The 57,671-nt window shown below is 65.3% G+C and carries 47 protein-coding genes and 6 tRNA genes (1 of these 53 cut by a window edge); 17 read left to right on the plus strand and 36 right to left on the minus strand.

Annotated features, from left to right (window positions below; all coding sequences use genetic code 11):
• Together HV681_RS18865 and HV681_RS18870 are read left to right on the plus strand one after the other, a co-directional pair.
• Positions 1–328, plus strand: the 3' portion of a protein-coding gene (locus HV681_RS18865) for an MFS transporter (RefSeq protein ID WP_175124498.1). 911 nt of this gene lie to the left of the window's left edge; 328 of the gene's 1,239 nt are visible here — the last part of the coding sequence; its start codon lies beyond the left edge, outside the window; it ends in the stop codon at positions 326–328.
• 15 nt (positions 329–343) lie between these two features.
• On the plus strand, positions 344–1,588 hold the full coding sequence (locus tag HV681_RS18870) for an arsenic transporter (RefSeq protein ID WP_175124499.1): 1,245 nt from the start codon (positions 344–346) through the stop codon (positions 1,586–1,588).
• Between the two features lie 100 nt (positions 1,589–1,688).
• Here HV681_RS18870 and HV681_RS18875 read toward each other — a convergent pair whose 3' ends face one another.
• The 10 genes from HV681_RS18875 to HV681_RS18920 form a co-directional block, all read right to left on the minus strand.
• The gene (locus HV681_RS18875) at positions 1,689–4,163 is read right to left on the minus strand and encodes a TonB-dependent siderophore receptor (RefSeq protein WP_175124500.1); all 2,475 of its coding nucleotides are present in this window, start codon (positions 4,161–4,163) and stop codon (positions 1,689–1,691) included.
• A 183-nt stretch (positions 4,164–4,346) separates the two neighbouring features.
• Positions 4,347–5,330 carry a FecR domain-containing protein gene (locus HV681_RS18880; protein WP_175124501.1) on the minus strand — a complete coding sequence of 328 codons (984 nt, stop codon included), beginning with the start codon at positions 5,328–5,330 and terminating at the stop codon, positions 4,347–4,349.
• Complete coding sequence (locus HV681_RS18885) at positions 5,327–5,839, minus strand: sigma-70 family RNA polymerase sigma factor (RefSeq protein ID WP_175124502.1); 513 nt, start codon at positions 5,837–5,839, stop codon at positions 5,327–5,329. The genes HV681_RS18880 and HV681_RS18885 overlap by 4 nt, the downstream gene beginning before the upstream one ends.
• Before the next feature lie 180 nt (positions 5,840–6,019).
• On the minus strand, positions 6,020–7,144 hold the full coding sequence (locus HV681_RS18890; RefSeq protein WP_175124503.1) for a methyltransferase: 1,125 nt from the start codon (positions 7,142–7,144) through the stop codon (positions 6,020–6,022).
• Between the two features lie 141 nt (positions 7,145–7,285).
• On the minus strand, positions 7,286–8,953 hold the full coding sequence (locus HV681_RS18895; protein ID WP_175124504.1) for an OFA family MFS transporter: 1,668 nt from the start codon (positions 8,951–8,953) through the stop codon (positions 7,286–7,288).
• A 128-nt stretch (positions 8,954–9,081) separates the two neighbouring features.
• Complete coding sequence (locus HV681_RS18900) at positions 9,082–9,339, minus strand: formate dehydrogenase subunit delta (protein ID WP_105240256.1); 258 nt, start codon at positions 9,337–9,339, stop codon at positions 9,082–9,084.
• Between the two features lie 17 nt (positions 9,340–9,356).
• The gene (fdhD, locus tag HV681_RS18905) at positions 9,357–10,178 is read right to left on the minus strand and encodes a formate dehydrogenase accessory sulfurtransferase FdhD (RefSeq protein ID WP_175124505.1); all 822 of its coding nucleotides are present in this window, start codon (positions 10,176–10,178) and stop codon (positions 9,357–9,359) included.
• 26 nt (positions 10,179–10,204) lie between these two features.
• A complete protein-coding gene (fdhF, locus tag HV681_RS18910) occupies positions 10,205–13,081 on the minus strand; it encodes a formate dehydrogenase subunit alpha (RefSeq protein WP_175124506.1) in 2,877 nt (958 codons plus the stop codon).
• Between the two features lie 13 nt (positions 13,082–13,094).
• Complete coding sequence (locus tag HV681_RS18915; RefSeq protein ID WP_175124507.1) at positions 13,095–14,675, minus strand: formate dehydrogenase beta subunit; 1,581 nt, start codon at positions 14,673–14,675, stop codon at positions 13,095–13,097.
• Positions 14,672–15,229: a formate dehydrogenase subunit gamma gene (locus tag HV681_RS18920; RefSeq protein ID WP_175124508.1), complete on the minus strand. Its 558-nt coding sequence runs from the start codon at positions 15,227–15,229 to the stop codon at positions 14,672–14,674. The genes HV681_RS18915 and HV681_RS18920 overlap by 4 nt, the downstream gene beginning before the upstream one ends.
• A 157-nt stretch (positions 15,230–15,386) precedes the next feature.
• Between HV681_RS18920 and HV681_RS18925 the strand changes: the two genes are divergently transcribed.
• The 3 genes from HV681_RS18925 to mobA are packed head-to-tail and all read left to right on the plus strand — an operon-like array spanning position 15,387 to position 18,232.
• Positions 15,387–16,496, plus strand: coding sequence for a substrate-binding domain-containing protein (locus tag HV681_RS18925; RefSeq protein ID WP_175124509.1), 1,110 nt, complete (start codon positions 15,387–15,389; stop codon positions 16,494–16,496).
• Between the two features lie 7 nt (positions 16,497–16,503).
• Positions 16,504–17,604, plus strand: coding sequence for a GTP 3',8-cyclase MoaA (moaA, locus tag HV681_RS18930; RefSeq protein ID WP_175124510.1), 1,101 nt, complete (start codon positions 16,504–16,506; stop codon positions 17,602–17,604).
• Between the two features lie 7 nt (positions 17,605–17,611).
• Entirely contained in the window at positions 17,612–18,232 is a 621-nt protein-coding gene (gene mobA, locus HV681_RS18935) for a molybdenum cofactor guanylyltransferase MobA (RefSeq protein WP_175124574.1), read from the plus strand.
• On the opposite strand, the gene HV681_RS18940 is transcribed toward mobA, so the two are convergent.
• From HV681_RS18940 to moaC, 5 genes are read right to left on the minus strand one after another with little or no spacing between them, the layout of a single operon-like run.
• Complete coding sequence (locus tag HV681_RS18940; protein WP_175124511.1) at positions 18,217–19,422, minus strand: molybdopterin molybdotransferase MoeA; 1,206 nt, start codon at positions 19,420–19,422, stop codon at positions 18,217–18,219. The genes mobA and HV681_RS18940 overlap by 16 nt on opposite strands.
• 5 nt (positions 19,423–19,427) lie before the next feature.
• Positions 19,428–19,949, minus strand: a complete 522-nt coding sequence (gene moaB, locus HV681_RS18945; RefSeq protein ID WP_175124512.1) for a molybdenum cofactor biosynthesis protein B — start codon at positions 19,947–19,949, stop codon at positions 19,428–19,430.
• Positions 19,946–20,428: a molybdenum cofactor biosynthesis protein MoaE gene (locus HV681_RS18950; protein ID WP_175124513.1), complete on the minus strand. Its 483-nt coding sequence runs from the start codon at positions 20,426–20,428 to the stop codon at positions 19,946–19,948. Before HV681_RS18950 ends, moaB begins: the two co-directional genes overlap by 4 nt.
• A 4-nt stretch (positions 20,429–20,432) precedes the next feature.
• The gene (locus HV681_RS18955; RefSeq protein ID WP_175124514.1) at positions 20,433–20,684 is read right to left on the minus strand and encodes a MoaD/ThiS family protein; all 252 of its coding nucleotides are present in this window, start codon (positions 20,682–20,684) and stop codon (positions 20,433–20,435) included.
• Positions 20,665–21,153, minus strand: coding sequence for a cyclic pyranopterin monophosphate synthase MoaC (gene moaC / locus HV681_RS18960; RefSeq protein WP_175124515.1), 489 nt, complete (start codon positions 21,151–21,153; stop codon positions 20,665–20,667). Before moaC ends, HV681_RS18955 begins: the two co-directional genes overlap by 20 nt.
• A gap of 166 nt (positions 21,154–21,319) precedes the next feature.
• Here moaC and HV681_RS18965 point away from each other — a divergent pair, with 166 nt between their 5' ends.
• From HV681_RS18965 to HV681_RS18990, 6 genes are all read left to right on the plus strand, one after another.
• Positions 21,320–25,048 (plus strand): DUF748 domain-containing protein, encoded by a 3,729-nt coding sequence (locus tag HV681_RS18965; RefSeq protein WP_175124516.1) that lies wholly within the window; start codon positions 21,320–21,322, stop codon positions 25,046–25,048.
• A 69-nt stretch (positions 25,049–25,117) separates the two neighbouring features.
• Positions 25,118–25,999: a dienelactone hydrolase family protein gene (locus HV681_RS18970; protein ID WP_175124517.1), complete on the plus strand. Its 882-nt coding sequence runs from the start codon at positions 25,118–25,120 to the stop codon at positions 25,997–25,999.
• 282 nt (positions 26,000–26,281) lie between these two features.
• On the plus strand, positions 26,282–28,408 hold the full coding sequence (locus HV681_RS18975) for a type VI secretion system Vgr family protein (protein ID WP_175124518.1): 2,127 nt from the start codon (positions 26,282–26,284) through the stop codon (positions 28,406–28,408).
• A 1-nt stretch (position 28,409) separates the two neighbouring features.
• Positions 28,410–29,297, plus strand: coding sequence for a DUF4123 domain-containing protein (locus HV681_RS18980; protein WP_175124519.1), 888 nt, complete (start codon positions 28,410–28,412; stop codon positions 29,295–29,297).
• Positions 29,298–29,299: 2 nt separating this feature from the next.
• Positions 29,300–32,167 (plus strand): toxin VasX, encoded by a 2,868-nt coding sequence (locus HV681_RS18985; protein WP_175124520.1) that lies wholly within the window; start codon positions 29,300–29,302, stop codon positions 32,165–32,167.
• 12 nt (positions 32,168–32,179) lie between these two features.
• Positions 32,180–33,160 carry a DUF6708 domain-containing protein gene (locus tag HV681_RS18990; protein ID WP_175124521.1) on the plus strand — a complete coding sequence of 327 codons (981 nt, stop codon included), beginning with the start codon at positions 32,180–32,182 and terminating at the stop codon, positions 33,158–33,160.
• A gap of 323 nt (positions 33,161–33,483) precedes the next feature.
• Here HV681_RS18990 and HV681_RS18995 read toward each other — a convergent pair whose 3' ends face one another.
• Positions 33,484–33,906, minus strand: a complete 423-nt coding sequence (locus tag HV681_RS18995) for a hypothetical protein (RefSeq protein ID WP_175124522.1) — start codon at positions 33,904–33,906, stop codon at positions 33,484–33,486.
• Between the two features lie 247 nt (positions 33,907–34,153).
• Between HV681_RS18995 and HV681_RS19000 the strand changes: the two genes are divergently transcribed.
• Positions 34,154–34,657 carry a peroxiredoxin gene (locus HV681_RS19000; protein ID WP_175124523.1) on the plus strand — a complete coding sequence of 168 codons (504 nt, stop codon included), beginning with the start codon at positions 34,154–34,156 and terminating at the stop codon, positions 34,655–34,657.
• Positions 34,658–34,743: 86 nt separating this feature from the next.
• Entirely contained in the window at positions 34,744–36,315 is a 1,572-nt protein-coding gene (locus HV681_RS19005; RefSeq protein ID WP_175124524.1) for an MFS transporter, read from the plus strand.
• A gap of 7 nt (positions 36,316–36,322) precedes the next feature.
• Here HV681_RS19005 and HV681_RS19010 read toward each other — a convergent pair whose 3' ends face one another.
• From HV681_RS19010 to HV681_RS19050, 9 genes are all read right to left on the minus strand, one after another.
• On the minus strand, positions 36,323–37,198 hold the full coding sequence (locus HV681_RS19010) for a DMT family transporter (RefSeq protein ID WP_175124575.1): 876 nt from the start codon (positions 37,196–37,198) through the stop codon (positions 36,323–36,325).
• On the minus strand, positions 37,195–38,214 hold the full coding sequence (bioB, locus tag HV681_RS19015) for a biotin synthase BioB (RefSeq protein WP_175124525.1): 1,020 nt from the start codon (positions 38,212–38,214) through the stop codon (positions 37,195–37,197). The genes HV681_RS19010 and bioB overlap by 4 nt, the downstream gene beginning before the upstream one ends.
• 252 nt (positions 38,215–38,466) lie before the next feature.
• Positions 38,467–40,002: a helix-turn-helix transcriptional regulator gene (locus tag HV681_RS19020; RefSeq protein ID WP_175124526.1), complete on the minus strand. Its 1,536-nt coding sequence runs from the start codon at positions 40,000–40,002 to the stop codon at positions 38,467–38,469.
• Positions 40,003–40,259: 257 nt separating this feature from the next.
• A tRNA-Asp gene (locus HV681_RS19025) sits at positions 40,260–40,336 on the minus strand.
• An 80-nt stretch (positions 40,337–40,416) separates the two neighbouring features.
• Positions 40,417–40,492 (minus strand) — tRNA-Glu (locus tag HV681_RS19030).
• Between the two features lie 64 nt (positions 40,493–40,556).
• A tRNA-Ala gene (locus tag HV681_RS19035) sits at positions 40,557–40,632 on the minus strand.
• A 104-nt stretch (positions 40,633–40,736) separates the two neighbouring features.
• A tRNA-Asp gene (locus HV681_RS19040) sits at positions 40,737–40,813 on the minus strand.
• 64 nt (positions 40,814–40,877) lie between these two features.
• Positions 40,878–40,953, minus strand: a tRNA-Glu gene (locus HV681_RS19045).
• 32 nt (positions 40,954–40,985) lie between these two features.
• Positions 40,986–41,061, minus strand: a tRNA-Ala gene (locus tag HV681_RS19050).
• 145 nt (positions 41,062–41,206) lie between these two features.
• On the opposite strand from HV681_RS19050, the gene HV681_RS19055 reads away from it, so the two are divergent.
• Positions 41,207–41,407, plus strand: a complete 201-nt coding sequence (locus HV681_RS19055; RefSeq protein ID WP_175124527.1) for a hypothetical protein — start codon at positions 41,207–41,209, stop codon at positions 41,405–41,407.
• Between the two features lie 84 nt (positions 41,408–41,491).
• On the plus strand, positions 41,492–42,499 hold the full coding sequence (locus tag HV681_RS19060; RefSeq protein ID WP_175124576.1) for an aldo/keto reductase: 1,008 nt from the start codon (positions 41,492–41,494) through the stop codon (positions 42,497–42,499).
• A gap of 73 nt (positions 42,500–42,572) precedes the next feature.
• Here HV681_RS19060 and lnt read toward each other — a convergent pair whose 3' ends face one another.
• From lnt to miaB, 5 genes are all read right to left on the minus strand, one after another.
• Entirely contained in the window at positions 42,573–44,201 is a 1,629-nt protein-coding gene (gene lnt / locus HV681_RS19065; RefSeq protein WP_175124528.1) for an apolipoprotein N-acyltransferase, read from the minus strand.
• Positions 44,198–45,088, minus strand: coding sequence for a CorC family transporter (locus HV681_RS19070; protein WP_175124529.1), 891 nt, complete (start codon positions 45,086–45,088; stop codon positions 44,198–44,200). The genes lnt and HV681_RS19070 overlap by 4 nt, the downstream gene beginning before the upstream one ends.
• Positions 45,089–45,258: 170 nt before the next feature.
• Positions 45,259–45,732, minus strand: coding sequence for an rRNA maturation RNase YbeY (gene ybeY, locus HV681_RS19075; protein WP_175124530.1), 474 nt, complete (start codon positions 45,730–45,732; stop codon positions 45,259–45,261).
• Positions 45,722–46,747: a PhoH family protein gene (locus HV681_RS19080; RefSeq protein WP_175124531.1), complete on the minus strand. Its 1,026-nt coding sequence runs from the start codon at positions 46,745–46,747 to the stop codon at positions 45,722–45,724. The genes ybeY and HV681_RS19080 overlap by 11 nt, the downstream gene beginning before the upstream one ends.
• Positions 46,744–48,186 carry a tRNA (N6-isopentenyl adenosine(37)-C2)-methylthiotransferase MiaB gene (miaB, locus tag HV681_RS19085; RefSeq protein WP_175124532.1) on the minus strand — a complete coding sequence of 481 codons (1,443 nt, stop codon included), beginning with the start codon at positions 48,184–48,186 and terminating at the stop codon, positions 46,744–46,746. The genes HV681_RS19080 and miaB overlap by 4 nt, the downstream gene beginning before the upstream one ends.
• A 169-nt stretch (positions 48,187–48,355) precedes the next feature.
• On the opposite strand from miaB, the gene HV681_RS19090 reads away from it, so the two are divergent.
• Positions 48,356–49,123 carry a phosphatase PAP2 family protein gene (locus HV681_RS19090; protein WP_175124533.1) on the plus strand — a complete coding sequence of 256 codons (768 nt, stop codon included), beginning with the start codon at positions 48,356–48,358 and terminating at the stop codon, positions 49,121–49,123.
• 193 nt (positions 49,124–49,316) lie between these two features.
• Here the strand turns inward: HV681_RS19090 and HV681_RS19095 are convergent, their stop codons facing one another.
• From HV681_RS19095 to queA, 6 genes are all read right to left on the minus strand, one after another.
• Positions 49,317–49,994, minus strand: a complete 678-nt coding sequence (locus tag HV681_RS19095; RefSeq protein ID WP_175124577.1) for a VOC family protein — start codon at positions 49,992–49,994, stop codon at positions 49,317–49,319.
• Positions 49,995–50,126: 132 nt separating this feature from the next.
• Entirely contained in the window at positions 50,127–51,062 is a 936-nt protein-coding gene (gene secF, locus HV681_RS19100; protein ID WP_175124534.1) for a protein translocase subunit SecF, read from the minus strand.
• A 54-nt stretch (positions 51,063–51,116) separates the two neighbouring features.
• A complete protein-coding gene (gene secD / locus HV681_RS19105) occupies positions 51,117–52,997 on the minus strand; it encodes a protein translocase subunit SecD (RefSeq protein ID WP_175124535.1) in 1,881 nt (626 codons plus the stop codon).
• Between the two features lie 111 nt (positions 52,998–53,108).
• Positions 53,109–53,453 carry a preprotein translocase subunit YajC gene (gene yajC, locus HV681_RS19110; protein ID WP_042794815.1) on the minus strand — a complete coding sequence of 115 codons (345 nt, stop codon included), beginning with the start codon at positions 53,451–53,453 and terminating at the stop codon, positions 53,109–53,111.
• Between the two features lie 232 nt (positions 53,454–53,685).
• Entirely contained in the window at positions 53,686–54,822 is a 1,137-nt protein-coding gene (gene tgt / locus HV681_RS19115) for a tRNA guanosine(34) transglycosylase Tgt (RefSeq protein WP_175124536.1), read from the minus strand.
• Positions 54,819–55,877, minus strand: coding sequence for a tRNA preQ1(34) S-adenosylmethionine ribosyltransferase-isomerase QueA (gene queA / locus HV681_RS19120; RefSeq protein WP_175124537.1), 1,059 nt, complete (start codon positions 55,875–55,877; stop codon positions 54,819–54,821). Before queA ends, tgt begins: the two co-directional genes overlap by 4 nt.
• 229 nt (positions 55,878–56,106) lie before the next feature.
• Here queA and dacB point away from each other — a divergent pair, with 229 nt between their 5' ends.
• Entirely contained in the window at positions 56,107–57,555 is a 1,449-nt protein-coding gene (gene dacB, locus HV681_RS19125) for a D-alanyl-D-alanine carboxypeptidase/D-alanyl-D-alanine endopeptidase (protein WP_175124538.1), read from the plus strand.
• Positions 57,556–57,671 lie beyond the last annotated feature (116 nt).

Consider the following 57,671-nt stretch of genomic DNA (forward strand, 5'->3'; position numbering starts at 1 on the left):
TGACACGGCGTGGCTGGTGGGCGTGCAGTTGCTCGACGGCATCGGCGCGGGCATCTTCGGCGCTGTCCTGCCCCTGATGGTGCTGGACCTGACCCAGGGCAGCGGCCGGTTCAACGCCAGCCTGGGCGCCGTCACCACGGTGTTCGGTATCGGCGCGGCGCTCAGCAACGGGCTCGCCGGCCTGATCGTGCAGCACGCGGGTTACAGTGCAGCGTTTCTGGCGCTGGCAGGCATTGCCGGCCTGGCTTGCATGACCTTGCTGGTGTTGCCGGAAACGCGCGTGGCCGCCCCGGCGACCGCCGCATCGGCTTCCAATTCCCTTCCTTGATCCTCTTCTGAAAGCATGTCGCTATCCAACGCCGTGATCTGGTTGATTGCCGCCGCGACCACGATGGCCATTCTTTTTCGTCCGTGGCGGCTCCCCGAGTACGTTTGGGCCACCGCCGGCGCGGTCGCGCTGGTGGCGCTGGGCTTGCTGCCGGCCGCCAAGGCGGGCAGCGCCATTCTGGAAGGCACCGACGTCTACCTGTTCCTGATCGGCATGATGCTGGTGGCAGAAGTCGCCCGGCAGGCAGGCTTGTTCGACTGGGTGGCGGTGGCGGCTGCCGATCACGCGGCCGGGTCCGCCCGGCGGCTCTTCGATCTGGTGTTTCTGGTGGGCACGGTGGTCACCGTGCTGCTGTCCAACGATGCCACCGCGGTCGTGCTGACGCCCGCGGTCTATGCTGTGGCGCGGGTGGTCGGCGCGCCGCCGTTGCCGTACCTGTACGTCTGCGCCTTCATCGCCAACGCGGCCAGCTTCGTCCTGCCGATCTCGAATCCGGCCAATCTGGTCGTGTTCGGCGATCGCATGCCCGCGCTGGGGCCATGGCTGGCGCACTTTGCGCTGCCCTCCGTCTTGGCCATCGGCTCCACGTACGTGACGCTTCGGCTGGTGTTTCGCGATGATCTGCGGCAGCCGTTGAAAGCTTCGCCGCCGTTGCCGCCCATGACATGGCCGCTGCGCATGGCCGCGCTGGGCGTGGCCCTCACGGCGGGGACGCTGCTGATCACGTCGGCGCTCGGCCATCGCCTGGGCTTGCCGACGCTGATTGCCGGCTGCGTGTCGGCGGCGCTGGTGCTGGCGGTAACGCGGTCGGGGCCGCTGCGGCTCATCAAGGGTGTCGCGTGGGGCGTGCTGCCCCTGGTGGCCGGGCTGTTCGTATTGGTCGAAGGCATGGCCGCCAGCGGCGTGCTGCAGGATCTGGCGGACCTGATGCGCGGCCTGTCCGCGGACGCCGCGCTTTGGGCTGGCGGCGTGGGCGCCGCGCTGTCGGGCAACGTCATCAACAATCTGCCTGCGGGGTTGATGGCGGGCACGCTGGCGCGCATGGCCGACCTGTCCAGCACGGCTAATGCCGCGCTGCTGATCGGTATCGACCTGGGCCCCAATCTGTCGGTCAGCGGCTCGCTCGCCACCTTGCTGTGGCTGCTGGCCGTCCGCCGCGAAGGCATGCACATCAGCGCGCTGAGCTTTCTGCGGCTGGGCGTCTTGGTGATGCCGCCTGCGCTGATTCTGGCGTTGGGCGCGCTGCACGTCTTCAGTTGACGCAGCACGTCTTGAATTGACGCTGCACTTATTGAATTGACGCGGCGCGCGGCGCAGGCCTGGCGATGGCCAGCGCGCCGCGCGCCTTTCAGGCCCCGCGTCAGAACGTGCCGCGGACCGTCAGCGTCGCGTTGCGCGGATCGCCATAGAAGCTGCCCCAGCCCGGCGCGCCGATGGTCTGGTAGTAGGTCTTGTCGAAGATGTTGTTCACGTTCAACGCCGCCGACCAGTTCTTGTTGATCTGGTACGCGACGCGCGCATTCCACACCGCGTAAGACCCCTGTGAGACCCGCACCGAACGCGTTTCCGTGTAGCTGCCCGTCTGGTAGTTCACGCCGCCGCCCAGCGACCATGCCGACAGTTCACCCGGCAGCCGGTAGTCGGACCACAGACGCAGGATGTGCTTGGGCGTGACGGTGCGCGCGAAGTTGGTGTTGGTGACCGAGGTGTCGTCCAGGAACTTCAGCGTGTTGAACGTGTAGCCCGCAAACAGTTGCCAGCCAGGTGCCACTTCGCCGCTGATCTCGGCGTCCAGGCCCTGGCTACGCACCTTGCCGCTCGACAGGTAGCAGATGTCGCCCGTCGAGCACACGCTGGTCAGATCCTCCTGCGCACGGTTCTTCTGATCGACGCGGAAGAGCGCGATGGACGTGTTCAGGCGCCCATCCATCAGTTCGCCCTTCAGGCCGATCTCGTAGTTCTTGCCCACGATGGGGTCCAGCACCTTGCCCGATGCGTCCACCGCATTCTGCGGTTCGAAGATCTGCGCGTAGCTGACATAACCGGACCACTGTGGATTGAACGCGTAGATCAGGCCGCCATAGGGCGTGACGACGCCGTTGTCCTTGTAGGGATCGACGTACTGCTCGCCGCTGTCGCGGTAGCGGCTGGTGTTCTCGTACCAGCTCACGCGCGCGCCGGCCACCAGCGTCAGCGGGTCGGCCAGGCTGAAGCGGCCGACGCCGTACACGCCGGTCTGCTTCATCTTCACGATGGTCGCGGCGCTGCGGTAGGCGTTCTCGCGCATCCAGTCGTCGGTGGGTTCCGGCACATGGTGATCCGGGTTCCACACGTTCACCGCGCGGTTCAGGCGGTTCAGCGCGAAATCGTTCTTGCTGGTCAGTTCGTTGATGCTGGCGCCGAAGGTCACCGAGTGCTTGCGGCCCAGCGCCTCGAAGGCGCCGTCCACATCCAGGTTCAGCGCCTTGTTGTGCGTGGACATGTCGAACAGGCCTGCGTACAGCATGGGCCCCAAACCGGTCACGGGATTTACGGCGCCTTCCGTGAACGCGTACTTCGAATCGTTGGATTCCTGGGTGGACGTGCCGGTCAGCTTGAGCGACCAGTCCTTGTTGAAGCGATGCGCCAGCTCGGCAAAGACGGTGGTCTGCTTGCCGTTCCAGCGGTTCCAGTCCTGGCCCAGCGATGTTGACCGCTTCAAACCGATGTCGTCGCCGTTGCTGTAGTGCGGCAGGCCGTGGAAGAAGGGCGTGGAGCGGAGTTCCTCGTAGCTGACGCCGCCGGTCAGGGTGGTGTCCGGCGTGAAGTCATAGCTCAGCACGCCGTACAGCACGCCGGTGCGGCTTTTCGCGCTGTCGTAGAAGTATTCGCGGTCGTTGTAGCTGGCCACGCCGCGGGCGCGCAGCGTGCCGGCTTCGTTGAGCGGCGCGCTGGCGTCGATGTCGGCGCGATAGTTGTTCCACGAGCCGCCGCTGGCCAGCATCTGCACCTGGGTTTCGGCCAGCGGGCGCTTGCGCACCAGGTTGACGGCCGCGCTTGGCGAGCCGGCGCCTTGCAGCAGCCCGGTGGCGCCGCGGATGATCTCCACGCGGTCCAGCGTCACGGTTTCGGTGGTGAAACTGTCGGCCTGGGGATAGTAGAAGGCGCGGTTCACGCCGTCGAACTGGTAGCTGTCCACGCGAAAGCCGCGCGAATACACGTAGCTGCCGCCCATCGGGCTCTTGTAGAGCGTCATGCCGGTGCTGTTGGCCAGCACCTCGTCCAGCGTGTTGGCGTTCTGGTCGTCCATGCGCTGGCGGGTCACGACGGTGACCGACTGGGGAATCTCCTTCAGCGTCTGGCGGCCCTTGCCGATGGTGACGACGCGGCTGGTGTAGCTGCCGGTGCCTTCGGTGACGGGATCGTTGGTCATGCCGGTCACCGTCACCGGCGCCAGCGTGGACACGCCCGGCGTGTCCTGCGGGATGCGCCGCAAGTGGTAACCCTCGCCATTGGCGTTGGCGACCGCCTGCAGGCCGGTGCCGGCCAGCAATCGGGACAGGCCCTGTTCCGCGGTGTACCGGCCCGACAAGCCTTGCGTCTGCACGCCGCGCGTCAGGGCGGGCGAGGCCGCCACCGTGACCTTGGCGGCCACGCCGAACTGGCCCAGCGCGACATCCAGCGTGGTGGGCGCGATGGCAAAGGCGACTTCGCCGGACCACGCGGCCTGCGCCCACGACGCGGCGGGGAGGGCGAATGTGGCGGCCGCCGTCAGGGCAAGGTGGACGGCAAGGCGCAAGCGCATGCGCGGAGACGATGACAAGGCGAGGGGAGAAGGGGAATGGCGTCGTGCCATGGCTGGGGGTTCCTGATTCGTCGATTGAAAAGCGCGGCCCGCGGGCGCCTCGGGGCCTTCTCTTGGTCTAACGAACCAGAAATGAAATTCTGCGGCGTTGTTACGAAATAGTCGGGATGCGCCGTGGGGGGGCGGCGAAATCGGGGGGGAAATCGGGCGACGAATCGGCGCGAATCAGCGCCTTCATGCCCGGCCCACGCTGACCCAGTAGCGCGTGCGATAGCGCAGCCTCAGGTCCAATACGCCGGCAAGCACCTCGAGCGCCTTGTCGGTGTCGTCGATCCGGAACGCGCCGGTGACTTCGCGGTGCGCCACGTCGGCGTCGCAGCGCACGATGCCGGTGCGATAGCGGCCCAGCTCGGCCACAAACCGGTCCAGCCGCATGCGGTTCGCAACCAGCATGCCGCCGGTCCAGGCCGGCGCCGTTTCGTTCACCGCGGTCACGGGCGACAGGCTGCGGCGGTCGAACTCGGCCTGCTCGCCCGCATGCACGACCCGGCGCGCCTGCGCTTGCGCGTCCGGCTCCACCTGCACGGCGCCTTCGAATACCGCGACGTGCGTGGCGCCCCGGCTGTCGTCCATCTGGCGCACGGAAAAGCGCGTGCCCAGCGGCGTCAGCAGGCCGTTTGGCGTTCTTACGCCGAAAGGCCGGCCTGCGTCGTCGGTGCCTGTGGCGATCAGGATCTCGCCGCTGCGCAGGTCGATGCGGCGCTGCTGCGCGTCATAGCGCATCGCCACGGCCGAATCGGTGTTCAGGGTCAGCACGGTGCCGTCGGGCAGGTGCACGACGCGCTGCTCGCCCGTCGCGGTGCGATAGACCGTGCTGCCGTCCCACAACCCTTCGCGCGCGCCCATCCAGCCCAGCGCGCCCAGGCCGACGCCGGCCGCCATCCATTTGAGTGCGCCGCGGCGCGAGCGTTGGTCGCAATAGCGCAGGATGGTCTGCCCCGCTGCGGCGGTCGACACGTTGCCGGTGGTGGCAGCCTTCAGATCCTGGCTGATGCCCTGCAGGCGCTGCCAGGCCAGTTCGTGGCGCGCATCTGCTTCGCGCCATTGCGTACAGGCGGCCTGCGTGGCGGCGTCCGGGGCGTCGCCGGCGCGCATCATCCACTGCGCCGCCTGCCGGATGATGTCGGGATGCACCCGCTCGGTGTGCGCGGCGCTCATGCGTACAGCACCGTGTAGCAGTGTTCCCACGCCTTGATCATGTCGCGCTGCACGGCCGCCACCGAAATGCCCAGCTCGCGCGCCACGTCCAGATAGGGCAGGCCTTCCACCTGCGCCAGCACGAAAACCCGGCGCACCCGCGCCGGCAACTGCTCCATCATGCGGCACACGGCATCCAGCGCCTCGACCACCAACGCATGCGTCTCGGGACTGGGCGCCACGTCTTCGCTGCGCGCGGCGAGCGTCTCAAGGTAGGCTTGTTCGATCGCCCGGCGGCGCGATTGGTCGATCAGCAGACGCTTGGCAACCGTGGTCAAAAAGCCGCGCGGCTCGGCAAACGCGGCGCGAGATTCGCTGCGCATGACGCGTTCGAACGTGTCGTGCGCCAGATCGGCGGCATTGTCGGCATTGCCGGCAAGCCGGCGGCGCAGCATCTGCACAAGCCAGCCATGGTGCTCGCGGTACAGACTGACGAATTCGGCGGAGGACGCAAAAGGGGCGGGCGGCACGGGTCTGCGGGTCAGATGCTAATGGGAATGATTGCTAATTGTAGCCAATCAGCGGCTCGTGGCTATTTCTTTTCACGCCCGCCCATTCCCGCTGCGCCCAAGCCGCGGTCGCGGCCTTCCGCTATCTGGGGTTGAAAGGGGCGCCCGCCCGGCGTCGAAAGCCCCGCACCCTCAAGCCCTTCAGGCGTCGGCTGCGCCCAATCTCCACAGCGACGTCATTTCCTTCGACCGCGCTGCAAACAACGGATCCGACGCGTCCCGCGCCTTGCCGTGCACCGGCCGCGTATCCAGCTTGTCGATCACGCGCAGCCCGGCGGTTTCGATCATCTCCAGCAACTGCTCGCGTGTGCGCAAGCCCAGGTGCTCGGCCAGATCCGACAGAATCAGCCAGCCTTCGCCATTCGGTGTCAGATGATCCTTCAATCCATTCAGAAACCCGCGCAGCATGCGGCTGTCCGGGTCGTACACAGCATGTTCCAGCGGCGAGCTGGGCCGCGCGGGCAGCCACGGCGGGTTACAGACGATCAGCGACACGCGGCCTTCGGGGAACAGGTCCGTCTGTTCGACCTCGACCTGTCCCGACAGGCCCAGACGTTCCAGGTTCTCGTGCGCGCAGGCGATGGCGCGCGCATCCGTGTCAGTGGCGATGACGCGTTTGCCGCCACGGCGGGCAATCACTGCGGCCAGAACACCGGTGCCCGTGCCGATATCAAACGCCACGCTGCCGCGCGGCATGGGCGTGTTGGCGACCAGGTCCACATATTCGCCGCGCACGGGCGAGAATACGCCGTAGTGCGGGTGGATGCGGTTGTTCAGCGCGGCAATCTCCACGCCCTTCCTGCGCCATTCATAGGCGCCGATCAGGCCCAGCAGTTCGCGCAGCGACGCCACGAATGGCGCATCGCCCGGCACGTGTGCGGCTTCGCAGGCCGGATGCGCGTCGGGCGCGCGGCGCAGGGGGATGGTGTGGCCGGCATCGAAGGGAATCAGCAGCATGCCCAGGATGCGGGCGCGCTGCGACTGGACCTGCCGATGCTGGTTGAAGGCTTCGAGCTGGGTTTCGACCGGCTTGCGCGGGCGCTTGTCGACGCGGCGCGTGATGGCCTGCAACAGCTGGCGCGCGTTCTGGAAGTCGCCGCGCCACAGCAGGCCGACGCCTTCGCAGGCGTGGCGGTAGGCCATGTCGGCGGTCAGCGTGTCGTCGGCGACGATGACGCGCTTGGGCGGCGTGGCGCCGGTTTCCGAGTGCCAGCGGGCCGAGCGGGCGACGCCGTTTTCTTCCCAATGCAGTTCAGGCGCGTTCAAGAGGTCGCTCCGGTGGGGAAAAGGGGGAAGGGCAGGATCATGGGAAATGGCACATAAAAGATAAGGGCGCGGGCTGCCAATGTAGCAGCTTCGCGCCCTGGAACTGCTGCGCGGCGCATGCGGCGCCGCGACAGGATGGGGTCAATGGAACAGGACGACGGCCTTTTGCAGCGTGATCCAGATGCCCCAGGCCAGCGGGATGCCGACGCACGCCCATGCAAAGGCGATCAGCGCGGGCGGGGTGCGGAAGCTGGACTTGCCCACGCCGTGGGTTTCGGCGGCGACGGCGCGCTCGTGCGCCAGCGCCTTTTCCTTGGCCAGTTCCTCGTCGGTCATGAAGTACTTGGCGTTGACCGGGCGGATGGCCAGGTTGCACAAAAAGCCCACGACCAGCATGCCGGCCAGGATGTACATGGTGATGTCATACACCTGGGCGCGCGGCACGCCGATGGACAACTGGTATTCGCGGATGTAGTTGACGAGAACCGGGCCGAAGATGCCCGCCGCCGACCACGCGGTCAGCAGCCGGCCGTGGATGGCGCCCACCATCTGGGTGCCGAACAGGTCGGCCAGGTAGGCCGGCACCGTGGCAAAGCCGCCGCCGTACATCGACAGGATGACGCAGAACGCCGCCACGAAGAGCGCCAGGGCGCCGATGTGCGCGGTCCAGGGGATGGCGGCGTACAAAAAGAAGCCCAGCACGAAGAAGACGAAGTACGTCATCTTGCGGCCCAGCTTGTCCGACAGGCTGGCCCAGAAGAAGCGGCCGCCGATGTTGAAGAGGCTGAGCAGGCCCGTGAAACCGGCGGCAATGGCGGCGATGGCCGCGAGCTGGTCCTTGTCGAGCTGTCCAAAACCCAGTTCAGGCTTGTCGATGAGCCCGCCGCCGAACACTTCTTGCAGCAGCGGCGACGCCATCCCCAGAATGCCGATGCCCGCGGTGACGTTCAGGCACAGCGCCCACCAGACCAGCCAGAACTGCGGCACGCCCCACACGCGCTTCACGTGGACGTGGCGCTGCGTGATCATCACGTTATTGACCTGCTTGGCGGGCGGCGTCCAGCCCGCGGGTTTCCAGCCGGTGGGCGGCACGCGGTAGCCCAGGGCGCCCGACATCATGAAGATGAAGTACACCAGCGCCATGGTAAGAAAGGTCTGCCAGACGCCCGGCGAGGTTGGCGTGGCGAAGTGACGCATCAGCAGGTCGGCCAGCGGCGCGCCGATCATGGCGCCGCCGCCAAAGCCCATGATGGCCATGCCGGTCGCCATGCCGCGGCGGTCCGGGAACCACTTGATCAGCGTGCTCACCGGCGAGATATACCCCAGCCCCAGCCCGATGCCCCCGATCACGCCCGACCCCAGCCACAGCATCCACATCTGGTGCAGGTAGATGCCGATGGCCGAAATGACCAGGCCGCCGCACCAGCACAGCGCCGACACGACGCCTGCCTTGCGCGGGCCCGCGCGTTCCAGCCAGCCGCCCCAGAGCGCGGCCGAACACCCCAGCAGCACGAAGAACAGGGTGTACATCCACCCCATCGTCGAGATCTTCCAGTCACAGCTCGTGGTGAAGAGCTCGGCCACGAGACTCATGTCCGGCGGGCAGGCCAGCGGCTTCGCGCCGCCCACCACCTTGGACAACGGCAGCCAGAACACGGAAAAGCCGTAGGCCATGCCGATGCACAGGTGGATGGCCAGGGCGGCCGGCGGCACCAGCCAGCGCGAGAAGCCCGGCCCCGCGATGGTGCGTTCTTTGTCGAAAAAACCCGGCCTTGAGCCGGGCAGGTCCAGGGTGGCGCTACTTTCCATGATGTCTCCTCAGGGGTGCGGCTTTATAGCGTGCGTAGCCCGGAAAAGCCCGGTGACGCCGCCTCTTTTATGGATCTGTTGCTGTCCTGCCACTTCGGGGCGGGCCGTCATGCGGCGGCCCGGGTGCGCTATGCGACGCGCGCAAGCGGGGTAAGACGCTCGCGATGCTGGGTGACCGCCTGCAGCACCAGCGGATGAAGCTGTTCCTCGCCGGCATCGCCGTCGGGGCTGCGCGCCAGGAAGTCCAGCAACTCGTTGCGCATGCGCGGTTCCCAGAATTTCTGGATGTGATTGGTGACGCCTTCCAGCGCCTCGGGCCGGTCCGGCATGGCGTCGAAGAACTGGCCGATGCGGTTGGCCATGCGGATCAGGTTGACGATTTCCATGCTGTCTGGCGTCCGGTTCAAGTAAGGATGCGTTCGGGGTGGGTGTAGATGGCGGCGTCGCCATCGCGCGTGAAGCCCAAGAGCGTCACGTTGGCGTCGGTGGCCAGGCGGATGGCCAGGGCGGTGGGGGCGGAGACCGAGGCCAGCACGGCAACGCCGGCGGATGCCGTCTTTTGCACCATCTCGAAGCTGGCCCGGCTGGACACCACGACGATGCCGTCGCTGCCGTTGACCGCCTGGCGCGCCAACGCGCCGGCCAGCTTGTCCAGCGCGTTGTGGCGGCCCACGTCTTCGCGTACAAAAGCGACGGCGCCATCGGCGCCCGCCCAGCCCGCCGCGTGCGTGGCGCCGGTGATGTCGTGCAGCGTCTGGCGCGCGCGCATGTCGCGCATGGCGGCCAGCACGGCCTCGATGCGCACGGGTGCGCCGTTGGTCACCGGGGCGACCGGCCGCAGCACTTCAGGCAGGGTTTCGACGCCGCACAGGCCGCAGCCGGTGCGGCCGGCCATGGCGCGGCGCCGCGTCTTCAACTGCATTTCACAGGCGGACGAGATCTCCAGCTGCACGACGATGCCGCCGCATTGCGGCAGCAGGTCGATGCCGCGCACGTCGCTGACGCTGCCGATGATGCCTTCGGACAGCGAGAACCCCACGGCAAAGTCTTCCAGATCCGCCGGCGTGGCCAGCATGGTGGCGTGGCTGATGCCGTTGTATTCCAGCGCCACCGGCGTTTCCTCGGCGACGTAGTCGGTCTCGGCGTCGGGGGCGATGGCCCCCGACCGCACGCGGATGACCTGGGTCGGCGTGCAGTCGGGGCGGGCGGTGGTCGGCGTAGGCATGGGATCCCTGGCGTGCTGGCTGTCGGTTACTTCCCGGTCAGCGCCGCCTCGGACTCGCGCGAGCGTTCGCGCAGGAGCTTTTGCTGGATATCCGCAAATCGCGACCATTGCCGCTGCCATTCCGACGGCTGCGACACGCGCGTCACCTGCACGGCCGTGACCTTGTACTCGGGGCAGTTGGTCGCCCAGTCGGAGCTGTCGGTGGTGACGACGTTGGCGCCGGACTCGGGAAAGTGGAACGTGGTGTATACCACGCCCGGCTGCACGCGGTCGGTCAGCGTGGCGCGCAGCACGGTTTCACCCGCGCGGCTCTGGATGCCGACCCAGTCGCCCTCGGCCACGCCCCGGTCCTCGGCGTCCTGCGGATGGATTTCCAGCACGTCCTCGCCGTGCCACATGACATTGGGCGTGCGGCGGGTCTGCGCGCCCACGTTGTATTGCGACAGGATGCGGCCGGTGGTCAACAGCAGCGGGAAGCGGCGCGTGCTGCGTTCATCGGTGGGCACGTACTTGGTGATCATGAAGCGGCCCTTGCCGCGCACAAACTGGTCGATGTGCATGATGGGCGTGCCGTCCGGCGCGTCGTCGTTGCACGGCCATTGCAGGCTGCCCAGCTTGTCGAGCTTGTCGTACGTGACGCCGGCGAACGTGGGCGTCAGCCGCGCGATCTCTTCCATGATCTCGCGCGGGTGCTTGTAGTTCATGGGGTAACCCAGCGCGTTGGACAGCGCCACGGTCACTTCCCAGTCGGACTTGCCGTTCTTGGGTTCCATCACCTTGCGCACCCGGGAAATGCGGCGCTCGGCATTGGTGAAGGTGCCGTCCTTTTCCAGGAAAGAGGAACCCGGCAGGAACACGTGCGCGTACTTCGCGGTCTCGTTCAGGAACAGGTCCTGCACGACGATGCATTCCATCGCCGCCAGCGACGCCGCCACGTGCTGCGTGTTGGGATCGGACTGCACGATGTCCTCGCCCTGGCAGTACAGGCCCTTGAACGACCCGCCCAGCGCGGCTTCGAACATGTTGGGGATGCGCAGGCCGGGCTCGGGCTGCAGCGTGACGCCCCAGTCCTTTTCGAATTGCGCGCGCACGGTGTTGTCGGAGATGTGGCGGTAGCCGGGCAGTTCGTGCGGGAACGAGCCCATGTCGCACGAGCCCTGCACGTTGTTCTGGCCGCGCAGCGGATTGACCCCCACACCTTCGCGGCCGATGTTGCCGGTGGCCATCGCCAGGTTGGCGATCGCCATGACGGTGGTCGAACCCTGGCTGTGCTCGGTGACGCCCAGGCCGTAATAGATGGAGCCGTTGCCGCCGGTGGCAAACAGGCGCGCCGCGCCGCGCACCGCCTGCGCCGGCACGCCGGTGATTTCTTCCATGGCTTCCGGCGAGTTCTCGGGCAGCGAGACGAAATCGCGCCATTCCCGGAATGCCTTTTCCTCGCAGCGCTCGGCGACAAAGTCTTCGGCGATCAGGCCTTCGGTGGCGATGACGTGCGCCAGCGAGGACAGCAGCGCGGTGTTGGTGCCGGGCCGCACCTGCAGGTGGAAATCGGCCTTGATGTGCGGCGAGCTGACGAGCTCGATGCGGCGCGGATCGATGACGATGAGCCGCGCGCCTTCGCGCAGCCGCCGCTTCAGGCGCGAGGCGAACACGGGGTGGCCGCTGCTGGGGTTGGCGCCCATGACGATGACCACGTCGGTATGCATGACGGAGTCAAAGGTCTGCGTGCCCGCCGATTCGCCCAGCGTCTGCTTCAGGCCGTAGCCGGTGGGCGAATGGCAAACGCGCGCGCAGGTGTCGACGTTGTTCGTGCCGAAGGCGGCGCGCACCAGCTTTTGCACCAGCCACGTTTCTTCGTTGGTGCAGCGCGAGGACGTGATGCCGCCCACCGCGTCGCGCCCGTACTGGCTCTGGATGCGGCGGAATTCGGAGGCCGCGTAGTTGATGGCTTCGTCCCAGGACACTTCCTTCCAGGAGTCCGTGATGTGCTTGCGGATCATGGGCTTGAGCACGCGTTCCTTGTGCGTGGCGTAGCCCCAGGCGAAGCGCCCCTTCACGCAGGAGTGGCCGCGGTTGGCCTGCCCGTCCTTCCAGGGGACCATGCGCACGACTTCCTGGCCCTTCATTTCGGCCTTGAAGCCGCAGCCCACGCCGCAGTAGGCGCAAGTGGTCACGACCGAGTGCTCGGCCTGGCCCATCATGATGACGGTCTTTTCCTGCAGGGTGGACGTGGGGCAGGCCTGGACGCAGGCGCCGCAGGACACGCATTCGCTGTCGAGGAAGGGCTGGTCCTGCCCGGCCGACACGTGCGAATCGAACCCCTTGCCGGAGATCGTCAGCGCGAACGTGCCCTGGGTTTCTTCGCAGGCGCGCACGCATCGGTTGCAGACGATGCACTTGGACGCGTCGAAGGTGAAATACGGGTTGGATTCGTCTTTTTCGGCCTTCAGGTGGTTGGCGCCGTCGTAGCCGTAGCGCACGTTGCGCAGGCCCACCACGCCCGCCATGTCCTGCAGTTCGCAGTCGCCGTTGGCCGGACAGGTCAGGCAGTCGAGCGGATGGTCCGAAATGTACAGTTCCATCACGCCGCGCCGCAGGTCGTGCAGCTTGGGGGTTTCGGTGAAGACCACCATGCCGTTCTCGGCGGGCGTCGTACAGGACGCCGGATAGCCGCGGCGGCCTTCGATCTGCACCAGGCACAGGCGGCAGGAGCCGAAGGGTTCAAGGCTGTCGGTGGCGCAGAGCTTGGGGATGTTGATGCCCGCATCCGCGGCCGCGCGCATCAGCGACGTGCCTTCGGGGACGGTGATCTCCTGGCCGTCGATGGTCAGGGTGACGGTCTTTTCGGACACGCGCGCCGGCGTGCCCATGTCGCGATCGCGCTTGATGACGGTTTCTAGCATGGCGGTCTCGGGTTCAGGCCGCGTGGGCGGCAGACTGGGAGGACTCGATGCCGAAGTCCTGCGGAAAATGGTTCAGCGCGGACAGCACCGGGTAGGGCGCCATGCCCCCCAGCGCGCACAGCGAACCGCCAAGCATCGTGTCGCACAGGTCGCGAAGCAGATGCACCTGCTGCTCGCGCTGGTCGCGGCTTTGACCGCCAGCGGCGATCTTGTCGATGGTTTCCATGCCGCGCGTCGAACCGATGCGACAGGGCGTGCACTTGCCACAGGACTCGATGGCGCAGAACTCCATGGCGTAGCGCGCCATGCGCGCCATGTCCACGGTGTCGTCAAACGCCACCAGACCGCCGTGGCCGATCATGGCCGAGATCTGGATATAGGCTTCGTAATCCAGCGGCACGTCCCATTGCGATTCGGGCAGATAGGCGCCCAGCGGACCGCCCACCTGCACCGCCCGCAGCGGCCTGCCGGACGCGCTGCCGCCGCCGAATTCATACAGCAGATCGCGCAGGCTGAGGCCAAATGCCTTTTCCACCAGCCCGCCGTGCCTGAGGTTGCCCGCCAACTGGAACGGCAGCGTGCCGTGCGAACGGCCCACGCCATAGTCGCGGTAGTACGCCGCGCCTTTGGCCAGGATGATCGGCACGGAGGCCAGGGAAATCACGTTGTTGATGACGGTGGGCTTGCCGAACAGACCGGAAATGGCCGGTAGCGGCGGTTTGGCTCGCACCACGCCGCGCTTGCCTTCCAGGCTTTCCAGCAGTGAGGTTTCTTCGCCGCAGATGTAGGCGCCGGCGCCCTTGCGCACCTCCAGATCGAAGCGGCGGCCGCTGCCGTGCACGTCGTCGCCCAGCCAGCCGACGCTGCGGGCGCGCGCGATGGCGGCTTCGAGCGTGGCGATGGCGTGCGGGTATTCGGACCGGACGTAGATGTAGCCGTAGGTCGCACCCACCGCCAGCCCGGCGATGGTCATGCCTTCGATCAGGACGTACGGATCGCCTTCCATCAGCAGGCGGTCGGCAAACGTGCCCGAGTCGCCTTCGTCGGCGTTGCAGACGATGTACTTGGTGTCGCCGGGCGTGCCCGCCACGGTCTTCCATTTGATGCCGGTGGGGAATGCCGCGCCGCCGCGGCCGCGCAGACCGGATTCGACCATTTCGTCGACGATCTGGGCGGGCGCCATGGCCAGCGCGCGCTTCAGGCCTTGCAGCCCGCCATGCGCGGCATAGTCCTGCAAGGACAGCGGATCGATCACGCCGACGCGGGCGAACGTCAGGCGCTCTTGATGCTTGAGGTAGGGAATTTCCTCGGTCAATCCCAGGTGCAGCGCGTGGTCGCCGCCCGTGAGCCAGCCGGCGTCGAACAGCGAGGCCACGTCTTCCGGCTGCACCGGGCCGTAGGCGACGCGGCCTTGCGGCGTGGCGATTTCGACCAGAGGTTCCAGCCACAGCAGACCGCGCGAGCCGTTGCGCACCACCTGCACGGACAGGCCGCGCTGGTCGGCCATGCGTTCGATGTCGCGGGCCACGGTGTCGGCGTCCATGGCCAGCGCCGCGGCGTCGCGCGGCACGTAGATGACGACGGGGGCGCTCATGGCGTGTCCTCCAGCGTGCGGGCCAGCAGGCGATCAAGCTTGGCTTCGGTGACGCGGGCGTGGGGCTGGCCGTCGATCATGACGGCGGGCGACTGCGCGCACAGGCCCAGGCAATACACCGGCTCCAGCGTGAAGTTGCCGTCCGGCGTGCTGCCGTGGAAGTCACAGCCCAGCGTGGTGCGCGCGTGGGCGGCCAGGCGTTCGCCGCCCATGGACTGGCAGGCTTCGGCGCGGCAGACCTCGAGCGTGTGGCGCGCGGCCGGCTCGGTGCGGAAATGGGGATAGAACGTGATGACGCCGTGGACTTCGGCGCGGGAGAGATTCAGGGCCTCGGCGATGGTTTGCACCGCCTCGGCCGGAATACAGCCCAGTTCGTGCTGGACCGCGTGCAGCACCGGGAGCAGCGGGCCGGGCTGGTCTTGCAGCCGGGCAAGGATGCGGGCCGTGGCCGCGATGGCCGGGGTGGTGGATGCCTGGGCGGCGTCCAGGGCCAGCTTGCCGCCCCGGGCCCCACCGCTGGATGCCAGATCGAATTTTGCCTCGCGCAGGTGCACGTCGGTCTCCTCCTGTGTTGCGTGACCCCGTCAACGGGGGCTTATGTGGCGGTCGGATGAGGCAAATTAATATGTTTAAAAAAACATATAAAACACGCATCTGCCGCGTTATTTGTGTACTCTAACGAGGTACTTGAACGCCTTCAATAAGAAATAAATGACATATAAGTTCCGAATCGGCCTGCGGCCGCAATGGACATTGGGCGGAGACGACGAGGCGACCCCCGTGCCGTTGCAGGACATGCTTGCGCTGCTGGCGGCCATCGACGCCACCGGCAACATCGCCGGCGCCTGTCGCGCGTGCGGGCTGTCGTACCGGCACGCCTGGGGCGTGTTGCGGCGCTTCGAGACGCTCTTTGGCACGCAACTTCTCATCACCAATCGCCGCCAGGGCACGCAGTTGTCGCCGTTTGCGGAGCGCCTGCTGTGGGCGAACCGGCGGATCGAGGCGCGGCTGATGCCCACGCTGGACAGCATGGCGTCCGAACTGCAAGAGGAACTTGAACGCCTGCTGCCCGAAAGCGGTCCTCACCTGCGCCTGCATGCCAGCCACGGCTTTGCGGTGGAATCGCTGATGCAGCACATGAGCGGCCGCACACCCGGGCTGGAATTGCGCTATCGCACTGCGATCGAGGCGCTGGCGTCGCTGGAACGGCACGAGTGCGATCTTGCGGGTTTCCAGGTGCCGCTGGGCGATTTCGAATCCCCCATCATGGAACGCTACGCGCAGTGGCTGCATGCGGACGACTACATGCTGATCCATCTGGCCGTGCGCAACACGGGGCTGTTCGTCACCGCCGGCAATCCCAAGCAGATACGCGGCATGGCGGACCTGGCGCGCCGTGACGTGCGCTTCGTGAACCGGCAGATTGGTTCCAGCACGCGCTACCTGGTCGGCCTGATGCTGCAGCGCGCCGGCGTATCGATCGGCGAAGTGCAGGGCTACGAGACCAACGAATTCACCCACATGGCGATCGCCGCGCACATTGCCAGCGGCATGGCCGACACCGGGGTCGGCGTGGAGACGGCGGCCTGCCGCTTCGGACTGGACTTCATCCCCTTGGTGCGCGAGCGGTATTTCTTCGCCATCCGCAAGGCGTCGTTGGACACGCCGGCCATGCAGGATCTGCTGTCCATCATGCGCGGGCCGGACTATGTCGGTTACGTGGGCCAGCTCATCGGCTACGACGCCCGCGATACCGGCCGGCTGCAGACCCTGGACGAGGCGTTCCCCCGTGAACGCGCACCGCGATCCGCCGGGATATGATGTGCCAATGAGCAAAGTGATTTTCCTTGCCGATCACCGCGGCGCGCCGCTTTCCGTGCCGCCCGGGGAACTGCCGCCGCCCGGACAGCCCGCGTTGGACCAGCGCGCGCGTCCGCTGCGCGACCTGCGCATTTCCGTCACCGACCGCTGCAACTTCCGCTGCACCTACTGCATGCCGCGCGAGGTCTTCGACAGCAGCTACAGCTTCATGCCGCATTCGGCGCTGCTGTCCTTCGAGGAAATCAGCCGGCTGGCCGGCATCTTCACGCAGTTGGGCGTCGAAAAAATCCGCCTGACCGGCGGCGAGCCGCTGCTGCGCAAGCACATCGAAAACCTGGTCGGCATGCTGGCCGACCTGCGCACGCCGCAGGGCCGGCCGCTGGACCTGACGCTCACCACCAACGGCAGCGTCCTCGCGCGCAAGGCCGCCGCACTGAAAAGCGCCGGGCTCACCCGCGTGACGGTCAGCCTGGATGCGCTGGATGCGGCCATGTTCCAGGGCATGAGCGACAGCGGCTTCACGCCGGACGACGTGCTGCGCGGCATCGATGCCGCGGCAGAGGCGGGCCTCGCGCCCGTCAAGGTCAACATGGTGGTGCGCAAGGGGCTGAATGACGGGCAGATCCTGCCGATGGCCGAGCGCTTCCGCCACAGCGGCCACATCCTGCGCTTCATCGAATACATGGATGTGGGCAACAGCAACGGCTGGAACCTCGACGAAGTGGTGCCGTCGCGCGAGGTCCTGGACCGCATCGGCGCGGTCTATCCGCTGGAACCCGTGGAATCCGTCGAAATGGGCCGCGTGGCCGAACGCTGGCGCTACGTGGATGGTGGCGGCGAGGTCGGCGTCATCTCCAGCGTCACGCACGCCTTCTGCGGCGGCTGTACGCGGGCCCGCCTGTCACCCGAAGGCAAGCTGTACATGTGCCTCTTCGCCCATGAAGGCCACGATCTGCGCGCCCCGTTACGCGACGGCGCGACGGACGAGGAAATGGCGCGCATCCTGGCGGGCATCTGGTCCGCGCGCGGCGACAACTATTCCGAACTGCGCGGCCAGAACATGGCTGACCCGTCGCGCAAGATCGAGATGAGCTACATCGGTGGCTGAATCGTCAATGGCGCGTGACGACGTGGCTGGATTGATCCTTGCCGGCGGCCAGGGCTCCCGCATGAACGGGCAGGACAAGGGACTGGTCATTTTGCGCGGCGAACCGATGGTGGCGCACGTGGCGCGTTGTCTGGCGCCGCAGGTCGGACGCTTGATCATCAGCGCAAACCGGCATGCCGCGGTGTATGCGCAATACGGCGAGGTGGTGGCGGACGGTGCGCCAGAACTGGGAGACTGGCAAGGGCCGTTGATGGGCATCGCGGCGGCGCTGTCGGCGGTTTCCGTGCAAGATATCGCCGCGCCGCAGTGGCTGGTCGTCTCGCCGTGCGACACCCCTTTCGTGCCCGCCGGTCTGGCACAGCGCCTGATCGGCGCGGCACTCGCCGCAGATGCGTCAATGGCCTATGCCGTCGCCCACGGCCAGCGGCATTCCGCCTGCATGGCGCTGCGCACGGCGCTGCTACCTGAATTGCTGGCCTACCTGCGCGGTGGTGACCGCAAGGTCGGGTTGTGGCAGGCGAGGGCGGGCGCGGTCGAAGTGAATTTCGACGACGCGCCGCCGCATGCCTTCATGAACGTCAACACGCCAGAAGATCTGGCGCTGGCGGACCGCTACGCCAGCCAGTGACGCAGGTCGTAGTACGAGACCGTGTCCCTGTCCTGCACCAGCACATCCGCCGGCAGGCGCGCCAAGCCAGTGGACCACGGCAATGAGCTGATCACGCCCGACCCCTGATGGCCGTAAGGCACGAGCTCGCTGCCGCCTTCGTCCGCCACGCGGCACTGCACGCGCAGGAATTCCTCGCGGCCATCCTGGCGCGGCTGCGCGGTGCGCAGCGGCAGTTGGCTGACCGGCGGGAAGATTTCTTCGCGGCCCTGCATGCGGCGCATCAGCGGCGTCACCAGCGTGGCAAAGACGGCATAGGCCGACACCGGATTGCCCGGCAGGCTGACCACGGGCTTGCCGTCGATCTGCGCCAGCGCCACCGGCTTGCCGGGCTTCATGCGCACCTTCCACAGCGACAGCTCGCCGCCCAGCGCGGCCAGCGCCGGCTTGACCAGATCGCGCTCGCCGACCGACACGCCGCCGACGCTCAGCACCAGATCGCAATCGGCCAGCAGCGTCTTGAAGGCGGCCAGCAGGTCGGCCTCGGTATCGCGGGCATGCAGCACGTGGACGGGCAGGGCGCTCATGCCGCGCACCATCGCCGCCAGCATCGGGCCATTGGAGTTGTAGATCTGTTCCGTGGCGCGCGGCTGCCCCGGCAGGACCAGTTCGTCGCCGGTAGTCAGGATGCCGACGCGAAGCTGACCGTAAACGGGCACGGTGGCCATGCCTTGCGAGGCCAGCAGAGCAACGTGCGCGGCCTGCAGCAGCGTACCCGCCGGCAGCAGCGCGGCGCCTGCCATCGTGTCTTCGCCGCGGCGGCGGATGTGCTGGCCCGGGCGCGGCTCGCGCGAAATCTGCACATGGTTGTCGGCTTCGGTCGTGTCTTCCTGCATGACGACCACATCGGCGCCCGCCGGAATCACGCTGCCGGTGAACAGGCGAATGGCTTGGCCGGGCTTGAGCGGCTCGGGCACGTCGCCGGCGTAGCAGCGCTGCTGGATCGGCAGTCGCGCTTCCGGACTCCAGTCGGCCAGGCGCAGCGCGTAGCCGTCCATGGCGCTGTTGTCGGCCGGCGGAATGTCCACCGTGGCGTCAAGATGGGTGGCGAGCACCCGGCCGCTGGCATTCGCCAGGTCGACGTGCTCGGTGCGTTGGAGGGGGGCGGCGGCGTTGGCCAGCAGGGTCTGAGCTTGATCGAAATCCAGCATGGGTGTCAGGCTTCTTCTTCGTGATTCGGAAATTGCGAGGCGAAATTGCAGGGGCGGTGGCCACTGTCGAGCTGCTCGCGCAGGATCTTTGTCCAGGCGGTCTCGCAGGCGTTGTTCGAGCCGGGCAGGCAGAAGATCAGCGTCTGATTGGCCGACCCCGCGAACGCGCGCGACTGGATCGTGGAGCTGCCGATCTCGGTGTAGGAGATCTGGCGGAAGAGTTCGCCAAAACCCGGAATCTCGCGGTCCAGCAGCGGCAGGATGGCCTGCGGCGTGTGATCGCGATGCGAGAATCCCGTGCCGCCGGTGGTCAGGATGACCTGCACTTCCGGGTCGGCGATCCAGTCGCTGATTACGCGGCGGATCTGGTAGATGTCGTCGCGCACGATGTCGCGCCGCACGCACTGATGACCGGCCTGCGCCAGGCTGTTCGCCAGCAGGTTGCCGGACGTGTCATCGCCCGCGCTGCGGGTGTCGCTGATCGTCAGTACGCCGCAGCCCAACGGGACCGGGATGGCTTCGCTCATGGATTCTCCTTTTTGTCGGCAGTGTCTTCGTCCCAGGCGTCCGTGCGGTCCTGGTCGGATTGGCGCTGTTCCACCCAGAAGCTGTCGCCGCCCGCCAGGGTTTCGCGCTTCCAGAAGGGTGCGCGCGTCTTGAGCGCGTCGATGATGTATTCGCAGCCGCGGAAGGCGTCGCCGCGATGGGCGCTGGCCGCCGCCACGTACACGATCTGCGCGTTGCGGTGCAGCGCGCCGACGCGGTGGACGATGACCGTGCCGGCCAGATTCCAGCGCGCGCGGGCGGTGGCGGCAATATCTTCGAGCTCGCGCTCGCACATGCCCGGATAGTGTTCCAGAAACAGCGTGTCGGTGGGCGTGTCCGGCGCATAGTCGCGCACGTAGCCCACGAATGTGACGATGCCGCCCACGCCGGGGCCGGCGGATTCCCGCAGCGCGGCGGTGAGCGCCGCGCTGTCAAAGTCGGCTTCCTGGACGCGGATCATGGCGTCAGCCTCCGGTGACCGGTTCAAACACCGCGACTTCGTCGCCGGCGCGGATAGCGGCGGTGGGCTTGGCGTGCGTCTGGTTGATGGCCAGCTTCAGGCGCGTGGCCGGTTCCAGCTGGGGATAGCGTTCGCCCAGCTCGGCCAGCAATTGCGCGCCGGTGGATTCGCCCTGCACGGGCCAGGTTTCGGTGCGCTTGCCGACCAGTTCGGCCACGCGCGCGAAGTACAGCAGATTAATCGTTGCGCCATTCACCGCTTTTACCTCCCGCCTTGTACTTAAGGCGAACTTGTTCGATCACGATGCCTTTGTCGGCCGCCTTGCACATGTCGTAGATGGTCAGCGCGGCCACGCTGCACGCCATCATGGCTTCCATCTCGACGCCCGTCTTGTAGCTGGTGCGGCAGGTGGACAGGATGTCGATGCGATGCTCGGCGTCGTTCAGGGCGAATTCCACGCCGACGAACGACAGCGGCAGGCTGTGGCACAGAGGGATCATGTCGGCGCAGCGTTTGGCGGCCAGGATGGCGGCCACGCGCGCCGTGTTCAGGACCTCTCCCTTGCCTTGGCCCGGCTGCGTCAGCAGGCCATAGGCCACGGCGTTCATGCGGATGCTGGCGGCGGCGACCGCCACGCGCTCGGTGTCCGTCTTGGCGATGACGTCGACCATGCGGACCTGGCCGGCTTCGTCCAGGTGACTCAAGGTGGGGGTGGTCTCGGACATGGAAATCGGGATCAAGAATTGTTAATGAATGAAAAGAGCGGAGCCGGGCAAGCCGGCCGGGTCCGCTGTTCCGCCTATGATAGACGAGCAGTAAAGGGGGCGCGATAATCGCGCCTGCAGTCAGTGGAAGGTTGGATCGCCTTCAATATGTATCAGGAGACTTTCAATGCCCGTGCGGATGCCCAAGCTACGGTTTACCCGACGCGCCGGCAAGATTCTCCTGGGTATTGTGGCGTTCGTGCTGATTCTGTTTGGCGTTGCGGCCTGGCAAGTGCCAAAGGTGCTGCACGGCGTCCTGACTGACGATGTCTCGAAGATGATCGGCCGCGACGTTTCCGTCGGCAAGATCACCTTCAATCCCTTCACGCTGACCGTCCGCGCGCAAGACCTTGCCGTGGCGCAGCCCGGCGCGCAGACGCCGCTGCTGACCTTGGCCGAACTGGATGCCAGCGCATCGTGGACATCGCTGTTCTGGTTTGCACCGGTGGTCGATCGTCTGACGCTGCGGCAGCCTACCATCGCCATCGTCCGCGAAGACGTCCTGCGCTTCAATTTCTCTGACATAGAACAACGCGTCGCCGAATTGGCCGCCGCCAAGCCTGACGAGCCGCCCAAGCCGGACGAAGGCCTGCCGCGCTTTTCGCTGAACAACATGGTGATCGAGAACGGCACGATCACGCTGGACGACAAGGTCACCGGCCGCAAACAGGTTGTCGACGAGTTCGCCATCGGCATCCCGTTCATCTCGACCTTCGGCTATGCCACCGACATCGACGTGCAGCCGCGCCTGCACCTGCGCATCAATGGCAGTCCGTTCGACCTGACCGGCGTGGCGCGTCCGTTCGACGTGGTGCCTTCATCCACCTTGCGCGTGGCCTTTGACGGCCTGCAACTGGAAAAGTGGGCGGACGTCTGGCCCATGCCGCTGCCGTTCAAGGTCGAGAGCGCACTGCTGGATTCGAACCTGCAGGTCGTTTTCGAACAACCCAAGGACGCGCCGCCCAAGATCCGCGTCGTCGGCGACCTGGGACTGCGCCGCCTGGATTTGCGCGATCCGTCCGGCGGCAGTCTGGCCGCGTGGAGTGCGTTGACCGTCAGCCGGCTGGAACTGGAGCCGATCGCGCGGCAGGTGTATATCGGCGAGGTCGGGCTGTGGGCGCCGCAGATCCATGTGCGGCGTCATGCGAATGAGCACTTGAACTGGCAGGATGTTGTCGCCGGATTGAAGGCGCTGGGCGGGGTGGAGCCGACCGCCACGCCTGTCCGCGATGAAATGCGCAAGGCCAGTGGGCTGAAGCCGCTGGCTGCGGGCGGGGCGCCTGCATCGGCGGGGACACCTGCCGCGGCAGGTGCGCAGGCGCGGGGTACGCAATCGCCTTCGACCTCGGCCCCCGTCGCCAAGGCAGACGCGGGGACGGCGTCAGCGGCGCAAGCGCCCACCGGACCAGCGTCAGGCGCGCCACGCCCCGCTGACCCGGCCGGCACTGCCCCGACGGCTGGCGCTACCCCGGCGGCTGGCGCTACCCCGACGGCGGCTGGCACTGCCCCGACGGCTGGCGCTGCCCCGGCCGCCGACACTGCCGCCGCTAGCGCGCCCACCCCCGCACCCGCCGAATGGCAAGTCACGCTCGACGCCTTCAACCTCCACGAAGGCGAGGTCTACGTCACCGACGCGGTCAGCAAGCTCGACTACGTGATGACCGGCTTGGCCGCCACTGTTGAAGGCGTCGAACTGCCGCAGCAGCCGGACCGGCCCATCAACCTGTGGCTGACCATGGACAACAGCACCGATGGCGGCTGGCTGCGCGCCAAAGGGCCGCTCGTCATCAAACCGCTGTCGCTCGACATGAACGTGCGCCTGGGCAACGTGGCGCTCGCGCCGTTGGCGCCCGCCGTGCGTAGCGCTGCGCCGATCAGCCTGCTTGACGGCCGACTGGGCGCCACCGCGCAGGTCCACGTGCGCGAAAAAGGCGGCGCGATCGACGCATCCGCCACGGCCGTGCAAGCCGACCTGACACAGTTCAAGGCCCGTGACGAATCGCTCAAGCCCGCGCTCGACATCGCAATGCAGTCCTTGCGCATCACCGCCGACCGCCTCGCCATGGGCCCCGGCCAAAGCAACTTCACCCTGGCCGCTGCCGGCGTCCAGGGCGACGGCAAGCTGGACCTCAAAGGCGTCTTCACCCCGCAGCCGCTTACCCTCAAGACCGCCGTCGACCTCTCCGGCCTGAACGTCGCCAGCTTCGCGCCGTACTTCGCCTCCAGCCTGAACGCCACCGTCCGCGCCGTCACGCTGGGCGCCAAGGGCAACGCCGAATTCATCGCCGCCGCCGGCAACGCCCCGATGAAGGCCGTCTGGAAGGGCGCCGTCGACGTCACCGACCTGGATCTGCAAGACCGCGTCAACAAGGACGACTTCCTGAACTGGAAGCGCCTGGGCTTCGTCGGCATGGACATCTCCGTGGCGGGCGACAAGATCGGCGCCAAACTGGGCGACATCGCGCTCGAAGACTTCTACGGCCGCATCCTGCTCAATGCGCAAGGCCGGCTCAACGTCATGGACCTGGTGGCCGCGCCTGGACAGGCCGGCGGCTCCATCACGCAGGACACGCAGACCCCAGGCCGCAGCGCCGATACACCCGCCGCGCCGCCTGCACCCGCGGCGCCTGCGCCGTCCGCCAAGGGCAGCCGGGCAAGCGCCATGCCGGACATCTCGGTCAACAGCGTCACGCTGACTCGCGGACGCATGACCTTCACCGACCGCTTCGTCAAACCCAACTACGTCGCCGAGCTGTCCAGCATCGAAGGCGGCATCACCGCCGTCTCTTCCACCAACCCGCAGCCCGCCAAGGTCAAGGTCACGGGGCGGGTCTACACCACCGCGCCGCTCTCCATCAGCGGCGTCGTGCAGCCCTTCGCCCAATACCTGACCCTGGACCTCAAGGCGTCCGCCAAGGGCGTCGACCTGCCACGCTTCAACACCTATTCGGCCAAGTACGTCGGCTACCCCATCAAGCGCGGCAAGCTCTCGGTAGACCTGGAATACAAGATCAAGAACCGCGCCTTGCAGGCCACCAACCACGTCGTGCTCAACCAGCTCACCTTCGGCGACAAGACCAACAGCCCCGACGCCACCAAGCTACCCGTGCTGCTGGCCGTCGCGCTGCTCAAGGACTCGCGCGGCAACATCGACATCAACCTGCCCATCTCCGGCTCGCTCGACGACCCCGAGTTCTCGGTCGGCGGCATCGTCGTGCGCGTGCTGATGAACCTGGTCGTCAAAGCCGTGACCTCGCCCTTCAGCCTGCTCGCGTCCGCGTTCGGCGGGGGCGAAGAACTGTCCTACGTCGAATTCGCGCCCGGCAGCGCCGTTCTCACCGAAGACACGATCCAGCGCATCGATACCCTTACCAAGGCGCTCACCGACCGCCCGGCCCTCAAGATGGACATCAGCGGCCGCGCCGACCCCAAGACCGACTCGGAAGGCCTGCGCCAGGCCTGGGTCGACGCCCAGATCCGCGCCGCCAAGGCCGCCGACGTCGCCCCGCGCGGCAAGAAGCCCGATCCCAAGGGTGTCACGGTCTCCAGCGCCGAACGTGCCAAGTACCTCGAAGACGTCTACGATGACGCAGACCTCAAGGACAAACCGCGCAATTTCATCGGCATGGCCAAGTCCGTTCCGGCCGCGCAGATGGAAGCAATGCTGCGCGCGGCGGCCCCGGTCGGCGAGGATCAACTGCGCCAACTGGCCGATGCCCGGGCGCAGGCGGTATATGAGAAGTTGCAAGCCCAGGAAGGACTCGCGGATCGCGTGTTCATCGTTGCGCCGCAGCTGGACGCCGATGGCATCAAGGACGAGGGGCAACCCTCACGCGTGGACTTCTCCCTGAAGTGAACTCGGCAGGCCCGGGCAGGGACGCGAGGCGCGTCCCTCGGTGCCCGTCTTTTACCAGGAGATTTTTCGATGAAAGACCAGGACGACGCGCACTTCGACAGCCTGCTCCCGCCCTTGCGGCTGGACCGGCGAGGCTTCCTTGCCACCACCGCGGCGGCAGGTTTCTCGCTGGCAGCAGGCCCCGTGATGGCGCAAACCGCCATCACCACGGACGCCAAGGGCCTCGTGGCCGGCAGGATCGAAATCCCCACCTCCGACGGCAAGATCCCCGCATTCCGCGCCGCGCCGGATGGCAAGAAGAACCTGCCCACGATCATCGTCGTCCAGGAAATCTTCGGCGTGCACGAATACATCCAGGACGTCTGCCGGCGCCTCGCCCACCAGGGCTACCTCGCCATCGCGCCGGAACTCTATGCGCGCCAGGGCGACCCGTCCAAGTACACCGAAATCCCCAAGCTGCAGGCCGAAATCGTCAGCAAGGTCCCCGACAAACAGGTCATCGCCGACCTGGACGCCACCGCCGCCTGGGCCGCCGCCAACGGCGGCAACCCCGACCGTCTGGGCATCCTGGGCTTCTGCTGGGGCGGCCGCCAGGTCTGGCTCTACGCAGCCCACAACCCCAAACTCAGGGCCGGCGCCGCCTGGTACGGCCAGTTGGCGGGTGACCCCACCGAACTGAAACCCAAGTCGGCCCTGGCCATCGTCAACGACCTGAAGGCCCCGGTCCTCGGCGCCTACGGCGGCAAGGATGCCGGCATCTCCCAAGCCGACGTCGACCGCATGCGCGTCGAACTCGCCAAGGGCTCCGCGGCCGCCAAGGCGTCTCGCATCGACATCTATCCCGAAGCCGGTCATGCGTTCCACGCCGACTATCGTCCTTCGTATCGCAAGGCGGAAGCGGAACAGGCGTGGACGCGGATGCTGGATTGGTTCAAGCAGAACGGGTTGTAAGGGACAACTTTCCCGAAGGCTCAGCTATCGGGCCAACTTTGACCTGCTCGGGTCAAGGTTGGCCCGATTTTCTTTGTTTGTTTTCAAGTGCTTGAGAAATGTCGGGCCACTATTGGCCCGAAAAATCCGGTGAGGAAGCACTTTTTGGTGTTCGTGCAATTCAAGATGGGAGAATCTTGCGGAGGGGCTTGGCTACGTGGTTGATAAGAAAGAACAACTCGTTCGACACGATCAAGCTGGCACAGCGTTTGCGTTGAGACATGGTCATCTCCGGAATCAGCCATGCCCACTCAATCGGATCTGTGCTTCACGTTCACCATCGGCGACGAGCCCTTCGAGGTCGTCGAATTCACGCTGCAAGAAGGCCTGTCCGAGACCTTTCTGCTGGAAGTGGAACTGGCCAGCTCAAACCCCGCCATCGACTTCGGCGAGGTGCTAGACCGCGCCGCGTTGCTCACGATCTGGCACGGTGACACGGCGGTGCGCTACGTGCACGGCGCGGTCTCGTCGTTCGTCCAAGGCGACACGGGCTTTCGCAGGTCACGCTACTCCGCCATCGTCGAGCCGCGTCTGGCGCGCCTTTCACTCAGTTCCGATTGGCGCATCTTTCAGTCCCAAACCGTCCCGCAGATCGCTGAGGCGGTGCTTAAGGCGCATGGGCTGACTCAAGACTACGAGCAGCGCAGCACTACCGAGCATCAGGCCCGTGAATACTGCGTGCAAGCCGGCGACACGGACTACCACTTCATCGAGCGCATCATGCGCGAGGAAGGTTTCTTCTATTCCTTCCGCCATAGCGCTGAGGGCCATCAGCTGGTCCACAGCGATCGCCTGTTCATTCATGGACGCGTGAGCGATGAGCCGGTTCTGTACAACCCCGTCTCCGGCGGCGACCAGCCGCAACCCGCGCTGCGACGTTTCACATACACCGAAAACGTACGCACCGCGCGGCAGACCCAGCGGGACTACACCTTCCACCATCCCCGGTACACGCACCAGCACAGTCGCGATGGGCGGGATTTGGACCACCAGGGCCGCGGCTACGAACGCTATGACTATCCCGCACGCGCCAAATTCGACGAGGCCGGCAAGCCCTTCGCCGAGAACCGCCTGCGCGGGCATCGCCGCGATGCCCGCATTGCCGTGGTCCATGGCGATGACCCGCGACTGCAGCCGGGTATCTCCTTCACGCTCGCCGGCCACCCGCGGGAAGACATGAACCGCGGCTGGCGCCCCGTGCGCATTGTCCACCGCGGAATCCAACACACGAGTCAGGCCGAGGAAGGTGCACAAGCCCAGTTGGGAACGCACTATAGCTACGAGGCCGAGCTGGTCCCGGATGACGTCGAGTGGCGCGCGGAACCGCTGCCCAGACCATGCATCGACGGCCCGCAGAACGCCATGGTGGTCGGGCCGCCCAATGAAGAGATCTACACCGATGAGTATGGAAGGGTGAAGGTCCAGTTCCCCTGGGACCGTCTCGGCAAGGAGGACGAACACAGCTCCTGCTGGATCCGAGTCTCGCAGAACATCGCCGGCGCGACGTGGGGCCACATGGCCATCCCGCGCATCGGCCAGGAGGTCATCGTCTCTTACTTCGATGGGGATCCTGACCAACCCGTTATCACCGGCCGCGCCTATAACCGCCTGCAATTGCCGCCCTACGAATTGCCGCGCCACAAGACGCGGATGACCATCAAAAGCAAGACCCACAAGGGCGAGGGGTACAACGAACTGCGCTTCGAAGACGAGAAAGACCAAGAAGAAATCTACGTCCACGCGCAGAAGGACCAGAACATCCACGTCAATCACGACGAAACCACGTTCGTCGGCCATGACCGCAGCGAGCAGGTTGAGCACGATGAAACCATCACCATCGGCCACGACCGCAAGGAGACCGTGGGCAATGACGAACATGTGAACATCGGCCAGGACCGGCGGCACGACATCGGGCGAGATGACTTTATAACGGTGGGTCGTAACCACACCATCTACACCGCCAAGGACCGCACTGAAGAAGTGGGCAACAACCGCCGCGACAAAACCACGGCGAATCATTGGGTGAACATCGGCGGAAACCACGAACAGACGGTTGAAGGGCACGCCGAGTTACAGGCCGGACATGCGATTCGTCATCGCACCAAAGTCTACGAGATCCAGGCAGGGGAGAGCCTCTCTCTCAAAGGACCGGGAGGATCCATTCGAATCGACGGTTCGGGCATCACGCTCGATGGAATCAAGATTCAGATGAAGGGGCCGATGCGCCAACAGAGCGGCGGCGCGAGCCCGATTCCGGTTCCGGTGGGCGTTCCCGCGCCGGGCCTGCCTTTCGACGTGCTGTGCATGAAGCGCAGCGATGGCAGTTGCCCGCGGTTGGACTGCCCGTGTGGCAATTTCCAGGGAGGCTGACATGTTGATGGCCCTGGACCAGGTGACGCAAGCCGAACTGAATCCACCTTCGCTGGCCACCTTTCTGCTGCTCGAAACAGAAATTCTTGACGAGTGGCTGATGCGCCAGCCGGACTCGCCGGAGCGCTCCACCATTAGTGACTTCGTACGCAAAGTCGACTATGCCACTTCCCTGCGTTGGGTCTGGAGCGACACCGAGTACGACAGCCACCACACGAATGGGCCGATCCTGGTGCAGTACCAATCGGATTCTCGTCTGCTAGAGCATTTTATGGACCCCTGGGCTTCCACGGGTGGAGCGGTATTCCTGGCCTCGTCCCGTCCGATCGACGAGGTAGTAGCCCAACTGCGCGCGGTCCTGTTCGTGCTGATGCCCAATGGCAACAAGGCACGGTTCCGGCTTCAGGAGACAACCGCCCTCGCGAGCGTGTTGCGAGCGCTTGAACCCTACAGAGCCGGGGCGCTGCTGGGTCCGATTCAAGAGCTGATCTGGCGGGAGAACCTCGGACCGGAACATCAGTGGTGGTGCTATCGCCAACCAGATGGCCCGTGCCCGGTACAAGGCGGCTTCCAATTCAATCACTCAGAAATGACCGCCATCGATGCGGGGCTGACTGACCAGCACCTTCGCAGGCACATCGCGATCACCCGGCGAGCACCCCACAGTTTTCGCGACGACCCGCGCCAGCAGACCGGCGTGTGGATGGAGCACCTCAAAAGCTGGGGATTCAAAGAGTTCTCACATCTGGACGCCGCCTTGGACGCCTTCCGTCATCCCGCTTACCGACGGTGCGCGGCGACGGTCGTTGCGCTGTTGCAGGACACGGCGTTGACACCGGGCGCCCGCGCCGCACAGGCAATGAATCACCTGATGACCGAAGGACACTGATCATGGCAGCAAGCATTGGCTACTGCAGCACCAACGAAAGCTGCAAGGTCCGAATCCCCTTGTTTCCACTGCGCTATTCCGCGCATCCACGGCCCAAGGGTGGCGCCGACTATGCCTATGACGCGGCGTCGCTGGAGACTGGCTTTCAGAAGCTGGACCACGCGCAGTATGGATTGCGTTGCGTGGGCGCGGGATTCGTCTATCTGTTCGATGAGACCGAGGGTACGGTGTTCGTGTGGCGGGTCAACGAAGAGAACGGTCAATTCGTCGAGCTTCTGTCCAGGAATCGCTCACTGGAAGCGGCGCTCGGGGGCTATAAACCGGGACGCTCCCTGTCCCACATCTGGGCGAATGAGCGTTCGGTAGTCCACATTCTATTGACGGACACGCTCCTGACCGAACGAAAAATCCGCGAAATCGAATCGAACCAGGACGGCATCCGGGCAAAGCTGGCAACGACCATTGACATGAAGGCTTGGGCGGACAGCGCGCCATCCAGAAACACCTTTGCAGCAAGCCGGCTAGGCGAACTGGTGGAGGAGTTCAAGGGCACCGATCTCAGCTTTTCGCCCTGGCGCATCAAACAGTTGGCACCTTCCGCTCAGCCATTGATCACGGGCATGGAAGCGGTAGCCCCTGCCAGGCAGATCGCGGTCGTCATGCACGACAACATTGCCTTGGTGCAGGATCTAGGCGGAGTGTTCCATAAGTTCCGCCAAGCCATGGAAACCTACAATTCGGCCCCTGATCACGACAGCTCGGCTGGGGACGGTCAACGTTATCGCAAGATGATCGTCGCTCAACTGATAGAGCGAATCTACGAGTCGGGCTACGCCGACAACGCAGGGGTGACGGGGCAGGACAGGCAGGAATTCGAGCGGGTCCTCCGCCGAGATATGGACGAGCGTGAATGGAAGCGAAAGCGCTTTGCGGACAGTCTCGCCGTGATTGAACGAGAGCCGGCCAGATATCGTCCTTCGTCGTATCCAGATGCGCGGCGGCAACTGGATGCCTTACCCACCGATCCGATTGGTAGGCGCGCTGCCGCGTTGTCTGAGGCAGTACCGCTCTATGCCCGCCATGTCCGGGAAGTGGACAGGGTGAGGTTCGTGCGCGAATTCAGCGTAGAACTGGGAAGTCGTCACGCCGCCGTAGTCGACAGGAAAAATGACCGCTGCAAATGGCTACAGCGCTACGTGAATACGACTTCCCCTAATGACATGGGCGCGACTTTTCTACGCTATGACACTGATCACCCAATGTCGTCAACGAGCCACGCGATCGCCTTTTCCGCTTGCATAGAGGGGATGATTTGGGGCACCGAAATTACAACACCTGGCACCAAGGACCATGAACGAGAGCTGTTTGAGGCTTGGTGGAAACTGCCGTGGCAGGCCAATCCCATCCTCGTCAATATCGAACATGATAAAGGTCTGGTGGATGCCATTTGGGAAAACAAGATGGACATCGCCCTGGACACGGCTGGAAGTAAAGGTCTTGGTCAGCTCCTGCGTTTTGGTGCTCTTCATTACCTGATGGAGCAAGTTAGTGTCTACACCCTCAGCCGCTTTCCCAGAGCGGGTTCCGACGGTCGCGTATGGCACGGCGTTGCCCGTGATGCCGTGGCCGATCGGATCCACCAACTGGCAGGCATGGGTACGATAGAGGACGCGGAGCGGCTGATACGTATGCTGGAAACGCGGTATCAGGACCGTTTGACCATCCGGCGGTTGACGCGCGAAGAAGCTATACGGGCGTTAGAGGATGCCGCGGGGTTTCCGCGCGGTTCCGTCGTGGTGGGATCTATCGCGATGGGCGCTGGCGATACGATGGACGTGATCGTCTGGCAGCGTATGACTCCCCTTACCCGCTATGCAAATCCGTTTCTGCAGGTGTTTGAACGCGGTGTCGCAGGAGGCGTGGCGTTTTTTAGCTTTCTCAACCTCAAGGCGGCAATATTCGACCTGGATTTGAACGGTCAGAAATGGAAATCTAGCTGGGCCAATCTGGTAGCAGCGATCATGGGGGTCGGAAGCGCAACTAACGGCGTGCTCATTGCAACGCGAGCGCTGATGCCTCAGGTCTATCTGCGCGCATCCATTTCAGCAGTCGTGCTGCAGCGTATTGCCAGCACCGGATCACTACGACTGTTCGGCTACGGCGGAGCCGTGGCTGACGCTGTTTCGAATTGGTTTAAGTCCGGCGAGCAACGAAGGGTCGGCAATCAAGAGGCCGCCACTGCTTACGCGGTAGCAGGTCTGGGATTGGGTTTAGGCGGAGCAGCACTCACAACGGGTGGCGCCGCGTTTGCTGCAGGACTGGGATTGGCAGGAACCGTAGCCACTGTGCCCGTTTGGGGGTGGATTGCGGCGGGTTTGATACTGCTAGGGACTGGATTGTGGTGGCTCTTCAAGGGCGATCGGGCTCAGTACATTGCCATCGGCTACTGGCTCAATGACGGAAGCTTTGGCAAGCATGAGTTGCTGGGACGGCCAGCAATCGTCAGGTACGAAACGCTTGATCAGGAGAACCGAGGCTACGTACAGGCGGTTTATGCCCCGCAACGTTTGGATTCTGATTGGCATATGACAAGTAAAACTCTGATTGTGAAAGTCATCTATCCCCTTGACGGCGCCATCCAGAAAATTGAGTCAGAGGGAAACGACGTTCACCAAGCGCAAGTCTACTCAATGGAGGGAGAGGAGATGTCTTCTAAGGAGAGCCGTGTTCGATCCTACAAGATCGTCGGACTCACGAAAGGGACCGGTTTTCGCTACGCCATAAGACCCAGCTACGTTCCGGTCCTCTTGGGGGAGACTCTCGCGTCCGAGATCACCTTCAGTGATAAGGACACGCCTTGGTACTACTAACTCGATAAAAAAATGAAACGGCATACAGTTCCGAAAGAAGAGCGCAGCGCTTTCTTTACACGCGTTGACGCCTTGCGTCCATCTGATCCACCGCTGGCAGTGTCCGCTGCGGCAGACAACAATGTGATGAGGGTCTCCGAGAACTGTCTGTTTATGCGTCCGGCGTTTGGCAGCATGTTCGGAGGGCGGTACGGAATCAGTTGGTGGGCGACAGTGGCAGTCCCATTTCTATTTGCTCTGTTCTCAGTCGGAACCTTTGCCGCCTATGGTCACCAGCGCCAGTACGAGGGATATGGCGGTGGCGTGTCGGCCTTCTTTCTGGAAAACTGGGATGTGTTTATCGGTGCGCCCGTCGCATTCGCATTTGCTTGCATTTGGCTGTACATACCTTGGCGAACGCAGCTTCCAATCATCTTCAATCGCCGAACCCGCAAGGTCACTTGCGTCGTTCATGGAACGTGGGTCAGTCTGCCCTGGGACGGGCTGGAGGCTTACATCAAGGACGTGACTACCTTTGCAGCGGGGGGGACTCCAGTCAACGAAGGGGTGTTGACGCTAGCCTTCCCTTATTCGATACAGAATAGCCAGCGTATCAATCAAAAACTGCGCGTCGGCATAACCGGCACACAGGACCACGCTCAAGCAATCATCAACCGCGGCATCTATGGGGCGGCGCAGATTTGGGAGTTCATCCGCCTTTTCATGCGGGAAGGGCCTTCGGCATTGCCTTTAAGCAGCGCGCGAACCCCGTATTCCATTTCCCACGCCAGTGAGGCAGTGCGCCATTTCAGTCCGCTAAAGGTCCTCAAGGTCAAAAAGGCGGCTTGGTTGCTGTTCGCAGTTCCATTCTTCATTTTCATAGCGTTGCCGGTCGCGCCGATTCTTATGTTAGGTGACATTTCATATATGTGGCTCGACCGCATCCTGCCTCGCCGGCAGTGGCCGCAGGAACTCATCGACGCCTGCGATGGCGAATGGGACGGACGGGAGTAAGCTCAAACTTCCCCCTCACGCGCCCGCGTGCCCGCCCGCGCTCGGCGTCCCTTGTTCTTCGCAATCTCCATAACTTCCGCTCCTCCGCACCCAGCCTTTCTCGGATTTGCGTGTTGAAGCCGAGCTAGCGCACGCTCTCGGCATTGCCACGGCATCCTCTGGCGGCGAGCGGTTATTGGCGACTTGCTCTGCTACGCACTCGACCGCGTTTTGCCACGCCGTAAGTGCCTCCCGGGGCTGATCGAGGCCTGCGATAACGTTTTGGACCCGGTGTGGAGATTGAGGCTTTCACAGGATCAGTCCGGCACCCCCTCATCCACGTTCTACCGAGCCTTCTCCCCCGGCAGCCCATCACTAACCTCAGCCAGCGCCCGCTTCATGTCCTCGTACTTCATCACCCGCTCGCTCTGAAACCCGCCCAGCACCCCACGGCACCCATCCACACCAGACCGCTTCATCTCCTCCATCATCGTCGTACCATCGGCCAGCCCCTTTGCAAACGCAGCATCGAAGCCGCCCGTCGGGAATCCATATTCCTCGGCATACCGCGTCAGATTCTTCCGAGCCGTCTCCTGATGCTGCGCCAGGTCAGGCTCTGAAGCCCCGCAAGCACGCGCCGCGCCATTGGACGCGCCAGCGGCGATAACGAAAGAGTCGTATTGGGCCTGCTCAGCCGCATCGGGAGCCGCCCACGCCGGGGCAGCAGCGGCCAGCGTCAATGCCAGCCCGGTCAGGAATTTGCGCATCGAAAGTCTCCCGGTGAAGCCCTCCGCAGCGGTCAGCCTCTCGCGGCTGCGGCGGGCGTTGTCTACCACGGCATTATGGCAACCGCCCGTTTCCTCCCCATGTGCTCGCCGTGTGGAGTCGTTTCGAACTGTTCATCTTCTTTTCGCCCTCCGCCAAAGGCAGCAAGCCGGCCGCGCTCGAACTATGATGGGGGCTGTGAGGCAGTCCTGCCTCAATGCATTGCCCCCTTTCATTTTGGAGATCTACATGACGATCAAAGTCGGCGACCGCGTGCCCAATGGCACGTTGACCGAATTCATCGAAACCGAAACCGCCGGCTGCTCGCTCGGTCCCAACGCGTTCCAGGTCGCCGACCTGACCCGCGGCAAGACGATTGCGCTGTTTGCCGTGCCGGGCGCCTTCACGCCCACGTGCTCGGCCAAGCATCTGCCCGGCTACGTCGAACAGGCCGCTGCCCTCAAGGCCAAGGGCATCGACGAAATCTGGTGCGTGTCCGTCAACGACGCCTTCGTCATGGGCGCCTGGGGACGCGAACAGAAGACCGATGGCAAAGTCCGCATGCTGGCCGACGGCTCCGCGCTGTGGACCAAGGAACTCGGCCTGGAACTGGACCTCGTCCAGCGCGGCATGGGCGCGCGCTCGCAGCGCTACTCCGCCCTGATCGTCGACGGCGTTGTGAAGCAACTGAACGTGGAAGCGCCTGGCAAGTTTGAAGTCAGCGACGCGGCCACCATGCTCTCGCAAGCCTGATCCCCGCGGGTTCCTGTTTTACCCCCAGTGTTGCGGGCCGCCCAGGCGGCCCGCGGCGCTGAAAGCCAGCAGCGGTTGTCGACGCCATGCTCTCCACGATCTCATCGTTTTCGTCGCTTTATTTTGCGACCTTGCTGATGCTTATCGGCACGGGTCTCTTCAACACCTACATGGGCCTGCGGCTGACCGCCCAGTCCGTCAGCGAAGTGTGGATCGGCACCTTGATCGCCGGCTACTACCTCGGGCTCGTGTGCGGCGCGCGGCTTGGGCACAAGCTCATCATCCGCGTCGGCCACATCCGCGCGTTCGTCGCCTGCGCGGCCATCGCCACCTGCATGATCCTGGCGCAAACGCTGGTCGAATCCATGCCCCTGTGGCTGGTGTTCCGCATCGTCTCCGGCATCGTCATGGTGACCGAGTTCATGGTCATCGAAAGCTGGCTCAACGAACAGACCGAAAACCACCAGCGCGGCCGCGTGTTCTCCGTCTACATGGTCGTCTCCGGCCTGGGCACCGTGTTGGGCCAACTGGCGCTCACCGCCTACGCCACGCTGGACCTGCGCCCGCTTACCCTGGTCGCCATGTGCCTCGTGCTGTGCCTGGTGCCGCTTGCCGTCACGGCCCGGTCCCACCCGCCCACGCCGCTGCCCGCGCCGCTGGACGTAAAGTTCTTCATGCGGCGCGTGCCGCTGTCCATGACCGTGCTCTTCGTGGCGGGCAATCTGTCCGGCGCGTTCTACGGCCTGGCCGCGGTGTATGGCGCCAAGAATGGCCTGTCCACATCGCAGGCCGCCATCTTCGTCGCGGCCGCCGTGACGGCGGGGCTGTTGTCGCAGTGGCCGATGGGCTGGCTGTCCGACCGCATCAACCGCGCCGGCCTCATCCGCTTCAACGCGTTGTTGCTGGTCCTGCTGCCTGCCGTCATGTGGGGCTGGATCGCGTTGCCGTTCTGGGCGCTGGTCGCCATGTCCTGCGTCTTCGGCATCCTGCAGTTCACGCTGTACCCGTTGGGCGCGGCCTTTGCCAATGATCACGTTGAATCGGAAAGACGAGTCAGTCTGTCGGCGGTGTTGCTGATGACCTATGGCCTGGGCGCCTGTGTGGGGCCGATGATCGCGGGCTTCATGATGTCGCTGGGCGGACCCGCCATGTATTACGTGTTCATCTCGGCGTGCGCCGTGATTCTGGTCTGGCAGGTGCGGCCCACGCGCGTCACCGGCGCACACCAGGTCGACGAGGCGCCGACGCATTTCGTACCGATGCCGGACACGCTGCAAAGTTCGCCCGCGGCGGCGGTGCTGGATCCGCGGGTGGATCCCGAGAACGACATCGCCATGGAAATGGTGCAGCCGGATCCGTCCGCGGCGCCGGCGCCGCCGGAGCCGGTGGCCGAGGGCGCATCGGTGGATTCCGCGGCGGGGCAGGGCGGAATGGACGAGACGGCGGATACGGCTGCGGGAGCGGGAGGCGGATCCGACACGATGCCGGATTCGATGTCGGACCAGACACCAGACCGTGTATCGGGCTCCGCATCGACTGCCGCATTGGACGCTGCATCGACCGCAGCATCAACCGCCACATCGACCGCCACATCGGACTCCACATCAGACGCCGCATCAGACGCGCACCCCGAACGCCAGCGCCGCACCGGCACCTGAAGCGCCCCTACCAGGGCGTCATCAGCAAAATGGCAGACAACGCCAGCGCAATGCCCAGCACGTTCACACGCGTGAGCGGTTCACGGAACGCCAGGGCGCCCACCAGGGTGCCCAGCGTGATCACTCCCATATTCATCGACGCGAACACCAGCGCGGGGTGCTCGGGCAGCGACTGGTGCGCGCGCACGTAGGTCAGGATGTTGCCGAAGTTGGCCAGCCCCAGCGCCACCCCCGCGGCCAGATGCCGCGCCTGCCAGCGCACGCGGCGCCACAACAGATACGCAAGCATCAGCGCGCCCGCCATCAGGAACGTCAGCAACAGGCTGCCCGCAAATGCGGTCCCCGTGCGGGCCACCTGCTTGAACAGGATGTCGATCACGCCATAGCCCGCCCAGACAACCAGCGGCCAGAGCCACATCGCGCGCCGGTCCTCGGCCGCCGTGGCTTCGGATAAACGAATGCGCGGCGGTTGGCGCAGCAGGCAGAAGAGGGCGGCGAAGGCCAGCGCGATGGCCGCCAATTTGCGTCCCGTGACCGGTTCGCCGAACAGCGCGAACGCGGCCAGCAGCGGAATGAACAGCGACAGGCGCTGCGCGGCGTCGCTGCGCACGATGCCGGCATGCCGCAACGCGGCCGCCATCGCCAAAAAGACGCTCGGCAGCAGCACGCCCAGCGCGGCCAGCACCAGCCAGGGCGTTTGCGGCGCCAGCAGGCGCGCCGGATCGGGGCGCAGCACCAGCCAGCAGAGCAGGGCGGCCACGGCGTAGTTCATCGCGATCGCCTGGCGCACGTCGATCTGCCAACGTCGCGCCAGCTTGAGCATCACGGCGACCGTGACGCTGCAGGCCACGCTGGCCGTCAAATACAGAAGACCGGGCGTCAACGGCATGCCGCCTCCTCATGGCGGTCGTGCGCGGCGGCGTCGACCCGCATGCCCAATCGGTCGAGCAGGCGCTGGTCGGCCGCCATCTGCGGATTGGCGGTGGTCAGCAGCGCGTCGCCGTAGAACATGGAATTGGCGCCCGCCAGAAAGCACAGCGCCTGCATCGCATCGTCCATCGTCTCGCGCCCGGCCGACAGCCGCACGGCGGCGCGCGGCATTGCAATGCGCGCCACGGCGATAGTGCGCACAAACTCGAAGGGATCGAGGGCTTCGACATCGGACAACGGCGTGCCTTCCACCTGCACCAGGTTGTTGATCGGCACGGACTCGGGATAAGGCTCCATGCTGGCAAGCTGGGCGATCAGGCCGGCGCGTTCGCGGCGCGATTCGCCCATGCCTACGATGCCGCCGCAACACACGTTGATGCCGGCGTCGCGCACGCGGTCCAGCGTGTCCAGGCGGTCCTGGTACGTGCGTGTGGAGATGATCTTGCCGTAGAACTCCGGCGAGGTATCCAGGTTGTGGTTGTAGTAGTCCAGGCCCGCGTTCTTCAATTGCTCGGCCTGGCCGTCCCGCAACATGCCCAGCGTCACGCAGGTCTCCAGGCCCAGCGCCTTGACCGCGCTGACCATTTCGGCCACGGCGTCCAGGTGATGCGGCTTGGGACTGCGCCACGCGGCGCCCATGCAGAAGCGCTGCGCGCCGCCAGCCTGCGCCGCGCGGGCCGCGGCGACCACGTCTTCCAGCGGCATCAGCTTGTCGGCGTCCACGCCGGTGTTGTAGTGCGACGACTGCGGACAATACGCGCAGTCTTCGGGACAGCCGCCAGTCTTGATCGACAGCAGGCTCGACAACTGGATGACGTTCGGATCGAAATGGGCGCGATGCGTTTGCTGCGCCCGGTGCATCAGGTCCATGAACGGCAGCTCGTAGAGCGCCATGATGGCGTCGGCGCTCCAGGCCGAGGCCGGCAGGCGCTTGGGCGATGTCGGGACGGGAATGTACGCAGTCTGCATGGTCGGTGGCTCCTTCGTTCGTGCCGGGGATCTCGCCGCTGGCCTGATGGCCTGGGCTGGATCGGCGGATCGTAAGAAGGGGCGGCGTATTTGCGCAATGCGTTCGATATCGCCGGATTTAGCGGACGGTTGGGAACCTATTCAAAGAAAATGGCCGCTTTTGAGCGGCCAGTCGTCCTAACGCGGCGGCATCTTCGGCGACGCGAAGATGCAGGATATTTTGATTCAAATTGTAAAACCGGAGCAAGCCAGTCAGGACTTGCCTTGCTTTTCCCGGTTGCGCGCGCTTTCGTGACCGGTGATGCCGCGGTCACGAGCCCAGACGATGGCGGCGCTGCGTCGGTGCACGCCGATCTTGCTGTAGATCGTGGCCACGTGATTGCGCACGGTGTTGCGCGACAGCTTGAGCGCCTTGGCAATGCCGTCGTCATCGTGACCCTGGCAGAGCAGGCCCAGCACCTCGCGCTCGCGCGACGTAAGCTGCGCCAGTTCTGCCACGTCGCGCGTCGCGGGAGCGGGTTGGCGCAGTTGCGCCAGTTTTTCGATGATGCCGCGGCTGAACCACGAGGTGTCCTGCATGACCGCCTCGATGGCCGTCAGCAGTTCGGTCTCTGACCGCTTGCGCTCGGTGATGTCCTGGATCACGATCAACACGCGGCGCAGCCCGCCGATCATGACGGGCTCGGCGGACACCAGGCAGTCGAGCTCGCCGCCGTCGCGCGCAATCATCACGGCTTCGCGGTTGCGCACGCTTTCGCCACGCTTCAGGGCGGCCAGCATGCCTTCGTACGGCCGCAATCCCAGTTCGACGAGGTCCTGCTCTGCCTTCTCGTCCAACGTCAGACCCGTGGCGGCGGCAAAGGCGTCATTGAGGTTCAGCACGTTCAAGGTGACGCCGTCGCAGACGGCCATCGGCACCGGGGCAAGCTGGAAGGCTTTGGAGAAGCGCTCTTCGCTTTCGCGCAGGGCCTCTTCGGTGCGCTTGCGGCCCTCCAGGTCGATGAACGTGAAAAGCATGCAGGGCTCGTCGTGCATGTCGATGGGCTGGCCTGCCACCACCACGAACTTGGAGGTGCCATCGGGCAGCTTCAGCACGCCCTCGCGCTGCGGAATGGTCTCGCCTTCATTGAGCCGAGCCACAGCCGTTTCTTTGTCGTCGCTCCCGTCCAGCACATCGATTTCATAGGCCGACTTGCCCAGCACCGCGTCGCGCGAGTAGCCGGTCATTTCCAGGAACCCCTGGTTCACCTTGACGTAGCGCAGGTCCGACAGCCGGCAGATCAACGCGGGAGCCGGATTGGCCGAGAAGGCGCGTTCAAAGCGTTCCTCGGCGTTGATCTGCGCGGTCTGGTCGTGCAGGATCAGGACGCGATAGGGCATGGGGCCGCCATCGTCCAGATTGAGGCCGCGCGCAAGCAGGTTGCGCGTGAATTCGTCGTCGTCTTTACGGGTCAGATCGAGCAGCAGGTCTTCGAATTCTTCGCCCGCCGCCAGCCGGTCCAAGGGATACTGTCGCGCCGGCACGCGATGATGGTTGCGATAGGTGAGCGTATATCGCTTGCGAAAGCCCGCGGGCGTGCCGCCCAGGTCTTCCATTGATTCGGCGCCGTGCAGCGCAAGTGCGCTGGCGTTGGCCCAGGCTATCGAGCCATCGGCCTCAAGCAGGATGATGCCTTCGTTGAGGCCCGCGATGATGCTCTGCAGGTGTTGGCGATGTGCTTGGGGTGCGGCGTCGTTGGGGGTCACGTAGGCCTCTTTTTTCTTCGCATGGCGTGTACGCGCAAGCATGAAGCCGCGCGCCGGTGCTGTCCAGAGGTCAAAAGGGAGGAGTCTCGCGGAAGGGGTACAACGAGAGGGGATTGCACCGCGCGAATGGCGGCGCCGGACAGCCCATGCAAAAGCATATGCGAAAGCAAAATCAAAATTGCAGAAATCAAAAGCACAAAAGCAAAAAGCTCCGGAATCCGGAGCTTAAGATGCGTGTACTTCAAATGCGTGCATTTCAAGTGCGTGCTGCGAGCAGCGTTCGGTAAGCGCAAAGTGCTTGGCGGAGCGGACGGGGCTCGAACCCGCGACCCCCGGCGTGACAGGCCGGTATTCTAACCAACTGAACTACCGCTCCGCAGCGGCTTACTGATGACTTCAACTTTCTTCACTACGGCTGTGGTGTCAAGACAGCTTGTACTGCATGCCAGATGAAGCTGGCGTCCCCTAGGGGATTCGAACCCCTGTACTCACCGTGAAAGGGTGATGTCCTAGGCCTCTAGACGAAGGGGACCTGGAACCAACAAGTTTACTACTGTACTGCGTTACTACTGTACTGCGTTACTACTGAACTGCACTGGTGGAGGTAAGCGGGATCGAACCGCTGACCTCTTGCATGCCATGCAAGCGCTCTCCCAGCTGAGCTATACCCCCAGGGCGTCCTGCTGTTCCAAACTTCAAACAACAAGGTCTCACACTTATAAAACAAAAAAGCCCCGAAAACGGAGCTCTTGAAAGACTCTGAGCGAGAGAGCTTTTGGCGGAGCGGACGGGACTCGAACCCGCGACCCCCGGCGTGACAGGCCGGTATTCTAACCAACTGAACTACCGCTCCGCAGCGGCTTAACTCAACTACATAATCACTTCAACTGCATCACTAATACTGCATGCCAGTAGACTGGCGTCCCCTAGGGGATTCGAACCCCTGTACTCACCGTGAAAGGGTGATGTCCTAGGCCTCTAGACGAAGGGGACTTGGACTTGCTGTACTGCTCTTCGCTTTGGACTGGTGGAGGTAAGCGGGATCGAACCGCTGACCTCTTGCATGCCATGCAAGCGCTCTCCCAGCTGAGCTATACCCCCGTTTCTCTAATCAATTCCTTCAACGTTTCGCTTGAAACGCGCCGGTTAGAGCGCGTTTTTTGCTGTTTCGTTGCCGGTTTTGTTTAGTGCCGTTGGCGAAGAAACGAGATTATGCACGAACTAAATTGGGCGTGCAAGTCGCTTCATGGCAAAAAGCAAAAAAGTTGCGAAAAAAGAGGGTTGGATGGGCATTTTGAGGGCGGATTTAGCGCTGCATTGGTTGCTGAGCGAGCCTGCGATTGATGCGGAAATCAATGAAATCAAAGACTTGTGCAGGTGCTATCGTGGATGGAAAAAATTTTTCGGCGTGTGGAATTTTCCACGCGAGGGCAGCGCGGAAAGTTGACGCGGATCGGCAAGGAAATCGACACATGAGCACTTATCCATGAGCAGCACAGGCTTTCCCACCGTCGCCCTGGGGCGCACGGACATGAACATCACGCGCATCGGCCTGGGCGCTTGGGCCATGGGCGGCAACGGGTGGGCGGTGGGCTGGGGGCCGCAGGACGACACCGAATCCATCAAGGCGCTCCGGCACGCGATCGACCGCGGCATCAACTGGATCGACACCGCCGCGGTCTACGGCCTGGGCCATTCCGAGGACATCGTGCGGCAGGCGTTGGGCCAGATGCCCGCCAGCGAGCGTCCGTACGTGTTCACCAAATGCGGCCTGACCTGGTCGCCCGAGCAGCCACAGGCGATGCCGCGGCGCACCGGCGCGCCGTCCAGCATTCGCCGAGAGCTTGAAGGGTCGTTGCGGCGATTAGGCGTCGAGCGCATCGACCTCTATCAGATGCACTGGCCTGCGGGAGACGGCACGCCGCTGGAGGCGTACTGGCAGGAATTGCTGGATCTGAAGCAGGCCGGGAAAGTCCGTGCGGTGGGATTGTCGAACCACAACCTTGCCCAGTTGCAGGCGGCGGAACACCTGGGGCATGTAGACACCCTGCAGCCGCCGTTCTCGGCAATCCAGCGCGCCGCGGCTATCGACCTCATTCCGTGGTGCGCGGCAAATGGCACGGGCGTGATCGTCTATAGCCCCATGAATTCGGGCTTGCTGACCGGCAAGTTCAGCGCCGAGCGTGCACGGGCCTTGCCGCCGGACGATTGGCGGGCGCGGCACGCGGATTTCCGGTCGCCCGAGCTGGAGCGCAACCTGGCGCTGGCCGATGCCTTCAAGCCCATTGCGGAGCGGCACGGCGCCACCGTGGCCGCCGCCGCAGCGGCATGGACGCTGGCGTGGCCGGGTGTGACGGGCGCCATTTTGGGGGCGCGCAGCGCATCGCAGGTGGACGGACTGATTGGCGCGGCCGAGCTGGAGCTGGATGCCGACGACATGCAGGCGATTGCAGACGCGATTGAAGTCACGGGAGCGGGGATCGGCCCGCTGCGCCCGCCCGACGAAACAGGCTCGCTGCCCGCGAACCTGTTTGCCTGAAGGAAGTCAGCCGCGCCGGGAAATCAGTCGCGCGGGGACGTAGGTGCTGCGTGGAATCAGCCGAACCGTGGAATCAGCCGCGGCGCGGGCGGCGGGCGCTGCCCACGGCCGCGATCAGCGCCAGACCGATCAGCGCCAGCGCGGTCTTGTCCCCAAAACGCGCGTAGGGCGTGAGCCCCGTCATGCCCTGCACCGATACCGGCAGCACACCCGCCTGCAACGGCGCGAGTTGGGCGGCAACCTGGCCCTTTGCGTCGATGGCGGCGGTGATGCCGGTGTTGGTGGCGGTCAGCATCGGGCGCGCGGTCTCGATGGTGCGCAGCCGGCCGATCTGCAGATGCTGCCGCAGCGCCCAGCTATCGCCGAACCAGCCCAGGTTGCTGACGTTGACCAGGATGGTCGCGCCGGGCTCGCCGTTGGGGCCGGGCTGCAACGCGGGCAGCAGGTCGGGACCGAAGAGGTCTTCGTAGCAGATGTTGAACGCGATGTGCTGGCCGCCGACGGCAAACGGGGTCTGGCGTTCGCCGCCGCGATCGAAGTCGCCCAGCGGGATGTTCAGCATCTCGACAAACCAGTGAAAGCCGGGCGGCACGTATTCGCCCCACGGCACCAGGTGGCGCTTGTCGTAGCGCATGGCGGTGTTGCCGCGCACCAGCTGTTCAACGGGCGTGGCGCCGTCAAAACCGATGACACTGTTGGTATAGCGCTCGCGGCCGTTGACGCGGTCATGCAGCGGCACGCCCATCGCGATGACGGTGTTGCGTTGGCCGGCCAGGTCGCGCCAGACTTCCCAGACGCGCGGATCGAGCTGGTCCTGGAAGATGGGCACCACTGTTTCCGGCAGGATCACCAATTGTGGCGCAGGTACGCCGGGCGCCGCGGGCAGGGCCGTCAGCTCCAGATGGCGCCGCAGGCTTTGCTCGAGGAGCGCAGGATCGAATTTCTGCGATTGTCCGATGTTGCCCTGCACGAGCCGCACGTTGAGCGGGTCGCCTACCGGCGCCGACCAGTCGATGCGGGACAGCGGCCAGCCCGCCGCAGCGAGCGCCACCGCGACGCCAGCGGCCAGCGCGTGGCGCGGACCCATGCCGGCCGTGCGCGAAGGCTGCCACAGGCTTGCCGCCGCCGCCGCGACGAATGCGGCCAGGAATGCCATGCCGTGCACGCCGAGCAGCGGCGCCCAGCCTGCAATGGGGCTGTCGACCTGCGCATAGCCGATGTTCAGCCACGGAAAGCCGGTGAGCAGCACCGAACGCAGCCATTCGAACGCGCCCCACATCGCAGCCCAGGCCAGCGTGGCGGCCAGGATGCGGGACGGGGGGGAATCGGCGGACAGCGGCGCGTAGCGGCGCGCCAGCGCATTGGCGGTCGCGGGAAACAGGGCCAGGAATGCCGACAGCGCCAGCACGGCCGCGACAGCCAGCGGTGCGGCAAGATCGCCGTAGCGGTGCAGGCTGATGAAGATCCAATACAACCCGAGCGCGTAGCTGGCAAAGTTGAACAGCCAGCCGCGTAGCCACGCCTGACGCGCCGACGGCGCATACAGCGTGACGCGCGCCAGCAAGGCCAGCGCGGCGATCTGGGTGAACGCCAGCGCCCACCCGGGCAGCGGGCCGGGGGCAAAGGTCAGGGCGTGGACGGCGCCCGCCAGCACGAGGCCGGCGGCGCCACGCAGGAGTCGGCCGCGCGGGGTGCTGGTCATGCGTCGGTGGCGGGTGCTTCGGTCTGGGGTGTGGCCAGGCGCTTGACGCGCAGCCAGATGGCCCGGCGGGCGTCGCCGCGCGCCACTTCAAGGCGCAGGCCGTCGAAATCGGCGTGGTCGCCGCGGCGCGGAATACGGCCCAATTGGCCGCCCATCCAGCCGCCCACGCTGTCGTACTCGTCGTCGGGCAGTTGGCAGCCGAACACTTCGTTGAAGTGCGAGATGTCGGTGGCCGCGAGCACGCGCCACTGGTTCTCGCCTTCGGGGAAGATGGAATCTTCTTCAGTCTCGTCGAACTCGTCTTCGATGTCGCCGACGATCTGTTCCAGCACGTCTTCCATCGTCACCAGGCCCGAAATGCCGCCATGCTCGTCAATGACGATGGCCTGGTGGTTGCGGCTGGCGCGGAACTCGTGCAGCAGCACGTTCAAGCGTTTGGATTCGGGAATGAAGACGGCGGGGCGGACCAGCGTGCGCATTTCGATGTTGGGCTCGAGCATGCAGCGCAGCAGATCCTTGGCCAGCAGGATGCCGATGATGTTGTCGCGATCGCCCTCGTAGACGGGGAACCGCGAATGCGCGGTTTCGATCACCGAAGCCACCAGGTACGGGATGGGCTGCGTGACATCGAGCAGATCCATGCGCGAGCGCGGGACCATGATGTCGCCGACAGTGCCCTCGGACACGGCGAGCGCGCCCTTGATCATCTTGTACGACTCCGCGTCGAGCAACTGGCGTTCGTGCGCGGCTTCGAGGACGGCCTTGATGCCTTCGCGGTCCTCGGGCTCTTTGCGCACAAGGGAAAGCAGGCGGTCTAGGAGGGATTTGGTGGCGGGTTTGGTAGAGCGAGCAGGCGTCGCTTCGGGAGCAGGGTAAGGGTCAGACATCGTCCGGGAGGACAAGTTAGGGAGGAGCCAGCATAACCGATACTGGCCCTTCGTTTCTAACGCCGGCCCGGAAAATGGCTGCAATGGACGCGATCTGCGCCTTGCTGCACGCCATTTGCCGGCATTTTCTCAGGGTTGTCCCGAGGCTGCCGGCACGCGGGCGGCGGCGGTCAGTCGGCCACGTACGGATCGGCAATGCCCATCTGCGCAAGCGTCGCGGTTTCCAGGGCTTCCATGCGCTTGGCTTCGCGCGCTTTGATGTGGTCGTAGCCCAGCGAATGCAGCACGCCGTGGATGGTGAGGTGCGCGGCGTGGTCCAGCAGCGTCTTGCGCTGCTCGCGGGCCTCGCGCACCAGCACGGGCACGCACATGACGATGTCGCCGCGCGCCACGCCCACGGGATCGACGCCGTACTCGAAGGTCAGCACGTTGGTGGCGTAGTCGCGGCCGCGGAAGTCGCGATTCAGGCGGCGGCCCTCGGCCGCGCCGACCAGCCGCAGGCTCAGTTCAGCGGCCGAAAACTCGACCAGGCCGTCTTCAAAGGCGGCGCCCAGCGCGCGCTCTGCCCAGCGGCGCAGGCGCCAGCGGGGCAGGCGGGCCTCTTCGACGCCGTACTGCACGGACAGGGACAGCTCAGGCTTCATCTTCGGCTGCGCGGTCGTAAGCGTCGACAATGCGGGCGACCAGGGGGTGGCGCACGACATCGCGGCTGGTGAACTTGGTGGTGGCGATGCCCTGGACGTCATGCAGCACCTTGACCGCATGCGCCAGCCCGCTTTCCTGGCCGCGCGGCAGGTCGACCTGCGACGGGTCGCCGGTGATGACCGCCTTGCTGCCGAAGCCGATCCGCGTCAGGAACATCTTCATCTGCTCGGGCGTCGTGTTCTGCGCCTCGTCGAGGATGACAAAGGCGTGGTTCAGCGTGCGGCCGCGCATGTAGGCCAGCGGGGCGATCTCGATGGTCTGCTTCTCGAACAGGCGCTGGACCTTTTCGAAGCCCATCAGGTCGTACAGCGCGTCATACAGCGGGCGCAGGTACGGGTCGACCTTTTGCGCCAGGTCGCCAGGCAGAAAGCCCAGGCGTTCGCCGGCTTCGACGGCGGGGCGGGTCAGCACCAGGCGCTGCACCGTGTCGCGTTCCATGGCGTCGATGGCGCAGGCCACGGCCAGCCAGGTTTTGCCCGTGCCGGCAGGACCGACGCCGAACGTGATGTCGTGCTTGAGGATGTTGTTCAGGTAGTCGCGCTGGCGCGGCGTGCGCGGGCGCAGGTCGCTGCGCTTGGTGCGCAGCGCGATGCCGTCGCTTTCATCGTCCAGGGCGGGCAGGGCGTCCAGTTCCCTGGCCTGCTCTTCCTTGAGCTTGCCTTCCTGGCGGCCCACCCCGATCTCGACCAATCCAAGCTGGATGTCATCGATGGACAGGGCGCGGTGCACGGCCTGTTCGTGGAAGCGGCGCAGGATGCGGCCCGCCAGTTCGGCCCGCTCGCCTTCGATGGTGACGCGGCTGCCGCGGCGGGACAGCTTGACGGTCATGCCGTCGGCCAGTTGCCGCAGGTTCTCGTCCAGGGGGCCGCAGAGATTGGCCAGGTGGGTGTTGTCGCCGTCCAGGTTGACGATGACGGGCATGCTGCGACGCGCGCGGGGGCGGGGTGTGGTCATTCAGCCTCTTGCGAAGTGCGGTCCACGTCGGCCACGCGGGCACGCAGCGAATTCGTGTGCGCCTCGGTGATGACGACGTCGACCATTTGTCCGATGAGCCGCGCGGGCGCGGGGAAATTGACGATGCGGTTGTTCTCGGTGCGGCCCATGAGTTCGTTCGGGTCGCGGCGCGAGGGGCCTTCGACCAGCAGGCGCTGACGCGTGCCCACCATGTTGCGGGCGATCGTTGCCGCTTGGTCGTTGATGAGCGCCTGCAGGCGCTGCAGACGGCGCAGCTTAACGTCCTGCGGGGTGTCGTCGGTGAGGTCCGCGGCGGGCGTGCCCGGGCGGCGCGAGTACACGAACGAGAACGAGGTGTCGAAGCCGACGTCCTCGATCAGCTTGAGCGTCTTTTCGAAGTCTTCCTCGGTCTCGCCGGGAAAGCCCACGATGAAGTCCGAGGACAGCGTCAGATTCGGGCGGGCGGCGCGCAGGCGGCGCACGACGGACTTGAATTCCAGCGTGGTGTAGCCGCGCTTCATGCCGGCCAGCACGCGGTCGCTGCCGGCTTGCACGGGCAGGTGCAGGAACGACACCAGCTTGGGCAGGCGGGCGTAGGCGTCCACCATGCGCTGGGTCATTTCCTTGGGGTGCGAGGTCGTGTAGCGGATGCGCTCGATGCCGGGGATTTCATGCACGTATTCCAGCAGCATCGCAAAGTCGGCGATCTCGTCGGAGTCCGCCATGCGGCCGCGGTAGGCGTTCACGTTCTGGCCCAGCAGCGTCACTTCCTTGACGCCCTGGTCCGCCAGGTCGGCCACTTCGATCAGGACGTCATCGAATGGGCGCGAGACCTCTTCGCCGCGTGTGTAGGGCACGACGCAGAAACTGCAGTATTTGCTACAGCCTTCCATGATCGAGACAAATGCCGTGGCGCCTTCGACGCGCGGCGGCGGCATGTTGTCGAACTTTTCGATCTCGGGAAAGCTGATGTCGACCTGCGAACGGCCTTCGTCGCGGCGGCGCTTGATGAGGTCAGGCAGGCGGTGCAGGGTCTGCGGTCCGAACACCACGTCGACATACGGCGCGCGTTTGACGATGGCCTCGCCTTCCTGGCTGGCGACACAGCCGCCCACGCCGATGACGAGGTTCGGATTGGTCTTCTTCAGGTGTTGCACGCGGCCCAGATCCGAAAACACCTTTTCCTGCGCCTTTTCGCGCACGGAACAGGTGTTGAACAGGATGACGTCCGCCTCTTCCGGGTTGTCGGTCAGTTCGAGCCCGCCCTGGTCCTCGCGCAGCACGTCGGCCATCTTGTCCGAGTCGTACTCGTTCATCTGGCAGCCGAAGGTGCGGATGTACAGCTTGCGGGGGGAGCCGGCGCCGGGAGTGGCCGAAGGCAGGGCGGCGGAGACGCCGTCGCGGGGATTGCCCGCGCGCTTGAGAGAGGTTTCTTGCATGATGGTCGCCGTGACGGGTGTAGATCCCGGGGGCTGGAAAGGGGGAAAGGGCGGATTTTAACCCTTGCCCAAGAATTGTTTCTTGGACGCGCGCGCGTTGGCCGTTACGATAGCGGTCCGCGCGCCCGCAGGCGCCGGTAAAATCCCTTTTTTCTCCCGAGCGGCACCGATGAATTCCAATCGCCTTACGCCTCCGGCAGCCGCTCCGTCCCTCGCTGGCGGGACCGGTTCCGCAGTCCAGGACGAATACCGAAATCCGTACCCCGCGTCCGTGTGGGCGCTGCTGGCGGGCGCGCTGGCGCTGGCCGCCGCGGCGTGTGCGCTGTGGGTCGACCTGCCGCTGGCCATCTGGATCCAGAAATCGGTGTCGGAAGGCGTCGACCAGTCCTTTGAATGGGTGGGCGAGCTGGGCGAAAGCGGCCATTACATCGTCATGGCGCTGGCGTTCTACGTGACCGGCCTGGTGGGCCTGGCGCGCGGATGGCGCAATCCGCTGCGTGTCAGCTATGCCGCCATGGCGCGCGGCAGCTTGCTGATGCTGTCGACCATGGCGGTCGGCGGGCTGGTGGTGCTGGTGCTCAAACGCACCGTGGCCCGGGCGCGGCCCGAGTTGTTCTTCGAGCAAGGCATTTACGGGCTGGGCGAATCGTTCTCGCGCGCTCAGCAGTTCAATTCCTTTCCGTCCAGCCACACCTACGCGGCCTTCTCCGTGGCGGTGGTGTTGGGCATTCTGGCGCCGCGTTGGCGCTGGGTGTTCCTGCTGCTGGCGGCGCTGGTGGCGATCAGCCGGCTGGTGAACCTGGATCACTACCTGTCGGACGTCATGACGGCTGCCGGCATCGCCGTGCTGGTCGGGCACTATCTGGCCCCCCGCGTGCTGTGCAGCAAGTATCAATGGCCGCTGCGCGCGCCGTGGCGCTGGTGGAAGAAAGGCTAAGGCATCACCTGGACGCCAGAGAAGACCGCGGGAGGCAGATCATCCCGCGGTTTTTTTTCGTTCGTTGAAAGGCGTCGTCGCGAGGCATGGCGTACAGGGACGGATACTCCAGGGCGGCAGGCTGTGGATGCAACCAAGGCGTCCGGCCCCGGAAGCACCCAACGCGCGTCAGGTCACGGCTACACCGCAGGCGTCACGTCAGCAGCTTGATTCCGGACGGCGTTTCGATCTGCGCGCGCAGGCGGGGCGGGCCATCGGCCTGCTCGACGTCGATCAGGCTATCCGCACCCATCCAGGCGAGCCCCTGGCGCAGCAGCGAGGCGCGGGGGTGGCAGCCGGTCAGACGCAGCAGCCGCAGCGGCTGGCGCGGCAACGTCGCACCCGGCGTGTTTTCCACGTCCCATTGGATCAGCGTCGGCAGCAGGCCTTCGCCGGCCTCGTAACCGGCTTCGCGCCACGCCGGCAGGCTGCCGTCATCCGGCACGGTCAGGCGCCAGCGCAGGTCGCCGCGCGTCATGGCGATGGCGGGTGGCAGCCGGTTGGGGTGTTCGGCCTGCATGCGCGTCAGGTCCAGCGGCGCCTCCACGCGCGCGGCCCAATGGGCCAGGAATGGCCCTTGTTCGATGCGTGCGCGCACGTCGCCCTGGTCCAGCCCGAACCAGCGGGGGCGATCAGGCGCCGGCGCATCGGGATCGATGGCAATGACTTCCAGGTACACGCCGTCCGCCATGCCCAGCACCCGGTTATGGGTGCCCATGCGCGGATGCGCCCCGCCGCCCTGCGACGTGATGCCGAGCAGGCCGGCAACATATTCGGTGCCGCTGGCGAGGTCCGCGGCGGCGATGACGATGTGGTCGATGGAGAGTTTCATGAGGGGCATGGTAACGAATCCGTGGATTGCCGTGCCCGGATACTTTCAAGGGATCCGCTCAGAGGCACTGCCCGAACGTCAAAAGAAAAACCCGTCGCAAGCGACGGGTTTTGCATGTCAGCAGGCCGGCAATCAGGCGACTTCGCCTTCCTCGCCTTCCTTCTTGACCGGCTTGACCAGGTCTTCGCGCTTGACGCCCATCCACATGGCCAGCGCGGCGGCGACGAACACCGACGAGTAGATGCCGAACCAGATGCCGATGGTCAGGGCCATGGCGAAGTAGTGCAGGGTGGGGCCGCCGAAGAACAGCATGGCCAGCACCATCATCTGGGTCGAACCGTGGGTGATGATGGTCCGCGAGATGGTCTGGGTGATGGCGCTGTTGATCACTTCGTGCACGTCCGCCTTGCGGTACTTGCGGAAGTTTTCACGGATCCGGTCCATGATGACCACGGATTCGTTCACGGAGTAACCCAGCACGGCCAGCACGCCGGCCAGCACCGCCAGCGAGAACTCCCACTGGAAGAACGCGAAGAAGCCGAGGATGATGACCACGTCGTGCAGGTTGGCGATGACGCCGGCGACCGCGAACTTCCATTCGAAGCGGAAGCCGAGATAGATCATGATGCCGATCACGACGACCAGCAGGGCCATCAGGCCGTTGTGCAGCAGTTCTTGCCCGACCTGCGGGCCCACGAACTCGACGCGGCGCAGTTCCACGCCCGAGTCGGCGGCCTTCAGTGCGGCCATGACGGTCTCGCTCTGCGTGGCGGACGTCTGGCCTTCCTGCAGGGGCAGGCGGATCATGACGTCGTGCGAGGTGCCGAAGTTCTGGACCTGGAAGTCGGTGTAGCCCAGCTTGGACACCACGCCGCGCACGTTTTCAAGCTGTGCGGTCTGGGCGTAGTTGACTTCCATGACCGTGCCGCCGGTGAACTCGATCGACAGGTGAAAGCCGCGCGTGACGATGAAGAAGACCGCCAGCAGGAAGGTGACGAGACTGATGATGTTCAGCACCAGCGCATGGCGCATGAACGGGATGGTGCGGTGAATCCGGAAAAATTCCATTTTTCGCCTTCGGTTCTTTTCTGTGGCGGACGGCCCGGGCCGTCCGCCCTATTTTCAGTTTGCCTTCGGCTTCCAGACTTCGCCGATGGAGATCGAGGTGAGCTTCTTCTTGCGGCCGTAGTACAGGTTGGCCAGCGCGCGCACGCCCACGACAGACGAGAACATCGAGGTCAGGATGCCCAGGCAGTGAACCACCGCGAAGCCCCGGATCGGGCCCGAACCGAACGCCAGCAGCGCCAGGCCCACGATCAGCGTGGTGAGGTTCGAGTCAAGAATGGTGCCCCACGCGCGTTCGAAGCCGTGATGGATAGCCTGCTGGGGTGTGGCCCCCGCGCGCAGCTCTTCCCGTATGCGCTCGTTGATCAGCACGTTCGAGTCAATGGCCATGCCCAGCGTCAGCGCGATAGCTGCGATACCCGGCAGCGTCAGCGTCGCCTGCAGCATGGACAGCAAGGCCAGCAGCAGCAGCACGTTGAAGGTCAGGCCGATCGTGGAGAACACGCCGAACAGGTGGTAGTAGATGATGATGAACGCGGCGATGGCCAGGAACCCGTACAGCGTCGAGTAGAAGCCCTTCGAGATGTTGTCGGCGCCCAGGCTCGGGCCGATGGTGCGTTCCTCGATGATGGACATCGGAGCGGCCAGCGCGCCGGCGCGCAGCAGCAGTGCGGTGTCGGCGGCTTCTTCGGACGACATGCTGCCCGAGATCTGCACCTGGCCGCCCGCGATTTCGCCGCGGATGACAGGCGCGGTGACCACTTCGCCCTTGCCGTTTTCAAACAGCAGGATGGCCATGCGCTTGTTGATGTTGTCGCGGGTGACGTCGCGGAAGATGCGGGCGCCCTTGGAATCCAGCGTCAGGTGGACGGCGGCCTGCTGGGTCTGCGAATCGCGGCCGGGCTGGGCGTCCTGCAGGTTTTCGCCGGTCAGGATGACCTGGCGGCGGACCAGGATGGGACGGCCGTCGCGGTCGTTGTAGCGCTCGAGACCGAACGGGACGCTGCCGCCCAGCAGCGCGGCCTGCGCGGCGGGGGAGTCGTCGACCATGCGGATTTCGAGCGTGGCGGTGCGGCCCAGCAGTTCCTTGGCCTTGGCCACGTCCTGCACGCCAGGCAGTTGCACCACGATGCGGTCCGAACCCTGTTGCTGGATGACCGGTTCGGCCACGCCCAGTTCGTTGATGCGGTTGTGCAGCGTGTTGATGTTCTGCTTGAGCGCGGAATCCTGCACGCGGGTGACGGCGGCCGGGTTCAGGGAGGCCAGCAGCAATTGCTTGCCGCCTTCTTCGCGTTCGGTGAACTCCAGGTCCGGCAGGCGCGAGCGCAGCGTCGAGATGGCGCGGTCGCGGTCGTCGGTGTTGGCGAAGGTGGCGGCGATGCTCTGGCCGGAGCGTTCAACGCCGGCCACAGGAATCTTCTGGTCGCGCAGCACCGAGCGCACGTCGGCGGACAACGAGTCGTAGCGGGCGGTCAGGGCGCCCTGCATGTCGACCTGCAGCAGGAAGTGCACGCCGCCGCGCAGGTCCAGACCGAGGTACATGGGCTTGGGCGCGAACCAGCCCAGCGCGCGCATCCAGGGCGGCGAGGCCGGCAGCAGGTTCAGCGCGACGGTGTATTGCGGGTCGCCGGGAACGGTATTGAGCGATTTTTCGATCAGGTCGCGGGCCTGCAGCTGCACGTCGGTCGACGGGAAGCGGGCGCGCACGGTGCCGAGCGTGCCGTTCAATTCGAAATAGGCGCCTTCGTTGGGGATCTTGGCGTCGGCCAGGATCTGTTCCACGCGGGCCAGCACGGCGGTGTCGACCTTGACCGTGGCTTTGGCGCTGGACACCTGTACGGCGGGGGATTCGCCGTAGAAATTGGGAAGCGTGTACAGCAGGCCAATGAGGACCGCGACCAGGACCGTAATGTACTTCCAGAGGGGATAGCGGTTCATTGCCGGCTACTTCATTTAAAGAGATGAAAGGGCCGCCCGAGCGGGTGAGCGCGGCGGGCGGCGGTAGGCGCCTTCAAGGACAAGAGCCCCGTTGGGGCTCTTCTGGGACGCTTACAGGGCCTTGATGGTTCCCTTGGGCAGAACGGTCGAGACCGACGACTTCTGCATGATCACTTCGACGGGCTTGTCGGCCAGTTCGGAGACTTCGACGGTGACGTAGCTGTCGTTGACCTTGGTGACCTTGCCGAGCAGGCCGCCGGCGGTGACGACTTCGTCACCCTTGGCCAGGGCCGCGATCAGGTTGCGGTGTTCCTTCTGGCGCTTCATCTGCGGACGGATCATCAGGAAATAGAGGATCACGAACATCAGGATGATGGGCAGCATGCCCATCAGCGCATTGCCTTCGGGGGCGGCGGCCTGGGCCACGACGAGGCTGGCGGTATCGATAACGGACATTGAATTCTCCTGCGTTTGAGTCTGTTTGGGTTTATCGCTATGTTTTTAATGCGCCCATCCCCGCGCGAGCCATGGATAGGGCAAGCCGACTATTGTATAGAGGTTATCGCCCGCCTTTAACCAGGATGTCATCCCGGGCGTCAAGGCGGCTTCCGCTTGCAGCGGCGGCCTGCCCGGACAAATGGGGGCGAAACCTGCCGGTAAAAGCCCCTGGCGGGGCTTTTTTAACCGGCTACTCGATGCCGCGGGCGCGGTCCGCGGCGAACTGGGCGCGCCAGGCCTCAAAGCGGCCTTCCGCAATGGCCTCGCGCATTTCTTGCATGATAGTCAGATAGAAGTGCAGGTTGTGCAGCGTGTTCAAGCGCGCGCCGGTGATTTCGTTGGCGCGCTGCAGGTGGTGCAGGTAAGCGCGCGAGAAATTGCCGCAGGTGTGGCAGCTGCAGCTCGGGTCCAGCGGGCGGGTGTCGTCGCGGTACTTGGCGTTGCGGATCTTCACGTCGCCAAAGCGCGTAAACAGCCAGCCGTTGCGGGCGTTGCGGGTGGGCATGACGCAGTCGAACATGTCGACGCCGCGGCTCACGCCCTCGACCAGGTCTTCGGGAGTGCCCACGCCCATCAGGTAGCGCGGAGCCTGGACGGGCAGCTTGGGCGTCACGTGCGCCAGGATGCGCATCATGTCTTCCTTGGGCTCGCCCACCGACAGGCCGCCGATCGCGTAGCCATGAAAGCCGATGTCCTGCAGTCCGGCCAGGGACTCGTCGCGCAGCGACTCGTACATGCCGCCCTGCACGATGCCAAACAGCGCGTTCGGGTTGCCCAGGCGATCGAATTCATCGCGCGAGCGGCGCGCCCAGCGCAGCGACATGCGCATGGAGCGCGCGGCTTCCTCGACGGTGGCGGGGCGGCCGTCGATTTCATAGGGCGTGCACTCGTCGAACACCATGACGATGTCGGAATTGAGCGAGCGCTGGATGCGCATCGATTCCTCGGGCGTGAGGAACAGGCGCGCGCCGTCGATGGGCGAGGCGAACTTCACGCCTTCCTCGGTGATCTTGCGCATGCCCTGCAGGCTGAACACCTGGAAGCCGCCCGAGTCGGTCAGGATGGGCTTGTCCCACTGCATGAAGCCATGCAGGCCGCCATGCTTTTCCATGATTTCGGTGCCGGGGCGCAGCCACAGGTGGAAGGTGTTGCCCAGCACGATCTGCGAGCCGACTTCCTTGAGCTCGTGCGGCATCATCGCCTTGACGCTGCCGTAGGTGCCCACCGGCATGAAGATGGGGGTCTCGACCACGCCGTGGTTCAGCGTGATGCGGCCGCGGCGGGCGCCGCCGTCGGTGGCGAGCAGTTCGAAGTTGAGTCCGGTCATGAGGCAGGGGTTTCGATGAACATGGCGTCGCCGTAGCTGAAGAAGCGGTAGCGCGCGGCGACGGCGTGGGCGTAGGCGCGGCGGATGGGCTCGACGCCGGCCAGCGCAGACACCAGCATCAGCAGGGTCGACTGGGGCAGATGGAAGTTGGTGACCAGCGCGTCCACCACCCGGTACTGGTAACCGGGGGTGATGAACAGGCGCGTGTCGCCCTGGGCGGGGGCCAGCGGGACGCCGGGGGCGGTGCGGCCCTCGGTCTGCGCGGCGGCCGATTCCAGCGCGCGCACGCTGGTGGTGCCGACAGCGATCACGCGTCCGCCCTTGGCCCGGGCCGCGGCAATCGCGTCCACGGTGGCCTGGGGAACGGTGAACCATTCGGCGTGCATGACGTGGTCGGCCAGGTTGTCCACGCGCACCGGCTGGAAGGTGCCGGCGCCCACGTGCAGGGTGACGAAGGCGCGGGCCACGCCCAGGCCCTCCAGGCGCTCCAGCGTGGGCTGGTCGAAATGCAGGCCGGCCGTGGGGGCGGCGACGGCGCCGGGTTCTCGCGCGTAGACGGTCTGGTAGCGGTCGTCGTCGCCCGCGTCCGCGGCGTGCGTGATGTAAGGCGGCAGCGGCGTCGCGCCGTGGGCGTCCAGCAGGTCAAGCACGGGGCCGGGGAAGCGGATGTCGAAGAGTTCGCCTTCGCGGCCCAGCACCGTGGCCTCGAAGGCGTCGGCCAGGCGCAGCACCATGCCCGCGCCGGGCGACTTGCTGGCGCGCACGTGCGCCAGGACGCGGTCGGGTTCGGTTATGCGTTCGACCAGCACCTCGATCTTGCCGCCGGTGATCTTGTGGCCCGGCAGACGCGCCTTGATGACGCGGGTGTCGTTGAACACCAGCAGGTCGTTGGGCCGCAAGAGGGAGGTGAGGTCGGCGAACTGGCGGTCATGCAGCTGGCTGGCGGCGTCCAGGTGCAGCAGGCGGCTGCCCGTGCGCTCGGCGGCCGGCGTCTGCGCAATGAGCTCGGGCGGCAGTTCGTAGTCGAAATCGGAAACGGTGAAGGACTGGGTCACGCGGGTATCTGGAGCAATGGGATCGGCCCTGCAAATGTCGAGCCATGCCGGTTGGGCGGGCTTGGGGCAACCGCATATTGTAAAGGGGACGGTTAATAGGGGCGGATCGGCGTCCCGCGCAGATAAATACGCCGCCAAAAGGCCCCGAGGGCCGTCCCGCGCCGCCCGTAACCGTTCCAGGTTTTGTATGCTCTCGGTTTTGCTGGACGAGCAACCAGGTGGGCGAGGCATGACGGGACAAGTGATCAGGCGGGTGGGCGGACTGAAGCAGTGGCTGGCCGGCGGTGTCCTGGCCTTGGCCGCGTGCGCTGCCTTTGCGCAGGTTCCCGGGTTGCCGCCCGACGTGGTGAAGGCCTGGAAAGCCAGCAAGCTGCCCGACAGTTCGCTGTCGCTGGTGGTGCAGGAGGTGGGCGGCCCGCGGCTGGTGGCGCTGAACGCCAAGGAGGGCCGCAATCCCGCGTCCGTGATGAAACTGGTCACGACCTGGGCGGCGCTGTCCGAGCTGGGGCCCAATTACGTCTGGCGCACCGAATTCATGACGGCGCCCGGCTCGCGCCCCGACGCCAAGGGCGTGCTGACCGGTCCGCTGTACCTGCGGGCCGGGGGCGATCCGCAATTCCTCATGCAGGATCTATGGACACTGCTGCGCGAGCTGCGGCTGCGCGGCGTCAAGCAGATCAATGACCTGGTGATCGACCGCAGCATCTTCGGCCAGGTGTCGATCGACCCCGGCGCGTTCGATGGCGCGCCCGACCGGGCCTACAACGCCAGTCCTGACGCGCTGATGGTGGGCTTTGGCGCACTGCGGCTCCTGTTCACGCCGGACCCGGTCGCCAATAAATGGGTGCCGCTGATCGACCCGCCGCTCCCCGGCCTGAAAATCGAAGGCCAGGTGGAGTGGAGCGACATCCGCTGCCCGGGTCCGCCGGTGGTCACGACCGATCCCGTCATTACCCAGCAGGGCGTGACCATCCGCGTCAACGGCAAGGTGGCGGGTTCGTGCGGGGAGTTCAGCCTGTATCGCCTGGCGCTGTCCCAGCCCGAGTACGCCACCGAGGTCTTCCGCATGCTCTGGAAGGAACTGGGCGGCACGTTCAAGGGACAGGTCCGGTCCGGCATGGTGCCGGCGGACGCGGTGGTGCTGGCCTCGCATGATTCGCCGACGCTGGCCGAGGCCATCCGCCAGATCAACAAGCGCAGCAACAACGTCATGGCGCGCACCCTGCTGCTGACGCTGGGCGCCGAGCGCGGCCGCCGGCCGGCCACTGTGGCCAGCAGCGAAGAGGTTGCCAAGCAACTCCTGGCCAAGCAGGGGCTGGACATGCCGGAGCTGGTCATCGACAACGGCGCCGGCCTGTCGCGCGAGGCCCGTGTGTCCGCGGATAGCCTGGCGTCGATGCTGACCGTGGCCTGGAATTCGCCGGTGATGCCGGAATACATTTCGTCCTTTGCCATCGCCGGCGTGGACGGAACGGTGCGCCGCCGCCTGAAGGGCAACGGCACGCTCGGCATGGCGCATCTGAAGACCGGCTCGCTGCGCGACGTGCGTTCGATCGCCGGCTACGTGCTGGGGGCGAGCGGCAAGCGCTATGTCGTCGTCAGCATCGTCAACCACGAACAGGCTGGCGCGGTCCGAGCCTTCGACGACGCCTTGATCTCCTGGCTCGCCGAACAATGAATGTAGGCCCCCACGCCGCGCGCACGTTGTGCGCTAGCTGCCCCCCGAGGGGGGCTGCCCCGCCTTGGGGCGGCCCGGCGGCGGGGCGGGCTTAAAACGTTTACGATCCTCCCATG

It is taken from the genome of Achromobacter animicus, assembly GCF_902859585.1.
Taxonomy (GTDB): domain Bacteria; phylum Pseudomonadota; class Gammaproteobacteria; order Burkholderiales; family Burkholderiaceae_B; genus Achromobacter; species Achromobacter animicus.

Coding starts and splice junctions, on each gene's coding strand:
- HV681_RS18870 (WP_175124499.1), top strand. CDS start 344: ATGTCGCTATCCAACGCCGTGATCTGGTTGATTGCCGCCGCGACCACG.
- HV681_RS18875 (WP_175124500.1), bottom strand. CDS start 4,163: ATGGCACGACGCCATTCCCCTTCTCCCCTCGCCTTGTCATCGTCTCCG.
- HV681_RS18880 (WP_175124501.1), bottom strand. CDS start 5,330: ATGAGCGCCGCGCACACCGAGCGGGTGCATCCCGACATCATCCGGCAG.
- HV681_RS18895 (WP_175124504.1), bottom strand. CDS start 8,953: ATGGAAAGTAGCGCCACCCTGGACCTGCCCGGCTCAAGGCCGGGTTTT.
- HV681_RS18900 (WP_105240256.1), bottom strand. CDS start 9,339: ATGGAAATCGTCAACCTGATCCGCATGGCCAACCGCATCGGCCAGTTC.
- fdhD (WP_175124505.1), bottom strand. CDS start 10,178: ATGCCTACGCCGACCACCGCCCGCCCCGACTGCACGCCGACCCAGGTC.
- fdhF (WP_175124506.1), bottom strand. CDS start 13,081: ATGCTAGAAACCGTCATCAAGCGCGATCGCGACATGGGCACGCCGGCG.
- HV681_RS18915 (WP_175124507.1), bottom strand. CDS start 14,675: ATGAGCGCCCCCGTCGTCATCTACGTGCCGCGCGACGCCGCGGCGCTG.
- HV681_RS18925 (WP_175124509.1), top strand. CDS start 15,387: ATGACATATAAGTTCCGAATCGGCCTGCGGCCGCAATGGACATTGGGC.
- moaA (WP_175124510.1), top strand. CDS start 16,504: ATGAGCAAAGTGATTTTCCTTGCCGATCACCGCGGCGCGCCGCTTTCC.
- mobA (WP_175124574.1), top strand. CDS start 17,612: ATGGCGCGTGACGACGTGGCTGGATTGATCCTTGCCGGCGGCCAGGGC.
- HV681_RS18940 (WP_175124511.1), bottom strand. CDS start 19,422: ATGCTGGATTTCGATCAAGCTCAGACCCTGCTGGCCAACGCCGCCGCC.
- moaB (WP_175124512.1), bottom strand. CDS start 19,949: ATGAGCGAAGCCATCCCGGTCCCGTTGGGCTGCGGCGTACTGACGATC.
- HV681_RS18950 (WP_175124513.1), bottom strand. CDS start 20,428: ATGATCCGCGTCCAGGAAGCCGACTTTGACAGCGCGGCGCTCACCGCC.
- moaC (WP_175124515.1), bottom strand. CDS start 21,153: ATGTCCGAGACCACCCCCACCTTGAGTCACCTGGACGAAGCCGGCCAG.
- HV681_RS18965 (WP_175124516.1), top strand. CDS start 21,320: ATGCCCGTGCGGATGCCCAAGCTACGGTTTACCCGACGCGCCGGCAAG.
- HV681_RS18970 (WP_175124517.1), top strand. CDS start 25,118: ATGAAAGACCAGGACGACGCGCACTTCGACAGCCTGCTCCCGCCCTTG.
- HV681_RS18975 (WP_175124518.1), top strand. CDS start 26,282: ATGCCCACTCAATCGGATCTGTGCTTCACGTTCACCATCGGCGACGAG.
- HV681_RS18980 (WP_175124519.1), top strand. CDS start 28,410: ATGTTGATGGCCCTGGACCAGGTGACGCAAGCCGAACTGAATCCACCT.
- HV681_RS18985 (WP_175124520.1), top strand. CDS start 29,300: ATGGCAGCAAGCATTGGCTACTGCAGCACCAACGAAAGCTGCAAGGTC.
- HV681_RS18990 (WP_175124521.1), top strand. CDS start 32,180: ATGAAACGGCATACAGTTCCGAAAGAAGAGCGCAGCGCTTTCTTTACA.
- HV681_RS18995 (WP_175124522.1), bottom strand. CDS start 33,906: ATGCGCAAATTCCTGACCGGGCTGGCATTGACGCTGGCCGCTGCTGCC.
- HV681_RS19000 (WP_175124523.1), top strand. CDS start 34,154: ATGACGATCAAAGTCGGCGACCGCGTGCCCAATGGCACGTTGACCGAA.
- HV681_RS19005 (WP_175124524.1), top strand. CDS start 34,744: ATGCTCTCCACGATCTCATCGTTTTCGTCGCTTTATTTTGCGACCTTG.
- bioB (WP_175124525.1), bottom strand. CDS start 38,214: ATGCAGACTGCGTACATTCCCGTCCCGACATCGCCCAAGCGCCTGCCG.
- HV681_RS19020 (WP_175124526.1), bottom strand. CDS start 40,002: ATGCTTGCGCGTACACGCCATGCGAAGAAAAAAGAGGCCTACGTGACC.
- HV681_RS19055 (WP_175124527.1), top strand. CDS start 41,207: ATGGCAAAAAGCAAAAAAGTTGCGAAAAAAGAGGGTTGGATGGGCATT.
- HV681_RS19060 (WP_175124576.1), top strand. CDS start 41,492: ATGAACATCACGCGCATCGGCCTGGGCGCTTGGGCCATGGGCGGCAAC.
- lnt (WP_175124528.1), bottom strand. CDS start 44,201: ATGACCAGCACCCCGCGCGGCCGACTCCTGCGTGGCGCCGCCGGCCTC.
- HV681_RS19070 (WP_175124529.1), bottom strand. CDS start 45,088: ATGTCTGACCCTTACCCTGCTCCCGAAGCGACGCCTGCTCGCTCTACC.
- ybeY (WP_175124530.1), bottom strand. CDS start 45,732: ATGAAGCCTGAGCTGTCCCTGTCCGTGCAGTACGGCGTCGAAGAGGCC.
- HV681_RS19080 (WP_175124531.1), bottom strand. CDS start 46,747: ATGACCACACCCCGCCCCCGCGCGCGTCGCAGCATGCCCGTCATCGTC.
- miaB (WP_175124532.1), bottom strand. CDS start 48,186: ATGCAAGAAACCTCTCTCAAGCGCGCGGGCAATCCCCGCGACGGCGTC.
- HV681_RS19090 (WP_175124533.1), top strand. CDS start 48,356: ATGAATTCCAATCGCCTTACGCCTCCGGCAGCCGCTCCGTCCCTCGCT.
- HV681_RS19095 (WP_175124577.1), bottom strand. CDS start 49,994: ATGAAACTCTCCATCGACCACATCGTCATCGCCGCCGCGGACCTCGCC.
- secF (WP_175124534.1), bottom strand. CDS start 51,062: ATGGAATTTTTCCGGATTCACCGCACCATCCCGTTCATGCGCCATGCG.
- secD (WP_175124535.1), bottom strand. CDS start 52,997: ATGAACCGCTATCCCCTCTGGAAGTACATTACGGTCCTGGTCGCGGTC.
- yajC (WP_042794815.1), bottom strand. CDS start 53,453: ATGTCCGTTATCGATACCGCCAGCCTCGTCGTGGCCCAGGCCGCCGCC.
- tgt (WP_175124536.1), bottom strand. CDS start 54,822: ATGACCGGACTCAACTTCGAACTGCTCGCCACCGACGGCGGCGCCCGC.
- dacB (WP_175124538.1), top strand. CDS start 56,107: ATGACGGGACAAGTGATCAGGCGGGTGGGCGGACTGAAGCAGTGGCTG.